The organism is Enterobacter cloacae complex sp. HYC033_NIDB (assembly GCF_056673335.1).
In genome coordinates this window covers 286,485-340,090 of the sequence record NZ_CP115123.1, presented here as the reverse complement: position 1 = coordinate 340,090, position 53,606 = coordinate 286,485, and the positions used below count along the sequence as shown (strand labels likewise).

Below are 53,606 nucleotides of genomic sequence, written 5' to 3'. Positions count from 1 at the left end.
CGCGCAGTTTCTGCTCCATCTCCTGCGGCGCCAGGCGCGCCAGGTGCTGGATCGGCGATTCATCCGCGCGTAAAAATTCCAGCTGATGCTGGGCGAAGTAGCCTAGCTTGATGCCCTTCGCCAGCCCGATTTCGCCGCTGACCGGGTTAAGCTCGCCCGCCAGCAGTTTGATCAGCGTCGATTTACCGGCACCGTTGCGCCCCAGCAGACCAATACGTGAACCCGGCACCAGGTTGAGCTTGATGGAATCGAGAATAATGTGATCGCCATAGCCCGCGCTGACCTTCTCCATCTTCAGCAGCGGGTTAGGCAGGCTTTCAGGCTCGCGGAAGCTGAAGTGGAACGGGTTATCCACGTGCGCCGGGGCGATCATCTCCATGCGTTCCAGCATCTTGATGCGGCTCTGCGCCTGCTTGGCTTTTGACGCCTTGGCCTTGAAGCGATCCACAAAGCTTTGCAGGTGCGCCACGCGCTGCTGCTGGCTTTCATACATCGCCTGCTGCTGGGCAAGGCGCGTCGCGCGCTGGCGCTCGAAAGAGCTGTAGTTGCCGGTGTATTCGAACATGCTTTGCTGTTCGATATGAATGATTTTATCCACTACCGGATCGAGGAAGTCGCGGTCGTGAGAGATCAGAATCAGAGTGCCCTGATAGCTCTTGAGCCACTTCTCCAGCCAAATAACCGCATCAAGATCGAGGTGGTTGGTTGGTTCATCGAGCAGCAAAAGGTCGGAGCGGCAGATCAGCGCCTGGGCCAGGTTAAGGCGCATGCGCCAGCCGCCCGAGAAATCGCTCACCGGGCGTTCAAGCTGTTCGTTGCTGAAACCCAGACCGTGCAGCAGGCTGGAGGCACGGGAGCGAATGGTCCAGGCATCGATGGCGTCCAGCTTGCCGTGGACGGTGGCGATGGCGTGGCCGTCGTTACGTTCGTTGGCGGCATTGAGTTCCGCTTCGAGCTTGCGGTATTCACGATCGCCGTCGATAACATAGTCGAGCGCGGGTTCGCTCAGCGCGGGCGTCTCCTGGTTCACCCAGGCGAGCTGCCAGTTGCCCGGGAAGGTAAAGTTACCGCCATCCGCGCTTATCTCGTTTTTCAGCAGCGCCAGCAGGGTGGATTTACCGCAGCCGTTTTTGCCGACCAGCCCCACTTTTTGGCCCGGGTTGATGGTAGCAGTCGCGTTATCCAGCAGGACGCGCACGCCGCGACGAATTTGTAACGAGGAGAAAACAATCATAGAAGCGCCGTATGTTCCGACTATGTTAATTTGTCATTATGATAATGTAAGGTGTGGGCCATTTTCCCCACCGGGCCGCCATGGTAGCCCAAAACGACAACAATACACAAAAACAGAACCGGGAGGGGAGTGATGTCTCAGACAGCGAAAGTGCTGCTGCTGTATGCCCATCCGGAATCACAGGACTCGGTGGCGAACCGGGTGCTGCTTAAGCCGGCCACACAGCTCAGTAATGTAACGGTGCACGATCTCTACGCGCACTATCCTGATTTTTTTATCGATATTCCTTACGAGCAGGAACTGCTGCGTCAGCACGACGTGATTGTGTTCCAGCATCCGCTTTATACCTACAGCTGTCCGGCGCTGCTCAAAGAGTGGCTGGACCGCGTGCTGAGCCGGGGCTTCTCCAGCGGGGTGGGGGGCAACCAGCTGGCGGGAAAGTACTGGCGGAGTGTCATTACCACCGGTGAGCCGGAAAGCGCTTACCGTCACGACGGGCTGAACCGTTACCCCATGAGCGACATTCTGCGGCCGTTTGAGCTGACGGCGGCGATGTGCCGTATGCACTGGATGAGCCCGATTATTATCTACTGGGCACGGCGGCAGGATCCGAAAGCACTGGCGAGCCATGCCAGGGCCTATGGCGAATGGCTGGCGTCACCGATTCCGGCGGGAGGACGCTAATGGACGGTTCGAATTTACTCCTTGCCGGGGTGCTGTTTTTGTTTGCCGCCGTCGTCGCGGTCCCGCTTGCCGCGCGTCTCGGCATTGGCGCGGTGCTGGGCTATTTGCTGGCGGGGATCGCCATTGGCCCCTGGGGGCTTGGGTTTATCAGCGATGTGGATGAAATTCTCCACTTCTCCGAGCTGGGCGTGGTCTTCCTGATGTTTATCATCGGGCTGGAGCTGAACCCCGCCAAGCTGTGGCAACTGCGGCAATCTATTTTTGGCGTCGGGGCGGCGCAGGTGTTACTCAGCGCGGCCATTCTCGCGGGACTGCTGATGTTGACGCAGTTTTCCTGGCAGGCCGCGGTGATTGGCGGGATCGGTCTTGCGATGTCGTCGACGGCGATGGCGCTTCAGCTGATGCGCGACAAAGGGATGAACCGCAACGAGGCGGGGCAGCTGGGTTTTTCGGTGCTGCTGTTCCAGGATTTAGCGGTGATCCCGGCGCTGGCGCTGGTGCCGCTGCTGGCGGGCTCCGGAGACGATCATTTCGACTGGATGAAGATCTCCATGAAGGTGCTGGCCTTCGCGGGGATGCTGATCGGCGGACGGTTTTTACTGCGTCCGGTATTCCGGTTTATTGCCGCATCCGGCGTGCGCGAGGTATTCACCGCCGCAACGCTGCTGCTGGTGCTTGGCTCAGCGCTGTTTATGGATGCGCTGGGGCTGTCGATGGCGCTTGGGACGTTTATCGCCGGGGTGCTGCTTGCGGAAAGCGAGTACCGCCACGAGCTGGAGACCGCCATCGATCCGTTTAAGGGGCTGCTGTTAGGGTTGTTCTTTATCTCGGTGGGTATGGCGCTTAATCTTGGCGTGCTCTATACCCATCTGCTGTGGGTTATTGCGAGTGTCGCCGTGCTGGTGGCGGTCAAAACGCTGGTGCTGTATCTCCTCGCGAGGATTTACGGGCTGCGCAGCTCGGAAAGAATGCAGTTTTCCAGCGTGTTAAGCCAGGGTGGAGAATTTGCGTTTGTGCTGTTTTCCACGGCGTCGTCTCAGAAGCTGTTCAAAGATGACCAGATGGCGCTGCTGCTGGTGACGGTTACGTTGTCGATGATGACCACGCCACTGCTGATGAAGCTGGTGGACAAACTGCTGTCGCGCCGCCTGAATCCCGCAGACGATGAAGACGAAGCGCCGTGGGTGGAAGATGATAAACCGCAGGTGATCGTCGTGGGCTTTGGTCGCTTCGGACAGGTGATTGGTCGCCTGTTGATGGCGAATAAAATGCGCATCACGGTGCTGGAGCGCGATATCAGCGCCGTCAACCTGATGCGCAAATATGGTTATAAGGTGTACTACGGCGATGCGACGCAGCTTGAGCTGTTGCGCTCGGCGGGGGCAGAGGCTGCGGAGTCCATCATCATCACCTGCAACGATCCGGAAGATACGATGAAGCTGGTGGAGCTGTGCCAGCAGCATTTCCCGCATCTGCATATTCTGGCGCGTGCGCGTGGACGTGTGGAGGCTCACGAACTTTTGCAGGCGGGTGTGAAACACTTCTCCCGCGAAACCTTCTCCAGCGCGCTGGAGCTGGGACGCAAGGCGCTGGTTTCGCTGGGTATGCATCCTCACCAGGCGCAACGCGCCCAGATGCATTTCCGCCGGCTGGATATGCGAATGCTGCGTGAACTGATGCCCGTGCACAGCGACACGGCGCAGATCTCCCGCGTGCGGGAAGCGCGTCGCGAACTGGAGGAGATCTTCCAGCGTGAGATGCAACAGGAACGACGCCAGCTCGACGGCTGGGATGAATTTGAATAAAGGGTAACGAAAGATGGCTGTACGTAAACGCTTTATCGCGGGCGCAAAATGCCCATCCTGCCAGGCGCAAGATACGCTGGCCATGTGGCGTGAAAATAATATCGATATCGTTGAATGTGTTAAGTGCGGTCACCAGATGCGTGAGGCCGATAAAGAAGCCCGCGATCACGTTCGCAAAGAAGAGCAAGTGATCGGCATTTTTCATCCAGACTAGCGATATGCTCTGAGTTTTTTTAAGCTTAAGGGTACACGGGTGCAGATTTCCGCTACAATCTGCGCCAGCAATTTTCCCACGCTCAGGAGATATCATGAAAGTAGCAAAAGACCTGGTGGTCAGCCTGGCCTATCAGGTACGTACAGAAGACGGTGTGTTGGTTGATGAGTCTCCGGTGAGTGCGCCGCTGGACTACCTGCATGGTCACGGTTCCCTGATTTCCGGCCTGGAAACGGCGCTGGAAGGCCATGAAGTTGGCGACAAATTCGACGTTGCTGTAGGCGCGAACGACGCTTACGGTCAGTATGATGACAACCTGGTTCAGCGCGTTCCTAAAGACGTATTCATGGGCGTTGACGAGTTGCAGGTTGGCATGCGCTTCCTGGCGGAAACTGACCAGGGTCCGGTGCCGGTTGAAATCACTGAAGTGGAAGACGACCACGTTGTGGTTGACGGCAACCACATGCTGGCGGGTCAGAACCTGAAGTTCAACGTAGAAGTTGTTGCGATCCGTGAAGCGACCGAAGAAGAGCTGGCTCATGGCCACGTTCACGGTGCGCACGGTCACGACCATGACCACGATCACGGCCACGACGGCTGCTGCGGTGGTCACGGCCACGACCATGGTCATGACCACGGCCACGGTAAAGGTGGTTGCGGTAACGGCGGCTGCGGTTGCCACTGATTCCGTACTCCGGAAAATAAAAAAGCGGGATAATCCCGCTTTTTTTACGCCTCAATAATGAGGTGGTGGCGTCTCTTCTGACTGAGAGGCAATGTTTGACGGCTGCGTGGCCTTCAGCTTTTCCGTCAGCAGGCGCATGTGATCGCGCAGTTTTGCCATTTCAAGCTCATGGGCCGTCACGGTCTGATTCAGTTCTTCGATGGTGATGTCCTGAAAAGCCAGGCGGCTTTCCAGCTCAGCCAGTCTCGCTTCGATCGTTGTATCCTTCATCATTCACCTCGTTTATCTCTCATTCGCCATAATGGACCAGCGGCGGCGAAGTTTAGCTGACTTTTTCCTTAAGTACAGTATCCATCTCCCTGACAAGAAACTTATTTAAACAAAAATAGTCTGAAAAGAAGCGACATTCGGGGGAGTCTGTCTGTAGATTTCTTCCGCAACGTTTTATAGTACGTCACTCATTTACGTTTAACACTGGGGTGAGAGACCTCAGGTCCTGGAGATATGGATGAAATCACTGTTTAAAGTTACGCTGCTGGCGACCACTATGGCTGTAGCGCTCAATGCGCCGCTGTCTTTCGCTGCTGATACTGCTGCGAAGCCTGCTGCGACTACAGACAGCAAAGCGGCATTCAAAAATGACGACCAGAAATCCGCCTACGCACTTGGCGCGTCTCTGGGTCGTTACATGGAAAACTCTCTGAAAGAACAAGAGAAACTGGGCATCAAACTGGACAAAAACCAGCTGATCGCAGGGGTTCAGGATGCGTTCGCAGACAAGAGCAAACTGTCTGACCAGGAAATCGAGCAGACTCTGCAAGCGTTTGAAGCGCGCGTGAAAGGCGCCGCTCAGACCAAGATGGAAGCAGACGCTAAAGATAACGAAGCGAAAGGCAAAGCCTACCGCGACAAGTTCGCGAAAGAGAAAGGCGTTAAAACCTCTTCTACTGGCCTGATCTATAAAGTTGAGAAAGAAGGTACCGGCGACGCGCCTAAAGACAGCGACACCGTTGTGGTGAACTACAAAGGTACGCTGATCGACGGTAAAGAGTTCGATAACTCTTATACCCGCGGTGAGCCTCTCTCCTTCCGTCTGGATGGTGTGATCCCGGGCTGGACCGAAGGCCTGAAGAACATCAAGAAAGGCGGTAAAATCAAGCTGGTCATCCCACCGGATCTGGCTTACGGCAAAACCGGCGTTCCGGGTATCCCGGCTAACTCCACGCTGGTATTTGATGTAGAACTGCTGGACATCAAACCGGCGCCGAAAGCGGATGCGAAAACAGACGCACCGGCTGACGACAAAGCCGCAGCAGCTAAGAAGTAATGCTGAAAAAAACCGCCGCCTTTACAGGCGGCGGTTTTTTTATTGTGGGGCAGATATAATTAACACTGGAAAGCGTTATACACGCTGTATTAATTTAGTTGTCCGTGTAGATAATGAGCCTGCCCTGAAAACCTAACGACAGGCTCCTGAAAAGGAGTGTTTTTTTCATGTCCAGGTCGCTTTTAACCAACGAAACCAGTGAACTTGATTTGCTGGATCAACGTCCATTTGACCAGACCGACTTCGATATTCTGAAATCCTATGAAGCGGTAGTGGACGGGTTAGCGATGCTCATTGGTTCCCACTGCGAAATCGTATTGCATTCCCTGCAAGATCTTAAGTGTTCCGCTATCCGCATTGCGAATGGCGAGCACACTGGCCGTAAAATTGGCTCGCCAATCACCGACCTTGCATTGCGTATGTTGCATGACATGACCGGCGCGGACAGCAGCGTCTCAAAATGCTATTTCACCCGCGCCAAAAGTGGCGTGCTGATGAAATCAGAAACGATCGCGATTCGAAATCGCGAACACCGGGTAATCGGTTTGCTGTGCATCAACATGAACCTTGATGTGCCATTCTCGCAAATCATGAGCACCTTCATCCCGCCCGAAACGCCGGACGTGGGCTCATCGGTGAACTTTGCTTCTTCGGTTGAGGATCTCGTGACCCAGACGCTGGAGTTCACCATTGAAGAGGTGAATGCCGATCGCAACGTATCCAACAACGCCAAGAATCGTCAGATCGTCCTGAACCTCTATGAGAAAGGGATTTTTGATATCAAAGATGCCATCAACCAGGTGGCCGATCGCCTGAATATCTCCAAACACACGGTTTACCTCTATATTCGCCAGTTCAAAAGCGGCGACTTCCTGGGACAAGACAAGTAATGCGTTTTGCGTTAATGGTGACGGGCCCGGCGTACGGTACCCAGCAGGCCAGCAGCGCGCTACAGTTTGCCCATGCGCTGCTTGATGCCGGTCATGAACTGGCAAGCGTCTTCTTTTATCGCGAAGGCGTATATAACGCGAACCAGTTTACGTCTCCGGCGAGCGATGAGTTTGACCTCGTGCGCGCCTGGCAAAAATTAAACGAAACGCAGGGCGTTGACCTGCATATCTGCGTCGCGGCGGCACTGCGTCGCGGCGTGACGGATGTGACCGAAGCCGAACGCCTTGGTCTGGCGGGGGCTAACCTGCAACCGGGCTTTTCGCTCAGCGGACTAGGTGCCCTGGCACAGGCGGCGTTGACCTGCGACAGAGTGGTGCAATTTTGATGAAGCGCGTAGCGTTTGTTTTTACTTCTGCGCCGCATGGCAGCGCTTCAGGCCGGGAAGGGCTGGATGCATTGCTCGCGACATCGGCTTTAACCGAAGATATTGGCGTCTTCTTTTTAGGCGATGGCGTATTCCAGCTTCTGGCTGGCCAACAACCGCAGGCCATTCTTGCGCGCGACTACATTGCGACCTTTAAAGTTCTGCCGCTCTATGACATTGAAACCTTCTATGTGTGCGCCGATTCGCTGGCCGCGCGTGGGTTAAACGAGAAAACACCGTTCGTGCTGGACGTGACGATCCTGACATCTGCTGCGCTGCGCGAACAACTCTCTCACTACAATACCGTTCTGACTTTCTGAGGCTGTCATGCTCCATACCCTGAGCCGTTCACCGTGGCAATGCGATATCGACACGTTACTGAGCATGCTGCGCGAAGATGATGATCTGCTGCTGATTCAGGATGGCGTGCTCGCGGCGCTTGAAGGCAGCCTTTTTGTTGAAATCCTCGCGAATGCCCCCATAACAGTCTCTGCGCTGAAAGAGGATCTGGATGCGCGGGGTCTTTCTGGTCAAATTTCAGCCAAAATTGACGTGGTTGGCTATACTGATTTCGTCAATCTTACTGTGACGCACGCCAGTCAAATGAACTGGTGATTTGAGATCGCTGTATATTTCTTGACACCTTTTCGACGTAGCCCTAAAATTTCGCGTCCTCATATTGTATGAGGTCGTTTTATTACGTGTTTACGAAGCAAAAGCTAAAACCAGGAGCTATTTAATGGCAACAGTTAACCAGCTGGTACGCAAACCACGTGCACGCAAAGTTGCAAAAAGCAACGTGCCTGCGCTGGAAGCCTGCCCGCAGAAACGTGGCGTATGTACTCGTGTATATACCACCACTCCTAAAAAACCAAACTCCGCACTGCGTAAAGTATGCCGTGTGCGTTTGACTAACGGTTTCGAAGTGACTTCCTACATCGGTGGTGAAGGTCACAACCTTCAGGAGCACTCCGTGATCCTGATCCGTGGCGGTCGTGTTAAAGACCTTCCGGGTGTTCGTTACCACACCGTTCGTGGTGCGCTGGACTGCTCAGGTGTTAAAGACCGTAAGCAGGCTCGCTCCAAGTACGGCGTGAAGCGTCCTAAGGCTTAATGGTTCTCCGTTAAGTAAGGCCAAACTGATTTATCTTAATGTCAAACTAAACTCGTAGAGTTTTGGACAATCCTGAATTAACAACGGAGTAATCCCATGCCACGTCGTCGCGTCATTGGTCAGCGTAAAATTCTTCCAGATCCGAAATTCGGATCAGAACTGCTGGCAAAATTTGTAAATATCCTGATGGTAGATGGTAAAAAATCTACCGCAGAAGCAATCGTATACAGCGCGCTGGAGACCCTGGCTCAGCGTTCTGGTAAAAATGAACTGGAAGCCTTCGAAGTCGCTCTCGACAACGTGCGCCCGACTGTAGAAGTTAAGTCTCGCCGCGTTGGTGGTTCTACTTATCAGGTTCCAGTTGAAGTTCGTCCGGTTCGTCGTAATGCTCTCGCAATGCGTTGGATCGTTGAAGCTGCTCGTAAACGCGGTGATAAATCCATGGCTCTGCGTCTGGCGAACGAACTTTCTGATGCTGCGGAAAACAAAGGTACCGCAGTTAAGAAACGTGAAGACGTTCACCGTATGGCAGAAGCCAACAAGGCGTTCGCACACTACCGTTGGTAATCCCTTCGGAGTCGTAGTCACCAGGCGGGCGCTTCAGAGAAGCCGCCCGCTCTGGGTAACTTAACTGAACGCCTAAAGATATAAACGAGGAATCAAATGGCTCGTACAACACCCATCGCACGCTACCGTAACATCGGTATCAGTGCGCACATCGACGCCGGTAAAACCACTACTACCGAACGTATTCTGTTCTACACCGGTGTAAACCATAAAATCGGTGAAGTTCATGACGGCGCAGCCACCATGGACTGGATGGAACAGGAGCAGGAGCGTGGTATTACTATCACCTCCGCAGCGACTACTGCATTCTGGTCAGGTATGGCTAAGCAGTACGAACCGCATCGCGTAAACATCATCGACACCCCAGGGCACGTTGACTTCACCATCGAAGTAGAACGTTCCATGCGTGTTCTTGACGGCGCGGTAATGGTTTATTGCGCAGTTGGTGGTGTTCAGCCACAGTCTGAAACCGTATGGCGTCAGGCAAACAAATATAAAGTTCCACGCATCGCGTTCGTTAACAAAATGGACCGTATGGGTGCTAACTTCCTGAAAGTTGTTGGCCAGATCAAAACCCGTCTGGGCGCGAACCCTGTTCCGCTTCAGCTGGCAATTGGTGCTGAAGAAGGTTTCACCGGCGTTATCGACCTGGTGAAAATGAAAGCCATCAACTGGAACGAAGCAGATGCGGGCGTTACCTTCGAATACGAAGATATCCCGGCAGAGATGCAGGACCTGGCTGACGAATGGCACCAGAACCTGATCGAATCCGCAGCAGAAGCTTCTGAAGAGCTGATGGAGAAATACCTGGGTGGTGAAGAACTGTCTGAGCAAGAGATCAAATCTGCTCTGCGTCAGCGCGTTCTGAACAACGAAATCATCCTGGTAACCTGTGGTTCTGCGTTCAAGAACAAAGGTGTTCAGGCGATGCTGGATGCGGTAGTTGACTACCTGCCATCCCCGGTTGACGTTCCTGCGATCAACGGCATCCTGGACGACGGTAAAGATACTCCGGCTGAGCGTCACGCAAGTGATGACGAGCCGTTCTCTGCACTGGCGTTCAAAATTGCTACCGACCCATTCGTGGGTAACCTGACCTTCTTCCGCGTTTACTCTGGTGTGGTTAACTCCGGTGACACCATCCTGAACTCCGTGAAAGCGGCGCGTGAACGTTTTGGCCGTATCGTACAGATGCACGCTAACAAACGTGAAGAGATCAAAGAAGTTCGTGCGGGCGACATCGCTGCTGCTATCGGTCTGAAAGACGTGACCACTGGTGACACCCTGTGTGACCCGGATCACCCGATCATTCTGGAGCGTATGGAATTCCCTGAGCCGGTAATCTCCATCGCAGTTGAACCAAAAACCAAAGCTGACCAGGAAAAAATGGGTCTGGCTCTGGGCCGTCTGGCGAAAGAAGACCCATCATTCCGCGTATGGACTGATGAAGAATCTAACCAGACCATCATCGCTGGTATGGGTGAACTGCACCTGGACATCATCGTTGACCGTATGAAGCGTGAATTCAACGTTGAAGCGAACGTGGGTAAACCTCAGGTTGCTTACCGCGAAGCGATTCGCGCGAAAGTTACCGATGTTGAAGGTAAACACGCTAAGCAGTCTGGTGGTCGCGGTCAGTACGGTCACGTTGTGATCGACATGTACCCACTGGAGCCGGGCTCTAACCCTAAAGGTTACGAGTTCATCAACGACATCAAAGGTGGTGTAATTCCTGGCGAATACATCCCTGCCGTTGATAAAGGCATCCAGGAGCAGCTGAAAGCTGGTCCTCTGGCTGGTTACCCGGTTGTAGACATGGGTGTTCGTCTGCACTTCGGTTCTTACCACGACGTTGACTCCTCTGAACTGGCGTTTAAACTGGCTGCGTCTATTGCCTTTAAAGAAGGCTTTAAGAAAGCAAAACCAGTTCTGCTTGAGCCGATCATGAAGGTTGAAGTAGAAACTCCTGAAGAGAACACCGGTGACGTTATCGGTGACTTGAGCCGTCGTCGCGGTATGCTGCGTGGTCAGGAATCCGAAGTAACTGGCGTTAAGATCCACGCTGAAGTTCCGCTGTCTGAAATGTTCGGATATGCGACTCAGCTGCGTTCTCTGACCAAAGGTCGTGCATCATACACTATGGAATTCCTGAAGTATGATGATGCGCCGAACAACGTTGCTCAGGCCGTTATCGAAGCCCGTGGTAAGTAATCCACAGGATTAAAACCTAAGTCCCGTGCTCTCTCCGAAGGGGAGAGCACTATAGTAAGGAATATAGCCGTGTCTAAAGAAAAATTTGAACGTACAAAACCGCACGTCAACGTTGGTACTATCGGCCACGTTGACCATGGTAAAACTACCCTGACTGCTGCAATCACCACCGTACTGGCTAAAACCTACGGCGGTGCTGCTCGTGCTTTCGACCAGATCGATAACGCACCAGAAGAAAAAGCTCGTGGTATCACCATCAACACCTCTCACGTTGAGTATGACACCCCGACTCGCCACTACGCACACGTAGACTGCCCAGGCCACGCCGACTATGTTAAAAACATGATCACCGGTGCTGCGCAGATGGACGGCGCGATCCTGGTTGTTGCTGCGACTGACGGCCCTATGCCTCAGACTCGTGAGCACATCCTGCTGGGTCGTCAGGTAGGCGTTCCTTTCATCATCGTGTTCCTGAACAAATGTGACATGGTTGATGACGAAGAGCTGCTGGAACTGGTAGAGATGGAAGTTCGTGAACTGCTGTCTCAGTACGATTTCCCAGGCGACGACACTCCAATCGTTCGTGGTTCCGCGCTGAAAGCGCTGGAAGGCGAAGCAGAGTGGGAAGAGAAAATCATCGAACTGGCTGGCTACCTGGATTCTTACATCCCAGAACCAGAGCGTGCGATTGACAAGCCATTCCTGCTGCCAATCGAAGACGTATTCTCCATCTCCGGTCGTGGTACCGTTGTTACCGGTCGTGTAGAGCGCGGTATCATCAAAGTGGGTGAAGAAGTTGAAATCGTTGGTATCAAAGAGACTGCGAAGTCTACCTGTACTGGCGTTGAAATGTTCCGCAAACTGCTGGACGAAGGCCGTGCTGGTGAGAACGTTGGTGTTCTGCTGCGTGGTATCAAACGTGAAGAAATCGAACGTGGTCAGGTTCTGGCGAAGCCAGGCTCAATCAAGCCACACACCAAGTTCGAATCTGAAGTGTACATTCTGTCCAAAGACGAAGGCGGCCGTCATACTCCGTTCTTCAAAGGCTACCGTCCACAGTTCTACTTCCGTACAACTGACGTGACCGGTACCATCGAACTGCCAGAAGGCGTAGAGATGGTAATGCCAGGCGACAACATCAAGATGGTTGTGACGCTGATCCACCCAATCGCGATGGACGACGGTCTGCGTTTCGCAATCCGTGAAGGCGGCCGTACCGTTGGCGCGGGCGTTGTTGCTAAAGTTCTGGGCTAATTAATTATCCCTGAAATAAAAAGGACGCTCCGGCGTCCTTTTTTGTTTTCTGCCGTTGGGGCATTGTCATAAAAATTCGCATTTTTTGCTTTCTCCCGCCACGTATTCCGAAGCCCGTGCTATTGTAATCATAACCATTCTCACTTACACTTTGCGCATATTTTGAACGGGAGTCTTTATGTACGTTTGTTTATGTAATGGTGTAAGCGACAAAAAAATTCGTCAGGCCGTTCGCCAGTTTCAACCACAATCTTTCCAGCAGCTTCGCAAGTTTGTTCCGGTGGGAAATCAATGCGGTAAATGCGTTCGCGCAGCGCGTGAGATCATGCAGGACGAACTGATGCAGATCCCGGAATTCAAAGAGATCGCGTAAGCCTCTATCTTTTTTTTGACATCCCCGTAGCCCGATCTACGCTTCAATGAGTGGAAGCGGAGGGACTATATAATGAAAGGTGATGTTAAAATCATAAGTTATCTCAATAAATTATTGGGAAATGAGCTTGTCGCAATCAATCAGTATTTTCTCCATGCAAGAATGTTTAAAAACTGGGGACTGACTCGCCTCAACGATGTTGAATACCATGAGTCCATTGATGAAATGAAACACGCCGATAAATACATTGAGCGTATTTTATTCCTCGAAGGCATTCCTAACCTACAGGATCTCGGAAAACTGGGCATCGGAGAAGATGTCGAAGAGATGCTGCGTTCTGATCTCCGGCTGGAGCTGGAGGGTGCAAAAGATCTGCGTGAAGCCATTGCCTATGCGGACAGCGTACATGACTACGTCAGCCGCGATATGATGATCCAGATCCTGGCCGATGAAGAAGGGCACATCGACTGGCTTGAGACCGAACTGGATCTCATTAGCAAAATTGGCCTACAGAACTACCTTCAGTCTCAGATCAAAGTGGAAAGTTAATCAGGCTTTCCCAGCCAACGCATAAACCCGCTGCCGCCAGAAATGGCCCAAAAGGCAGTGGGTTTTTTAATGCCTGCTTATCAGGGGTAAACAACGAGAAAGCAACCAGATACAGCAGAGCCATTAACGCGGCCACTAATGCCAGTATTGGTAGTACACACCAGCCATGCCATGCCCCCAGCGCCGCCAGATATTTTATGTCGCCATATCCCATCCCTTCACGTCGGCAGATGAGCCGGTATCCCCAATAGATAATGGCGAATCCGGCATATCCTGTCATCGCACCCACTACCGCGCTCGGCAAAAAATCAGGATGGAGACAAAGCTGGTAGAGCAGGCCCGTCCACAGCAGCGGGCAAAGAAATTTATCGGGAAGAAGCCCCGTGCGAATATCGGTGCGAACAAGCAAGGCCGATAACGCAAAATAGATCAGCAGAAAGGGGAGGGACAGTAGCATAGCGAGAGCCTCAAAATGGTTTGAGCGCATACTCGTAATAATCTGCATGCCCGGCAATGTGTAAAAACAGCAATTGCGTAGCGGCTTCAGACAAAGAGTTGAGAAGGGATACTTTGCATAAAAAATTGCGCGGCCTTACGTATAGTACGTCTTTGGCGCTTAATTTCTAAACGGCACTTGCGTCTTTCTCTGATTTACGTATAATGCGCGGGCTTGTCGTAATTGACGGCGGGTTCAATCTGAACCAGAGTAGCTCACTTTGTTACTCAACAATGCTCCCAATTGGGGAGCTACGTAAGAACGGTTACACTCTCCCATCAATCGTAATGGGTTTGAGGAGTAATCATTTTCGTTTATAAAATAATTGGAGCTCTGGTCTCATGCAGAACCAAAGAATCCGTATCCGCCTTAAAGCGTTTGATCATCGTCTGATCGATCAATCAACCGCGGAAATCGTCGAGACTGCTAAGCGCACTGGTGCGCAAGTCCGTGGTCCGATCCCGCTGCCGACCCGCAAAGAGCGCTTTACCGTTCTGATCTCTCCGCACGTTAACAAAGATGCGCGTGATCAGTACGAAATCCGCACTCACAAGCGTCTGGTTGACATCGTTGAGCCAACTGAGAAAACCGTTGATGCTCTGATGCGTCTGGATCTGGCTGCCGGTGTAGACGTGCAGATCAGCCTGGGTTAATCAGGTCATCGAGCGATTGAGAGGTTGAAACAATGATTGGTTTAGTCGGTAAAAAAGTGGGTATGACCCGCATCTTCACTGAAGATGGCGTTTCTATCCCAGTAACCGTAATCGAAGTTGAAGCAAACCGCGTTACTCAGGTTAAAGATCTGGCTAACGATGGCTACCGCGCTATTCAGGTTACCACTGGTGCTAAAAAAGCTAACCGTGTAACCAAACCAGAAGCGGGTCACTTCGCTAAAGCTGGCGTTGAAGCTGGCCGTGGTCTGTGGGAATTCCGTCTTGCTGAAGGCGAAGAGTTCACCGTAGGTCAGGACATTAGCGTTGAGCTGTTTGCTGACGTTAAAAAAGTTGACGTAACCGGTACCTCTAAAGGTAAAGGTTTTGCTGGTACCGTTAAGCGCTGGAACTTCCGTACCCAGGACGCTACTCACGGTAACTCCTTGTCTCACCGCGTTCCGGGTTCTATCGGTCAGAACCAGACTCCGGGCAAAGTGTTCAAAGGCAAGAAAATGGCAGGTCAGCTGGGCAACGAACGTGTAACCGTTCAGAGCCTGGACGTAGTACGTGTTGACGCTGAGCGCAACCTGCTGCTGGTTAAAGGTGCGGTCCCGGGTGCAACCGGTAGCGACCTGATCGTTAAACCAGCTGTGAAGGCGTAAGGGGATAGCAATGGAATTAGTATTGAAAGACGCGCAGAGCGCGCTGACTGTTTCCGAAACTACCTTCGGTCGTGATTTCAACGAAGCGCTGGTTCACCAGGTTGTTGTTGCTTATGCAGCTGGTGCTCGTCAGGGTACTCGTGCTCAGAAGACTCGTGCTGAAGTAACTGGTTCAGGCAAAAAGCCATGGCGCCAGAAAGGTACCGGCCGTGCGCGTTCAGGTTCTATCAAGAGCCCGATCTGGCGTTCAGGTGGCGTGACCTTCGCTGCGCGTCCACAGGACCACAGTCAAAAAGTTAACAAAAAGATGTACCGCGGCGCGCTGAAAAGCATTCTGTCCGAACTGGTACGTCAGGATCGTCTGATCGTTGTCGAGAAGTTCTCTGTTGAAGCGCCTAAAACTAAGCTGCTGGCACAGAAACTGAAAGACATGGCTCTGGAAGATGTGCTGATCATCACCGGTGAGCTGGACGAGAACCTGTTCCTGGCCGCGCGTAACCTGCACAAGGTTGACGTACGCGACGCGACTGGTATCGACCCGGTTAGCCTGATCGCCTTCGACAAAGTCGTAATGACTGCTGATGCTGTTAAGCAAGTTGAGGAGATGCTGGCATGATTCGTGAAGAACGTCTGCTGAAGGTGCTGCGCGCACCGCACGTTTCTGAAAAAGCGTCTACTGCGATGGAAAAAACAAACACCATCGTTCTCAAAGTTGCTAAAGACGCGACCAAAGCAGAGATCAAAGCTGCTGTGCAGAAACTGTTTGAAGTCGAAGTCGAAGTCGTTAACACCCTGGTAGTTAAAGGGAAAGTTAAACGTCACGGACAGCGTATCGGTCGTCGTAGCGACTGGAAAAAAGCTTACGTCACCCTGAAAGAAGGCCAGAACCTGGACTTCGTTGGCGGCGCTGAGTAAGTCGGAGGAGTAATACAATGGCAGTTGTTAAATGTAAACCGACATCTCCGGGTCGTCGCCACGTAGTTAAAGTGGTTAACCCTGAGCTGCACAAGGGCAAACCTTTTGCTCCGTTGCTGGAAAAAAACAGCAAATCCGGTGGTCGTAACAACAATGGCCGTATCACCACTCGTCACATCGGTGGTGGCCACAAGCAGGCTTATCGTATTGTTGACTTCAAACGCAACAAAGACGGTATCCCAGCAGTTGTTGAGCGTCTTGAGTACGATCCGAACCGTTCCGCGAACATCGCGCTGGTTCTGTACAAAGATGGCGAACGCCGTTACATCCTGGCCCCTAAAGGCCTGAAAGCTGGCGACCAGATTCAGTCTGGCGTTGATGCTGCAATCAAAGCAGGCAACACCCTGCCGATGCGCAATATCCCGGTTGGTTCTACCGTTCATAACGTAGAAATGAAACCAGGTAAAGGCGGTCAGCTGGCGCGTTCCGCGGGTACTTACGTTCAGATCGTTGCGCGTGACGGTGCTTATGTCACCCTGCGTCTGCGTTCTGGTGAAATGCGTAAAGTCGAAGCAGACTGCCGCGCTACTCTGGGCGAAGTTGGCAATGCTGAGCATATGCTGCGCGTTCTGGGTAAAGCTGGTGCTGCACGCTGGCGTGGTGTTCGTCCTACCGTTCGCGGTACTGCGATGAACCCAGTCGACCACCCACATGGTGGTGGTGAAGGTCGTAACTTTGGTAAGCACCCGGTAACTCCGTGGGGCGTTCAGACCAAAGGTAAGAAGACCCGCAGCAACAAGCGTACTGATAAATTTATCGTACGTCGCCGTAGCAAATAATTTTAGAGGATAAGCCATGCCACGTTCTCTCAAGAAAGGTCCTTTTATTGACCTGCACTTGCTGAAGAAGGTAGAGAAAGCGGTGGAAAGCGGAGACAAGAAGCCCCTGCGCACTTGGTCCCGTCGTTCAACGATCTTTCCTAACATGATCGGTTTGACCATCGCTGTCCATAATGGTCGTCAGCACGTTCCAGTCTTTGTTACCGACGAAATGGTTGGTCACAAACTGGGTGAATTCGCACCGACTCGTACTTATCGCGGCCACGCTGCTGATAAAAAAGCGAAGAAGAAATAAGGTAGGAGGAAGAGATGGAAACTTTAGCTCAACATCGCCATGCTCGTTCTTCTGCACAGAAGGTTCGCCTTGTTGCTGACCTGATTCGCGGTAAGAAAGTGTCGCAGGCCCTGGACATCCTGACCTATACCAACAAGAAAGCTGCGGTATTGGTCAAGAAAGTACTGGAATCTGCCATTGCTAACGCTGAACACAACGATGGCGCTGACATCGACGATCTGAAAGTCGCGAAAATTTTCGTAGATGAAGGCCCAAGCATGAAGCGCATTATGCCGCGTGCGAAAGGTCGTGCAGATCGCATCCTGAAGCGCACCAGCCACATTACTGTGGTTGTGTCCGATCGCTGAGACTCTGGAGACTAGCAATGGGTCAGAAAGTACATCCTAATGGTATTCGCCTGGGTATTGTAAAACCATGGAACTCTACCTGGTTTGCGAACACCAAAGAATTCGCTGACAACCTGGACAGCGATTTTAAAGTACGTCAGTACCTGACTAAGGAACTGGCTAAAGCGTCTGTATCTCGTATCGTTATCGAGCGTCCAGCTAAGAGCATCCGTGTGACTATTCACACTGCTCGCCCTGGCATCGTTATCGGTAAGAAAGGCGAAGACGTAGAAAAACTGCGCAAGGTCGTAGCGGATATCGCTGGCGTTCCTGCACAGATCAATATCGCTGAAGTTCGTAAGCCTGAACTGGACGCTAAATTGGTTGCTGACAGCATCACTTCTCAGCTGGAACGTCGCGTTATGTTCCGTCGTGCTATGAAGCGTGCTGTACAGAACGCAATGCGTCTGGGCGCTAAGGGTATCAAAGTTGAAGTTAGCGGCCGTCTGGGCGGCGCGGAAATCGCACGTACCGAATGGTACCGCGAAGGTCGCGTACCGCTGCACACTCTGCGTGCTGACATCGACTACAACACCTCTGAAGCGCACACCACTTACGGTGTAATCGGCGTTAAGGTATGGATCTTCAAAGGTGAGATCCTGGGTGGTATGGCTGCTGTTGAACAACCGGAAAAACCGGCTGCTCAACCTAAAAAGCAGCAGCGTAAAGGCCGTAAATAAGGAGCGTCGCTGATGTTACAACCAAAGCGTACAAAATTCCGTAAAGTGCACAAAGGCCGCAACCGTGGTCTGGCGCAGGGTACGGATGTTAGCTTCGGCACTTTCGGTCTGAAAGCTGTTGGCCGTGGTCGTCTGACTGCACGTCAGATCGAAGCAGCACGTCGTGCAATGACCCGTGCAGTTAAGCGTCAAGGTAAGATCTGGATCCGTGTATTCCCGGACAAACCGATCACCGAGAAGCCACTGGAAGTTCGTATGGGTAAAGGTAAAGGTAACGTGGAGTACTGGGTTGCCTTGATCCAACCGGGCAAAGTCCTTTATGAAATGGACGGTGTTCCGGAAGAGCTGGCCCGTGAAGCCTTCGGCCTGGCAGCAGCGAAACTGCCTATCAAAACCACCTTTGTAACTAAGACGGTGATGTAATGAAAGCAAAAGAGCTGCGTGAAAAAAGCGTTGAAGAGCTGAACGCTGAGCTGCTGAACCTGCTGCGTGAGCAGTTCAACCTGCGTATGCAGGCTGCAAGTGGCCAGCTGCAACAGACTCACCTGCTGAAGCAAGTGCGTCGCAATGTTGCGCGCGTTAAGACTTTACTGACTCAGAAGGCGGGTGCGTAATGACCGATAAAATCCGTACTCTGCAAGGTCGTGTTGTTAGCGATAAAATGGAGAAATCCATTGTTGTAGCTATCGAACGTTTTGTGAAACACCCGATCTACGGTAAATTCATCAAGCGTACGACCAAACTGCACGTACATGACGAGAACAACGAATGTGGTATCGGCGACAAGGTTGAAATCCGTGAATGCCGTCCACTGTCCAAGACTAAGTCCTGGACGCTGGTTCGCGTTGTAGAGAAAGCGGTTCTGTAATAGAGTACGCATTCTCAATACGAATAAACGGCTCAGCGATGAGCCGTTTATTTTTTCTACCCATATTGCAGAAGCGGTGTTATAATGCCGCGCCCTCGATATGGGGCTTTTTAACGGCTCTGATTTTAGAGTCTCAGGTAGTAGTTGACATTAGCGGAGCACTAAAATGATCCAAGAACAGACTATGCTGAACGTCGCCGACAACTCCGGTGCACGTCGCGTAATGTGTATCAAGGTTCTGGGTGGCTCGCACCGTCGCTACGCAGGCGTAGGCGACATCATCAAGATCACCATCAAGGAAGCAATTCCACGTGGTAAGGTCAAAAAAGGTGATGTGCTGAAGGCGGTAGTGGTGCGCACCAAGAAGGGTGTTCGTCGCCCTGACGGTTCTGTCATTCGCTTCGATGGTAATGCATGCGTTATTTTAAACAATAACAGCGAGCAGCCTATCGGCACGCGTATCTTTGGGCCGGTAACTCGTGAACTTCGTACTGAGAAGTTCATGAAAATTATCTCTCTGGCACCAGAAGTACTCTAAGGAGCGAATCATGGCAGCGAAAATCCGTCGTGATGACGAAGTTATCGTGTTAACCGGTAAAGATAAAGGTAAACGCGGTAAAGTAAAAAATGTTCTGTCTTCCGGCAAACTTGTCGTTGAAGGTATCAACCTGGTTAAGAAACATCAGAAGCCGGTTCCGGCCCTGAACCAACCAGGCGGCATCGTTGAAAAAGAAGCTGCTATTCAGGTTTCTAACGTTGCAATCTTCAATGCGGCTACCGGCAAGGCTGACCGTGTAGGCTTTAGATTCGAAGACGGTAAAAAAGTCCGTTTCTTCAAATCTAACAGCGAAACTATCAAGTAATTTGGAGTAGTACGATGGCGAAACTGCATGATTACTACAAAGACGAAGTAGTTAACAAACTCATGACTGAGTTTAACTACAATTCTGTCATGCAAGTCCCTCGGGTCGAGAAGATCACCCTGAACATGGGTGTTGGTGAAGCGATCGCTGACAAGAAACTGCTGGATAACGCAGCAGCTGACCTGACAGCAATCTCCGGTCAAAAACCGCTGATCACCAAAGCACGCAAATCTGTTGCAGGCTTCAAAATCCGTCAGGGCTATCCGATCGGCTGTAAAGTAACTCTGCGTGGCGAACGCATGTGGGAGTTCCTTGAGCGCCTGATCACTATTGCTGTTCCACGTATCCGTGACTTCCGTGGCTTGTCCGCTAAGTCTTTCGACGGTCGTGGTAACTACAGCATGGGTGTCCGTGAGCAGATCATCTTCCCAGAAATCGACTACGATAAAGTCGACCGCGTGCGTGGTTTGGATATTACCATTACCACTACTGCGAAATCTGATGAAGAAGGCCGTGCTCTGCTGGCTGCCTTTGACTTCCCGTTCCGCAAGTAAGGTAGGGTTACTGAATGGCTAAGCAATCAATGAAAGCACGCGAAGTAAAGCGCGTAGCTTTAGCTGATAAATTCTTCGCTAAACGCGCTGAACTGAAAGCGATCATTTCTGATGTGAACGCTTCCGACGAAGATCGTTGGAATGCGGTTCTCAAGCTGCAGTCTCTGCCGCGTGATTCCAGCCCGTCTCGTCAGCGTAACCGCTGTCGTCAAACAGGTCGTCCACATGGTTATGTGGGCAAGTTTGGGTTGAGCCGTATCAAACTGCGTGAAGCCGCCATGCGCGGTGAAGTGCCAGGCTTGAAAAAGGCTAGCTGGTAATTACCAATTGAATCACGGGAGTAAAGACAGATGAGCATGCAAGATCCGATCGCGGATATGCTGACCCGTATCCGTAACGGTCAGGCCGCGAACAAAGTTGCGGTCACCATGCCTTCCGCCAAGCTGAAAGTGGCAATTGCCAACGTGCTGAAGGAAGAAGGTTTTATCGAAGATTTTAAAGTTGAAGGCGACACCAAGCCGGAACTGGAACTTACTCTCAAGTATTTCCAGGGTAAAGCTGTTGTAGAAAGCATTCAGCGTGTCAGCCGCCCAGGCCTGCGCATCTATAAGAAAAAAGATGAGCTGCCAAAAGTAATGGCTGGTCTTGGTATCGCAGTTGTTTCTACCTCTAAAGGTGTTATGACTGATCGTGCAGCGCGCCAGGCTGGTCTTGGTGGCGAAATTATCTGCTACGTAGCCTAATCGGAGGAAAGAATGTCTCGTGTTGCTAAAGCACCGGTCGTTATTCCTGCCGGCGTTGATGTAAAAATCGACGGTCAGGTTATTACGATCAAAGGTAAAAACGGCGAGCTGACTCGTACCCTCAACAATGCTGTTGAAGTTAAACATGCAGATAACGCTCTGACCTTCGGTCCACGTGATGGTTTCGTGGATGGATGGGCTCAGGCTGGTACCGCGCGTGCCCTGCTGAACTCAATGGTTGTTGGTGTTACCGAAGGCTTCACTAAAAAGCTTCAGCTGGTTGGTGTAGGTTATCGTGCAGCTATCAAAGGGAATGCAGTAGGCCTGTCTCTGGGCTTCTCACACCCTGTTGAGCATCCGCTGCCGGCCGGTATCACTGCAGAATGCCCGACTCAGACTGAAATCGTGCTGAAAGGCGCTGATAAACAGCTGATCGGTCAGGTTGCAGCAGATCTGCGCGCCTACCGTCGTCCTGAGCCTTATAAAGGCAAGGGTGTTCGTTACGCCGACGAAGTCGTGCGTACCAAAGAGGCTAAGAAGAAGTAAGGTAACACTATGGATAAGAAATCTGCTCGTATCCGTCGTGCGACCCGCGCACGCCGCAAGCTCAAAGAGCTGGGTGCAACTCGCCTGGTGGTACATCGTACCCCGCGTCATATTTACGCACAGGTAATTGCACCGAACGGTTCTGAAGTTCTGGTAGCTGCTTCTACTGTAGAAAAAGCTATCTCAGAACAATTGAAGTATACCGGTAACAAAGACGCCGCAGCAGCTGTAGGTAAAGCTGTAGCTGAACGCGCTCTGGAAAAAGGCATCAGCAATGTTTCCTTTGACCGTTCCGGGTTCCAATATCATGGTCGTGTCCAGGCACTGGCAGATGCTGCCCGTGAAGCTGGCCTTCAGTTCTAAGGTAGAGGTGTAAGATGGCTCACATCGAAAAACAGGCTGGCGAACTGCAGGAAAAGCTGATCGCGGTAAACCGCGTATCTAAAACCGTTAAAGGTGGTCGTATTTTCTCCTTCACAGCTCTGACTGTAGTGGGTGATGGTAACGGTCGCGTTGGTTTTGGTTACGGTAAAGCGCGTGAAGTTCCAGCAGCGATCCAGAAAGCGATGGAAAAAGCCCGTCGCAATATGATTAACGTCGCGCTGAACAACGGTACCCTGCAACACCCAGTTAAAGGTGTTCACACGGGTTCTCGTGTATTCATGCAGCCAGCTTCCGAAGGTACCGGTATCATCGCCGGTGGTGCAATGCGCGCCGTTCTGGAAGTTGCTGGAGTTCATAACGTTCTGGCTAAAGCATATGGTTCCACCAACCCGATCAACGTGGTTCGTGCAACTATTGATGGCCTGGAAAATATGAATTCTCCAGAAATGGTCGCTGCCAAGCGTGGTAAATCCGTTGAAGAAATTCTGGGGTAATTGACCATGGCAAAGACTATTAAAATCACTCAAACCCGCAGTGCAATCGGTCGTCTGCCGAAACACAAGGCAACGCTGCTTGGCCTGGGTCTGCGTCGTATTGGTCATACCGTTGAGCGCGAGGATACTCCTGCTGTTCGTGGTATGGTCAACGCGGTTTACTTCATGGTTAAAGTTGAGGAGTAAGAGATGCGTTTAAATACTCTGTCTCCGGCCGAAGGCTCTAAAAAGGCGGGTAAACGCCTGGGTCGTGGTATCGGTTCTGGCCTCGGCAAAACCGGTGGTCGTGGTCACAAAGGTCAGAACTCTCGTTCTGGCGGTGGCGTACGTCGCGGTTTCGAGGGTGGCCAGATGCCACTGTACCGTCGTCTGCCGAAGTTCGGCTTCACCTCTCGCAAAGCAGCGATCACAGCGGAAATCCGTCTGTCTGACCTGGCGAAAGTTGAAGGCGGCGTTGTAGACCTGAACACGCTGAAAGCGGCTAACATTATCGGTATCCAGATCGAGTTCGCGAAAGTGATCCTGGCTGGTGAAGTTTCTACTCCGGTAACTGTTCGTGGCCTGCGTGTTACTAAAGGTGCTCGTGCTGCTATCGAAGCTGCTGGCGGTAAAATTGAGGAATAAGTAGCAGATGGCTAAGCAACCGGGATTAGATTTTCAAAGTGCCAAAGGTGGATTTGGCGAGCTGAAACGCAGACTGCTGTTTGTAATCGGCGCGCTGATTGTGTTCCGTATTGGCTCTTTTATTCCGATCCCTGGTATTGATGCCGCTGTACTTGCCAAACTGCTTGAGCAACAGCGAGGCACCATCATTGAAATGTTCAACATGTTCTCTGGTGGTGCTCTCAGCCGTGCTTCTATTTTCGCACTGGGTATTATGCCGTACATTTCGGCATCGATTATTATCCAGCTGCTGACGGTCGTTCATCCGGCCCTGGCAGAGTTGAAGAAAGAAGGGGAGTCTGGACGTCGTAAGATTAGCCAGTACACCCGTTACGGCACTCTGGTGCTGGCAATATTCCAGTCGATCGGTATTGCTACCGGTCTTCCGAATATGCCTGGTATGCAAGGTCTGGTATTAAACCCAGGCTTTGCATTCTATTTCACCGCTGTTGTAAGTCTGGTCACAGGGACCATGTTCCTGATGTGGCTCGGCGAACAGATTACTGAACGAGGTATCGGTAACGGTATCTCAATCATTATCTTCGCCGGTATCGTTGCGGGTCTCCCGCCGGCCATCGCCCATACTATCGAGCAAGCGCGTCAAGGCGACCTGCACTTCCTCCTGTTGCTGTTGGTTGCAGTATTAGTATTTGCAGTGACGTTCTTTGTTGTCTTCGTTGAACGTGGTCAACGCCGCATTGTGGTGAACTACGCTAAACGTCAGCAGGGTCGTCGTGTCTATGCTGCACAGAGCACACATTTACCGCTGAAAGTGAATATGGCGGGGGTTATCCCGGCTATCTTCGCTTCCAGTATTATTCTGTTCCCGGCAACCATCGCGTCATGGTTCGGGGGCGGTACTGGTTGGAACTGGCTGACAACAATTTCGCTGTATTTGCAGCCTGGGCAACCACTTTATGTGTTACTCTATGCGTCTGCGATCATCTTCTTCTGTTTCTTCTACACGGCGTTGGTCTTCAACCCGCGTGAAACAGCAGATAACCTGAAGAAGTCCGGTGCATTTGTACCAGGAATTCGTCCGGGAGAGCAAACGGCGAAGTATATCGATAAAGTAATGACTCGCCTGACTTTGGTTGGTGCGCTTTATATTACTTTTATCTGCCTGATCCCGGAGTTCATGCGTGATGCAATGAAAGTACCGTTCTACTTCGGTGGGACCTCACTGCTTATCGTTGTGGTCGTGATTATGGACTTTATGGCTCAAGTGCAAACTCTGATGATGTCCAGTCAGTATGAGTCTGCATTGAAGAAGGCGAACCTGAAAGGCTACGGCCGCTAACTGGTCGCCTGAGAAGTTACGGAGAGTAAAAATGAAAGTTCGTGCTTCCGTCAAGAAATTATGCCGTAACTGCAAAATCGTTAAGCGTGATGGTGTCATCCGTGTGATTTGCAGTGCCGAGCCGAAGCATAAACAGCGCCAAGGCTGATTATTTCGCATATTTTTCTTGCAAAGTTGGGTTGAGCTGGCTAGATTAGCCAGCCAATCTTTTGTATGTCTGTACGTTTCCATTTGAGTATCCTGAAAACGGGCTTTTCAGCATGGTGCGTACATATTAAATAGTAGGAGTGCATAGTGGCCCGTATAGCAGGCATTAACATTCCTGATCAGAAACATGCTGTGATCGCATTAACTTCGATCTATGGCGTCGGCAAGACCCGTTCTAAAGCCATTCTGGCTGCAGCGGGTATCGCTGAAGATGTTAAGATCAGTGAGCTGTCTGAAGAACAAATCGACACGCTGCGTGACGAAGTTGCCAAATTTGTCGTTGAAGGTGATCTGCGCCGTGAAATCAGCATGAGCATCAAGCGCCTGATGGATCTTGGTTGCTATCGCGGTTTGCGTCATCGTCGTGGTCTGCCAGTGCGCGGTCAGCGTACTAAGACCAACGCACGTACCCGTAAGGGTCCGCGCAAACCGATCAAGAAATAATCGGGGTGATTGAATAATGGCAAAGGCACCAGTTCGTGCACGTAAACGTGTAAGAAAACAAGTCTCTGACGGCGTGGCTCATATCCATGCTTCTTTCAACAACACCATCGTTACTATTACTGATCGTCAGGGTAACGCATTGGGTTGGGCAACAGCCGGTGGTTCCGGTTTCCGTGGTTCTCGCAAATCCACTCCGTTCGCAGCTCAGGTTGCAGCAGAGCGTTGCGCTGAAGCCGTAAAAGAATACGGCATCAAGAATCTGGAAGTTATGGTTAAAGGTCCGGGTCCGGGTCGTGAATCTACTGTTCGCGCTCTGAACGCCGCTGGTTTCCGCATCACGAATATTACTGATGTGACTCCGATCCCTCATAACGGTTGTCGTCCGCCGAAAAAACGTCGCGTATAACGCTCGTTTTTTAGGTTAGTTGGAGATAGAAAATGGCAAGATATTTGGGTCCTAAGCTCAAGCTGAGCCGTCGTGAGGGCACCGACTTATTCCTTAAGTCTGGCGTTCGCGCGATCGATACCAAGTGTAAAATTGAACAAGCTCCTGGCCAGCACGGTGCGCGTAAACCGCGTCTGTCTGACTATGGTGTGCAGTTGCGTGAAAAGCAAAAAGTTCGCCGTATCTACGGTGTGCTGGAGCGTCAGTTCCGTAACTACTATAAAGAAGCAGCACGTCTGAAAGGCAACACAGGTGAAAACCTGCTGGCTCTGCTGGAAGGTCGTCTGGACAACGTTGTATACCGTATGGGCTTCGGCGCGACTCGTGCTGAATCACGCCAGCTGGTTAGCCATAAAGCAATCATGGTAAACGGTCGTGTTGTTAACATCGCTTCTTATCAGGTTAAAGCGAATGACGTTGTTAGCATTCGTGAGAAAGCGAAAAAGCAATCTCGCGTGAAAGCCGCTCTGGAGCTGGCTGAGCAGCGTGAAAAGCCAACCTGGCTGGAAGTTGATGCTGGCAAGATGGAAGGTACGTTCAAGCGTCAGCCAGAACGTTCTGATCTGTCTGCGGACATTAACGAACACCTGATCGTCGAGCTTTACTCCAAGTAAAGCTTAGTACCAAAGAGAGGACACAATGCAGGGTTCTGTGACAGAGTTTCTAAAACCGCGCCTGGTAGATATCGAGCAAGTGAGTTCGACGCACGCCAAGGTGACCCTTGAGCCTTTAGAGCGTGGCTTTGGCCATACTCTGGGTAACGCACTGCGCCGTATTCTGCTCTCATCGATGCCGGGTTGCGCGGTGACCGAGGTTGAGATTGATGGTGTACTTCATGAGTACAGCACCAAAGAAGGCGTTCAGGAAGATATCCTTGAAATCCTGCTCAACCTGAAAGGGCTGGCGGTGAGAGTTCAGGGTAAAGATGAAGTTATTCTTACTCTGAATAAATCTGGCATTGGCCCTGTGACTGCAGCCGACATCACCCACGACGGTGATGTTGAAATCGTCAAGCCGCAGCACGTGATCTGCCACCTGACCGATGAGAACGCAGCTATTAGCATGCGTATCAAAGTTCAGCGCGGTAGTGGTTATGTGCCGGCTTCTGCCCGAATTCATTCGGAAGAAGATGAGCGCCCAATCGGCCGTCTGCTGGTCGACGCATGTTACAGCCCTGTAGAGCGTATTGCCTACAATGTTGAAGCAGCGCGTGTAGAACAGCGTACCGACCTGGACAAGCTGGTCATCGAAATGGAAACCAATGGCACAATCGATCCTGAAGAGGCGATTCGTCGTGCGGCAACCATCCTGGCAGAACAACTGGAAGCTTTCGTTGACTTACGTGATGTACGTCAGCCGGAAGTGAAAGAAGAGAAACCAGAATTCGATCCGATCCTGCTGCGCCCTGTTGACGATCTGGAATTGACTGTCCGCTCTGCTAACTGCCTCAAGGCAGAAGCTATCCACTATATCGGTGATCTGGTACAGCGTACCGAGGTTGAGTTGCTGAAAACGCCGAACCTGGGTAAAAAATCTCTTACCGAGATTAAAGACGTGCTGGCTTCACGTGGTCTGTCTCTGGGCATGCGCCTGGAAAACTGGCCACCAGCAAGCATTGCTGACGAGTAACCGGATCACAGGTTAAGGTTTTACTGAGAAGGATAAGGTCATGCGCCATCGTAAGAGTGGTCGTCAACTGAACCGCAACAGCAGCCATCGCCAGGCTATGTTCCGCAACATGGCAGGTTCACTGGTTCGTCATGAAATCATCAAGACGACCCTGCCTAAAGCGAAAGAGCTGCGTCGCGTAGTTGAGCCGCTGATTACTCTTGCCAAGACTGACAGCGTTGCTAATCGTCGTCTGGCATTCGCCCGTACTCGTGATAACGAGATCGTGGCAAAACTGTTTAACGAACTGGGCCCGCGTTTCGCGAGCCGTGCCGGTGGTTACACTCGCATTCTGAAGTGTGGCTTCCGTGCAGGCGACAACGCGCCGATGGCTTACATCGAGCTGGTTGATCGTTCAGAGAAAGCAGAAGCTGCTGCAGAGTAATCTGTAGTAACGTAAAAAAACCCGCCTCGGCGGGTTTTTTTATATCCGCAGAATCTCCACTTATCTACAATGTCTGTATCTTTTCTGCTCACCCCCTGGAGTTCATTATGTGGTTGCTCGATCAGTGGGCTGAACGCCATATTTGCGATGCCCAAAACAAAGGCGAGTTCGAAAATCTTCCCGGTAGCGGTGAGCCGCTGATTCTGGACGATGATTCACATATTCCCCCTGAATTACGGGCCGGTTATCGCTTACTGAAAAACGCAGGTTGTTTACCGCCTGAACTTCAGCAACGCAATGAAGCCGTCGAGCTTGCCGATCTGCTTAAAGGCATTCATAAGAATGACCCGCGGTACTCCGAAATCAGTCGTCGGTTGGCGCTCATCGAGCTAAAACTGCGCCAGACGGGAATGAATACTGACTTTTTGCATGGTGAGTACAGTGAAAGGTTAATGCAAAAAATAAACGAGGAGTAGCCATGTACCGCATAGGTGAACTTGCGAAGCTTGCTAACGTAACGCCGGATACTATCCGCTACTACGAAAAGCAGCAGATGATCGATCATGAGGTCAGAACGGAAGGTGGATTTCGCCTTTATACGGATAACGACCTGCAACGCCTTCGTTTTATCCGCTATGCACGGCAACTCGGCTTCACGCTGGAGTCGATCCGTGAACTGCTGTCGATCCGTATCGATCCTGAACATCATACGTGTCAGGAATCTAAAAGCATCGTTCAGGCCCGGCTGGATGAAGTTGAAGGGCGCATTCAGGAGCTGCAAGCCATGCAGCGATCTCTGCAAAGGTTAAATGACGCGTGCTGCGGTACCGCTCATAGCAGTGTTTATTGCTCAATACTGGAAGCTCTTGAACAGGGCGCCAGTAGTGAAACTCAGGGTTGTTGATTTTTTATCAGCCAGGGACTAGACTCCCGCCGACATTAACTATGCTCAGGAGAAATGATGAGCCGCTATCAGCATACTAAGGGACAAATTAAGGATAACGCCATTGAGGCATTGCTTCACGACCCACTTTTCAGACAGCGAGTTGAGAAGAAAAAGAAAGGAAAAGGGAGTTATTTACGTAAAGGTAAACATGCACAACGGGGTAACTGGGAGGCCAGTGGCAAGCAAGCTAATCGCTTTTTTACCACTGGCCTTTTTGTTTCTGTCGCCTGATTAAACGCGGTTATTCTGCTCTTTTAACAGATCGCGAATTTCAGTCAGTAAGACTTCTTCTTTAGTGGGTGCTGGCGGTGCAGCAGCCGGTTCTTCTTTTTTACGGTTAAGTCTGTTGATAAGTTTGATCGCCATGAAAATGGCAAATGCCACGATCACGAAATCAAATACGTTCTGAATGAATACGCCATAGTGCATTACAACCGCAGGGATATCGCCCTGAGCTTCCCGTAGGGTGAAGGCGAATTGTTTGAAATCAATGCCTCCAATCAACAGTCCTAACGGCGGCATAATAATGTCGGCGACTAATGATGAAACGATCTTACCGAACGCCGCACCAATAATGACACCCACAGCCAAATCCACCACATTCCCGCGCATCGCAAATTCGCGAAACTCTTTAATAAAACTCATTATGTTCTCCTTGTGCCAGCTGACGCCTATAAGTTTAACAAATGATTAGCTAATTGCCATTGGGGATAAATAATCGTTATGAAAAATAAAAGGCATGAAAATTAGAAGGTTAATATTTGGGTGCTCTTGTCTGAACACCCAAATCATTACAGGAAGAACGGGCTTGGCTGGAATAAACGCTCGACGTCGGTAATAAATTTTTTATCGGTCAGGAACATAATAACGTGGTCACCCTGCTCGATACGTAAATTATCATTGGCGATCATCACATCGTTACCTCGCACTACGGCGCCGATAATGGTGCCTGGTGGAAGTTTAATTTCATCTATCGCACGACCAACAACGCGCGACGTCGTTTCATCCCCGTGAGCGACGGCTTCAATGGCTTCAGCAACACCACGACGAAGAGACGACACGCCGACAATATCCGCTTTACGCACATGGCTTAGCAGGGCAGAGATGGTGGCTTGCTGGGGTGAAATAGCGATATCAATTACGCTACCCTGCACCAGGTCGACATAAGCCTTACGCTGGATAAGCACCATTACTTTTTTCGCCCCCATACGTTTAGCGAGCATGGCGGACATAATATTCGCTTCGTCGTCGTTGGTGACGGCAATAAAAAGATCAACCTGATCGATATGCTCTTCGGCCAGCAATTCCTGATCCGAAGCATCGCCATAAAAGACGATAGTATTCTGAAGCTTTTCAGCCAGCTCCGACGCGCGCTGTTGATCTCGTTCGATCAGCTTCACGCTGTAGTCTTTTTCCAGCCGTCTCGCCAGACCTGCGCCAATATTACCGCCGCCTACCAGCATAATACGTTTATACGGTTTTTCGAGACGCTGAAGTTCACTCATCACTGCGCGGATATGCTGAGAAGCCGCAATAAAGAAGACTTCATCCCCGGCTTCGACAATGGTGGAACCTTGCGGACGAATAGGTCTGTCGTGACGGAAAATCGCCGCAACACGCGTATCGATATGTGGCATATGCTCGCGCATTGTCGACAGGGCATTACCAATCAGCGGACCGCCGTAATAAGCCTTCACAACCGCCAGGCTTACTTTTCCTTCAGCAAAGTTCACAACCTGCAACGCGCCCGGGTACTCAATCAGACGATAAATACTGTCGATAACCAGCTGTTCAGGCGCAATAAGATGGTCGATAGGTACTGCTTCGGAATTAAACAGCTTTTCCGCATCCCGGACATAGTCCGGTGAGCGAATACGGGCGATGCGGTTCGGTGTGTTGAAAAGCGAGTAGGCCACCTGACATGCAACCATGTTGGTTTCATCAGAACTGGTTACTGCAACCAGCATGTCGGCATCGTCCGCGCCCGCCTCCCGAAGCACACGTGGGTGAGAGCCGTGCCCCTGTACAACACGAAGATCAAACTTGTCCTGCAAAACACGCAGGCGATCGCCATTGGTATCCACAATGGTGATATCGTTGTTTTCGCCCACGAGATTTTCCGCCAGCGTTCCGCCAACTTGCCCTGCGCCCAGAATGATAATTTTCATCTTTCGTGACCTGTTCTCAACATCACTCTTTGATTAGCTTAGCGTAAAAGAAACCATCACCCTCTTCTGCGCCCGGCAGGTTTTGCAGACCCGGGTGCTCAGGTGTTCCCGTATCATGCAGCGTAGCGTCCGGGGTGCGTTTCAGGAAAGCCGCAATTTGCTGACGGTTCTCTTCCGGAAGAACAGAGCAGGTTGCATACACCAGGGTTCCGCCGGGTTTGAGATGCGGCCAGATGGCATCCAGAATTTCGGATTGCAACTGGGCAAGCTCCTTGATATCACGATCGCGACGCAGCCATTTGATATCGGGATGACGACGAATCACGCCAGTTGCTGAGCAAGGGGCGTCCAGCAAAATACGATCGAACCTGGTATCACCACACCAGTCTGCGGGTTTACGTCCATCGCCTTGCTTAACCTGTGCTTTCATACCCAGACGCTTGAGGTTGTCATAGACGCGTGAAAGACGCTGCTCATCAACATCCACGGCCATCACGCTGGCCTGCGGCGCCACTTCCAGAATATGCGTTGTTTTCCCCCCTGGCGCTGCACAGAGATCAAGGATCTGCTCCCCGTCTTTCGGTTCAAGCCAGGTCATGCAGCCCTGAGCGGATGCGTCCTGTACCGTTACCCAGCCCTCTTCAAAACCGGGTAATGCATGTACCGGTGCAGGGGAGGCTAAACGAACCGCATCAGGATAAGCAGCGTGTGTGAAGCCGCTCATTCCGGCCTCTTCCAGCAGGGCCAGCCATGCGTCGCGGGTATGATGGTTACGATTGACGCGTAACCACATCGGCGGACGTTGGTTATTGGCATCAGCAATGTCTTGCCATTGCTGTGGATAGGCTTTTTTAAGGCGATTCAGCAGCCATTCAGGGTGCAGGAAGCGCGCTTCGCTTTGCGCAAATTCTGCCAGCAGTTCGTCCTGCTGACGCTGGAACTGACGCAGCACGCCATTAATCAATCCTTTCAGCTGGGGACGTTTAATCGCAACGGCACCCTCCACTGTCTCAGCCAGCGCAGCATGAGGTGGAATGCGGGTATGAAGAAGCTGGTAGAAACCGACCATGATCAAATAATGCACGGTACGCTGCTTGCCGCTCATTGGGCGTGACATCAGCTTATTAATTAACCACTCAAGCTGAGAGAGGGTGCGCAGCACGCCAAAGCACAGCTCCTGAAGCAGTGCTTTGTCTTTATCGGAAACCTTTTGTTGCAGTGGAGGCAGGACATTACTCAGTGACTGGCCCTGCTCGATAACCTGCTCAACGGCCTGAGCCGCCATAGTGCGTAGATTTTGTCTTTTCATAACCGTAAAAATAAAAATGCCCGGAAACACCGGGCCTTAAGAGTAAATTTGTTCAGGCAAGGCGATTGCCAGGGATGAACCATTCACGACGGGAATTTAATAGATCCTGCGCGCTCATTGCCTTTTTACCGGCCGGTTGCAGCGATTCAAGATTCAGGATCCCTTCTCCGGTCGCAACCTGGATACCGTTTTTGCTGGCGTCGATAATCGTACCGGGCTCTGCCGAAGTATTGCCGTTAATAACTGAAGCTTTCCAGACTTTCACTGGCTGCTCATCAATCATCAACCAGCTCATCGGCCATGGATTAAAGGCGCGGATACAGCGTTCGAGTTGAGCTGCTGACAGGGACCAGTCGATCCGGGCTTCTTCTTTACTCAGTTTTTCAGCATAGGTCACCTGTGCCTCATCCTGCACTTCAGGTGTCGCTGTATTGTCAGCAAGCTGTTGCAGCGTCTCAATCAGCCCCTGCGGACCGAGATCCGCCAGCTTGTCATACAGCGTGGCGCTGGTATCTTCTGCGGTAATGGGACACGCCAGTTTATACAGCATGTCGCCCGTGTCTAAACCTACGTCCATCTTCATGATTGTCACGCCAGTTTCAGCATCGCCTGCCCACAGAGCGCGCTGAATAGGGGCTGCACCACGCCAGCGTGGGAGCAAGGAACCATGAACGTTAACACAGCCCAGGCGGGGCATATCGAGTACCGCTTTCGGCAGAATGAGGCCGTAAGCCACAACTACCATCACGTCAGCGTTCAGGTCTGCCACTAACTGCTGGTTTTCCTGAGGTCGTAATGATGCAGGTTGGAAAATCGGCAAACCATGCGTTTCTGCCAGCACTTTAACCGGGCCAGGCATCAATTTTTTACCGCGGCCAGCCGGACGATCAGGCTGAGTAAATACGCCAACAATCTGATGACCAGACGATAGCAGCGCGTCGAGATGACGCGCTGCAAAATCAGGGGTACCCGCGAAGATTATACGTAGTGATGTAGACACGTTATTCCTTGTATCCGGGGGGCGTTAAGCGCGAGAACGTAAACGATCCAGTTTCTCAACTTTCTGACGAATACGCTGTTGCTTCAGCGGTGAGAGGTAATCGATAAACAGCTTACCGACCAGGTGATCCATCTCATGCTGAATGCAAATCGCCAGCAGATCGTCGGCTTCCAGCTCAAACGGATTGCCGTCACGATCCAGTGCGCGGATTTTAACTTTTTCGGCACGTGGCACCAAAGCGCGCTGTTCAGGGATAGACAGACAGCCTTCCTCAATACCTGTTTCGCCGCTTTTTTCCAGCATCTCAGGGTTGATCAGCACCAGGCGCTCATCACGATTTTCAGAAACGTCGATCACAATAATACGTTTGTGAATGTCTACCTGGGTCGCGGCAAGGCCAATGCCTTCTTCAGCGTACATGGTATCGAACATATCATCGACGATACGCTGAATTTCTGCATTCACTTCTTTAACCGGTTCCGCGACGATGCGAAGGCGCTCGTCAGGAATATGTAACACTTGCAAAACTGCCATAAATTTCCAGAGTCGTGTTCAGGAGTTGATAAGAATATTACTTCTATTCTAGACAAATCCCCGGTCGATTGACAGCATCAGTGACCAATCGCAAAGATTGCTGAGGCTGCTTATGGCAGGGAAAAGGATGACGTCCACAGAGATATGGTTACGGCTTATAAACATCGGGTCGTTATACGGTGACGCGATGCTGGAGATTGCGCAGAGGCTGCTTCGCCAGGCAACCGTCGATGCTGAAGCTGTCAACGCGTCAGGGCTTTTGCCCAAACATGCCGTAAAGTTTTTTTCGTTCAGTGAGAGTGAGCTTGAACGTAGTCTGGAATGGCTGGAACACACCGACAACCACCTTCTCACAGCGGATGATCCTCGCTTTCCGCCATTGTTACGTTCTATACCTGATTTTCCCGGGGCGCTATTTGTGCGAGGCCGCGTTGACGTGCTTAATAGCATGCAGCTTGCGGTTGTGGGCAGCCGTGCGCCCTCGTGGTATGGCGAGCGGTGGGGGAAAATGCTGAGTGAACAGCTATCCCAATGTGGCTTTACGATCACCAGTGGCCTGGCTTGCGGCATCGATGGTGTGGCACATCATGCGGCGTTGTCAGCAAAAGGGCGAAGTGTCGCCGTGCTTGGCAATGGTCTTTTTAGTCTCTATCCGCGTCGTCATCACATTCTGGCTGAGCAACTTATCGCTTCAGAGGGGGCGATAGTATCTGAGTTTTCACTTTCGACATCGCCCAGACCGGGTAACTTTCCACGGCGTAACCGGATCATCAGTGGGTTAAGCCAGGGCGTGCTGGTGGTCGAAGCTGCGATTCGGAGTGGATCGCTGGTTACCGCAAGGTGCGCACTGGAGCAGGGGCGTGAAGTTTTTGCGCTACCCGGCCCGTTGGGGAACCCTGGCTGCGAAGGCCCTCACTGGCTGATAAAACAGGGGGCGACGCTGGTGACCTGTAAAGAGGATATCCTGGAAAATTTGCAGTATGGATTGCATTGGTTGCAGGATGATCTCCAAAAGCGACATATTTCATCGGATCAGGAGGCAGTAGCATTGCCATTTCCCAAGCTCCTGGCTAACGTAGGAGATGAGGTAACACCTGTTGACGTTGTCGCTGAACGTGCCGGCCAACCTGTGCCAGTAACGGTAGCACAGCTACTCGAACTGGAGTTAGCAGGGTGGATCGCAGCTGTACCCGGCGGCTATGTCCGATTAAGGAGGGCATGCCATGTTCGACGTACTGATGTATTTGTTTGAGACTTACATCCACAACGAAGCAGAAATGCAGGTGGATCAGGACAAATTAACACGGGATCTGACCGACGCAGGTTTTGAGCGGGAAGATATTTATAATGCGTTGATGTGGCTGGATAAGTTGGCTGATTATCAGGACGGCCTCGCCGAACCGATGCAGCTTGCTTCTGACCCATTGTCTGTGCGCATCTATACAGCTGAAGAGTGTGAAAGGCTGGATGCCAGCTGCCGGGGATTCATTTTATTCCTCGAGCAGATTCAGGTGCTAAACCTCGAAACGAGAGAGATGGTGATAGAGCGCGTCATGGCGCTGGATACTGCTGAGTTTGAACTGGAAGATCTCAAATGGGTGATCCTGATGGTTCTGTTCAACATCCCAGGCTGTGAAAATGCCTATCAGCAAATGGAAGAATTACTCTTTGAAGTGAATGAAGGTATGCTGCATTAATTCTATGTGCAGCAACAAGAGTTGTTATGGCCAAATCAGCACTCTTCACGGTGCATAAAAACGAGCCCTGCCCACAGTGTGGGGCTGAACTTGTTATTCGGTCCGGGAAACACGGTCCGTTTCTCGGTTGTTCACGCTATCCGGAATGTGATTATGTCCGTCCCCTGAAAAGCCAGGCGGACGGACATATCGTCAAAATTCTGGAGGGACAGCTTTGTCCACTCTGTGGCGGCGAACTGGCGCTGCGGCAGGGGCGGTTCGGGATGTTTATCGGATGCAGCCGCTATCCGGAATGTGAACATACGGAACAAATTGATAAACCAGATGAAACGGCAATTGCCTGCCCTCAGTGCCAGCGTGGTCAATTGGTGCAGCGCCGCTCTCGTTATGGCAAGACCTTCCATTCGTGCGATCGCTATCCTGAATGCCAGTTCGTTATCAATTTCAAACCAGTAGCGGGCGTCTGCCCTCATTGCGATTATCCGTTACTTATAGAAAAGAAAACCGCGCAAGGCTTGAAACGCTTTTGCGCCAGTAAACAATGTGGAAAGCCGGTTTCGGCGGATCAAATCAGTGAATAATAACCTGCCATCAGGCTCCATCGCGCAGGCGGTGGAAATCCTGAAAAAAGAAGAAGTCATCGCCTATCCAACAGAAGCCGTTTTCGGGGTCGGGTGCGATCCTGACAGCGAAGTCGCCGTTAACCGTCTGCTGGCGCTAAAACAGCGGCCTGTCGAAAAAGGATTGATTTTGATCGCTGCGAACTACGAGCAGCTTAAGCCTTATATTGATGATTCCATGCTGACACCTGCACAGCGGGAAACCATTTTCTCTGCGTGGCCTGGTCCCGTGACGTTTGTTTTCCCTGCACAACCGACAACGCCGCGCTGGCTAACCGGGCGTTTCGATTCACTCGCGGTACGCGTTACCGACCATCCCTTGGTGGTGGAGTTATGCCAGGCATTTGGTAAACCCCTGGTTTCAACCAGCGCCAACCTGACCGGGCTTCCCCCTTGTCGGACAACAGAAGAAGTTCTGGCGCAGTTCGGGAATGATTTCCCTGTAGCCGTGGGTGAAACCGGGGGGCGTCTTAACCCGTCAGAAATTCGCGATGCCTTGACCGGCGAACGTTTTCGCCAGGGATAATGTTATGGAAACCTATGCTGTTTTTGGTAACCCGATCGCGCACAGCAAGTCGCCTCTGATCCATCAGCTGTTTGCAGAGCAATTGCAGATAGATCACCCGTATGGTCGGGTTCTTGCGCCTGTTGATGCATTTATACCGACGCTGAATAGCTTTTTTGATGCGGGTGGTAAAGGTGCGAACGTCACGGTGCCTTTTAAAGAAGAGGCTTTCGGGCGCGCGGATGAGCTGACCGAGCGTGCCTCGCTCGCTGGTGCCGTCAATACCCTTAAGCGGCTCGAAGATGGTCGCCTTCTGGGCGATAACACCGATGGCATAGGTTTACTCAGCGATCTGGAACGACTGTCGTTTATTAAACCAGGCTTTCGGATCCTGCTGATCGGCGCGGGTGGCGCGTCGCGCGGCGTATTGCTTCCTCTTCTTTCGCTGGATTGTGCGGTGACAATCACCAACCGTACCTTCTCCAGAGCAGAAGAGCTGGCGGCGTTGTTCGCACACACAGGCAGCGTAACTGCGGTAGCACTTGACGATCTCGCGGGTCACGAATTTGATCTTGTAATTAATGCCACCTCAAGCGGTATTAATGGAGAGATCCCGGCGATTCCTGCATCCCTGGTTCATTCCCACATCTACGCCTATGACATGTTTTATCAAAAAGGGAAAACGCCATTTCTGACCTGGTGTGAACAACAGGGGGCAAAACACGTGGCTGATGGTCTGGGCATGCTGGTGGGGCAGGCGGCTCATGCGGTGCTACTCTGGCATGGCGTGTTACCTGCTGTAGAACCAGTGATCGAAAAGCTGAAACAGGAACTGATGGCATGAATCAGGCGATTCATTTTCCCGACAGAGAAATCTGGGATGAAAATAAGCAAGCGGTTTGTTTCCCGGTGCTGGTGCATGGAATGCAGCTCACCTGTGCGATTAAAGGGGAGACGTTGCATCAGCGCTTTGGTGGTTCAGATCCGTTAGCGGTCTTTTGCGAAAATCGCTGGGATCTGGAAGAGGAAGCCAGCGATTTGATCCGCGATCAGCAGGAAGACGATCAGGGTTGGGTCTGGTTATCCTGATCCAGATAGTCATTCTTCCATCTAACGTAATTGTTCGCTGAGTATTTCAATCCTTCGATCTCCGCCTCTTTTAGGGGGCGGATCTGTTTAACCGGACTGCCTAAATAGAGATAGCCACTTTCCAGACGTTTGTTTTGCGGAACAAGGCTTCCTGCGCCAATCATTACGTCATCTTCTACTATGACGCCATCCAGCAAAATCGATCCCATCCCAACGAGAACCCTGTTACCGATTGTGCAACCGTGGAGCATCACTTTATGACCGACGGTGACATCTTCCCCAATGATGAGCGGATTGCCCTCAGGGTTATAAGATGACTTATGAGTCACATGCAGCACGCTGCCGTCCTGAATATTGGTGCGTGCACCGATTGCAACGTAGTTAACATCGCCCCGGATCGCGACGAGTGGCCAGATGCTGACATCATCGGCCATGCGAACATCACCAATGACCACGCTGCTGGCATCGATCATCACGCGATCGCCTTTTTGGGGGAACAGATCTTTATAAGGACGTAATACTGCAAACATATCTACCTCGATACAGATGAGCGCTATTAAAGAAGACTTTGATCGTATTCCTGGATCGAGGCAAGGCAAAATGCGTCAATTTTTAAGCGGATCGGGTGGGTTTTCAGCGAAAAGAACGGAAAATCATCAGTTGGAAAAAAAGATCTAAAAAATACTTGTGCTAAAAACTGGGATCCCTATAATGCGCCTCCATCGACACGGCGGATGTGAATCACTTCACAGACAACCCGGTCGGTTGAAGAGAAAAAATCCTGAAATAACGGGTTGACTCTGAAAGAGGAAAGCGTAATATACGCCACCTCGCGACAGCGCGCTGAAGCGCGTCGCAACTGCTCTTTAACAATTTATCAGACAATCTGTGTGGGCACTCAAAGTGACATGGATTCTTAATGTCCTCGGACACTAAATGAATACCAAGTCTCAACGAGTGAACACGTAATTCATTACGAAGTTTAATTCATTGAGCATCAAACTTTTAAATTGAAGAGTTTGATCATGGCTCAGATTGAACGCTGGCGGCAGGCCTAACACATGCAAGTCGAACGGTAACAGGAAGCAGCTTGCTGCTTCGCTGACGAGTGGCGGACGGGTGAGTAATGTCTGGGAAACTGCCTGATGGAGGGGGATAACTACTGGAAACGGTAGCTAATACCGCATAATGTCGCAAGACCAAAGAGGGGGACCTTCGGGCCTCTTGCCATCGGATGTGCCCAGATGGGATTAGCTAGTAGGTGGGGTAACGGCTCACCTAGGCGACGATCCCTAGCTGGTCTGAGAGGATGACCAGCCACACTGGAACTGAGACACGGTCCAGACTCCTACGGGAGGCAGCAGTGGGGAATATTGCACAATGGGCGCAAGCCTGATGCAGCCATGCCGCGTGTATGAAGAAGGCCTTCGGGTTGTAAAGTACTTTCAGCGGGGAGGAAGGCGATAAGGTTAATAACCTTGTTGATTGACGTTACCCGCAGAAGAAGCACCGGCTAACTCCGTGCCAGCAGCCGCGGTAATACGGAGGGTGCAAGCGTTAATCGGAATTACTGGGCGTAAAGCGCACGCAGGCGGTCTGTCAAGTCGGATGTGAAATCCCCGGGCTCAACCTGGGAACTGCATTCGAAACTGGCAGGCTAGAGTCTTGTAGAGGGGGGTAGAATTCCAGGTGTAGCGGTGAAATGCGTAGAGATCTGGAGGAATACCGGTGGCGAAGGCGGCCCCCTGGACAAAGACTGACGCTCAGGTGCGAAAGCGTGGGGAGCAAACAGGATTAGATACCCTGGTAGTCCACGCCGTAAACGATGTCGACTTGGAGGTTGTGCCCTTGAGGCGTGGCTTCCGGAGCTAACGCGTTAAGTCGACCGCCTGGGGAGTACGGCCGCAAGGTTAAAACTCAAATGAATTGACGGGGGCCCGCACAAGCGGTGGAGCATGTGGTTTAATTCGATGCAACGCGAAGAACCTTACCTACTCTTGACATCCAGAGAACTTTCCAGAGATGGATTGGTGCCTTCGGGAACTCTGAGACAGGTGCTGCATGGCTGTCGTCAGCTCGTGTTGTGAAATGTTGGGTTAAGTCCCGCAACGAGCGCAACCCTTATCCTTTGTTGCCAGCGGTTAGGCCGGGAACTCAAAGGAGACTGCCAGTGATAAACTGGAGGAAGGTGGGGATGACGTCAAGTCATCATGGCCCTTACGAGTAGGGCTACACACGTGCTACAATGGCGCATACAAAGAGAAGCGACCTCGCGAGAGCAAGCGGACCTCATAAAGTGCGTCGTAGTCCGGATTGGAGTCTGCAACTCGACTCCATGAAGTCGGAATCGCTAGTAATCGTGGATCAGAATGCCACGGTGAATACGTTCCCGGGCCTTGTACACACCGCCCGTCACACCATGGGAGTGGGTTGCAAAAGAAGTAGGTAGCTTAACCTTCGGGAGGGCGCTTACCACTTTGTGATTCATGACTGGGGTGAAGTCGTAACAAGGTAACCGTAGGGGAACCTGCGGTTGGATCACCTCCTTACCTTAAAGAACCTGCCTTTGCAGTGCTCACACAGATTGTCTGATGAAAAGTAAATAGCAAGGCGTCTTGCGATTGAGACTGTACGTCCCCTTCGTCTAGAGGCCCAGGACACCGCCCTTTCACGGCGGTAACAGGGGTTCGAATCCCCTAGGGGACGCCACTTGCTGGTTCGTGAGTGAAAGTCACCTGCCGTCATATCTCAAAACTGACTTGCGAGTCATGTTTGAGATATTTGCTCTTTAAAAATCTGGATCAAGCTGAAAATTGAAACGACACACAGCTCATGTGTGTTCGAGTCTCTCAAATTTTCGCAAGTCGATGATGAATCGAAAGAAACATCTTCGGGTTGTGAGGTTAAGCGACTAAGCGTACACGGTGGATGCCCTGGCAGTCAGAGGCGATGAAGGACGTGCTAATCTGCGAAAAGCGCCGGCGAGGTGATATGAACCTTTGACCCGGCGATGTCCGAATGGGGAAACCCAGTGCAATCCGTTGCACTATCGTTAACTGAATACATAGGTTAACGAGGCGAACCGGGGGAACTGAAACATCTAAGTACCCCGAGGAAAAGAAATCAACCGAGATTCCCCCAGTAGCGGCGAGCGAACGGGGAGCAGCCCGGAGTCTGAATCAGCTTGTGTGTTAGTGGAACGGTCTGGAAAGTCCGACGGTACAGGGTGATAGTCCCGTACACGAAAGCACACTTGCTGTGAACTCGAAGAGTAGGGCGGGACACGTGGTATCCTGTCTGAATATGGGGGGACCATCCTCCAAGGCTAAATACTCCTGACTGACCGATAGTGAACCAGTACCGTGAGGGAAAGGCGAAAAGAACCCCGGCGAGGGGAGTGAAAAAGAACCTGAAACCGTGTACGTACAAGCAGTGGGAGCCTCTTTATGGGGTGACTGCGTACCTTTTGTATAATGGGTCAGCGACTTATATTCTGTAGCAAGGTTAACCGTATAGGGGAGCCGAAGGGAAACCGAGTCTTAACTGGGCGTTAAGTTGCAGGGTATAGACCCGAAACCCGGTGATCTAGCCATGGGCAGGTTGAAGGTTGGGTAACACTAACTGGAGGACCGAACCGACTAATGTTGAAAAATTAGCGGATGACCTGTGGCTGGGGGTGAAAGGCCAATCAAACCGGGAGATAGCTGGTTCTCCCCGAAAGCTATTTAGGTAGCGCCTCGTGAACTCATCTTCGGGGGTAGAGCACTGTTTCGGCTAGGGGGCCATCCCGGCTTACCAACCCGATGCAAACTACGAATACCGAAGAATGTTATCACGGGAGACACACGGCGGGTGCTAACGTCCGTCGTGAAGAGGGAAACAACCCAGACCGCCAGCTAAGGTCCCAAAGTCATGGTTAAGTGGGAAACGATGTGGGAAGGCACAGACAGCCAGGATGTTGGCTTAGAAGCAGCCATCATTTAAAGAAAGCGTAATAGCTCACTGGTCGAGTCGGCCTGCGCGGAAGATGTAACGGGGCTAAACCATGCACCGAAGCTGCGGCAGCGACACTATGTGTTGTTGGGTAGGGGAGCGTTCTGTAAGCCGTTGAAGGTGTGCTGTGAGGCATGCTGGAGGTATCAGAAGTGCGAATGCTGACATAAGTAACGATAAAGCGGGTGAAAAGCCCGCTCGCCGGAAGACCAAGGGTTCCTGTCCAACGTTAATCGGGGCAGGGTGAGTCGACCCCTAAGGCGAGGCCGAAAGGCGTAGTCGATGGGAAACAGGTTAATATTCCTGTACTTGGTGTTACTGCGAAGGGGGGACGGAGAAGGCTATGTCAGCCGGGCGACGGTTGTCCCGGTTTAAGCATGTAGGCGGAGGTTCCAGGTAAATCCGGTACCTTATTAACGCTGAGGTGTGATGACGAGGCACTACGGTGCTGAAGTGATAAATGCCCTGCTTCCAGGAAAAGCCTCTAAGCATCAGGTAACACGAAATCGTACCCCAAACCGACACAGGTGGTCAGGTAGAGAATACCAAGGCGCTTGAGAGAACTCGGGTGAAGGAACTAGGCAAAATGGTGCCGTAACTTCGGGAGAAGGCACGCTGATGTGTAGGTGAAGCCCCTGCGGGTGGAGCTGAAATCAGTCGAAGATACCAGCTGGCTGCAACTGTTTATTAAAAACACAGCACTGTGCAAACACGAAAGTGGACGTATACGGTGTGACGCCTGCCCGGTGCCGGAAGGTTAATTGATGGGGTTAGCGGCAACGCGAAGCTCTTGATCGAAGCCCCGGTAAACGGCGGCCGTAACTATAACGGTCCTAAGGTAGCGAAATTCCTTGTCGGGTAAGTTCCGACCTGCACGAATGGCGTAATGATGGCCAGGCTGTCTCCACCCGAGACTCAGTGAAATTGAACTCGCTGTGAAGATGCAGTGTACCCGCGGCAAGACGGAAAGACCCCGTGAACCTTTACTATAGCTTGACACTGAACACTGGTCCTTGATGTGTAGGATAGGTGGGAGGCTTTGAAGCGTGGACGCCAGTCTGCGTGGAGCCAACCTTGAAATACCACCCTTTAATGGCTGGTGTTCTAACGTAGACCCGTAATCCGGGTTGCGGACAGTGTCTGGTGGGTAGTTTGACTGGGGCGGTCTCCTCCCAAAGAGTAACGGAGGAGCACGAAGGTTGGCTAATCCTGGTCGGACATCAGGAGGTTAGTGCAATGGCATAAGCCAGCTTGACTGCGAGCGTGACGGCGCGAGCAGGTGCGAAAGCAGGTCATAGTGATCCGGTGGTTCTGAATGGAAGGGCCATCGCTCAACGGATAAAAGGTACTCCGGGGATAACAGGCTGATACCGCCCAAGAGTTCATATCGACGGCGGTGTTTGGCACCTCGATGTCGGCTCATCACATCCTGGGGCTGAAGTAGGTCCCAAGGGTATGGCTGTTCGCCATTTAAAGTGGTACGCGAGCTGGGTTTAGAACGTCGTGAGACAGTTCGGTCCCTATCTGCCGTGGGCGCTGGAGAATTGAGGGGGGCTGCTCCTAGTACGAGAGGACCGGAGTGGACGCATCACTGGTGTTCGGGTTGTCATGCCAATGGCACTGCCCGGTAGCTAAATGCGGAAGAGATAAGTGCTGAAAGCATCTAAGCACGAAACTTGCCCCGAGATGAGTTCTCCCTGAGACTTTAAGTCTCCTGAAGGAACGTTGAAGACGACGACGTTGATAGGTCGGGTGTGTAAGCGCAGCGATGCGTTGAGCTAACCGATACTAATGAACCGTGAGGCTTAACCTTACAACGCCGAAGGTGTTTTGGCGAAGAGACGAAATTTTCAGCCTGATACAGATTAACAGAATTTGCCTGGCGGCTTTAGCGCGGTGGTCCCACCTGACCCCATGCCGAACTCAGAAGTGAAACGCCGTAGCGCCGATGGTAGTGTGGGGCCTCCCCATGTGAGAGTAGGGAACTGCCAGGCATCAAATTTAGCGTGCTGATATGGCTCAGTTGGTAGAGCGCACCCTTGGTAAGGGTGAGGTCCCCAGTTCGACTCTGGGTATCAGCACCACTTTATACTTAGGTTAAAGTTCGGCAAGAAGTAAAAGAATTTGTCTGGCGGCTTTAGCGCGGTGGTCCCACCTGACCCCATGCCGAACTCAGAAGTGAAACGCCGTAGCGCCGATGGTAGTGTGGGGTCTCCCCATGTGAGAGTAGGGAACTGCCAGACATCAAACAAGTAGAAAGGCCATCCGAAAGGATGGCCTTTTTGCGTTATCGCTCCAGCCAAACCAATTCCCTCATTCGATATTCCTGCTGTCGCCATTAATACCTCACGGACGTATTAAAGCGTTTTACCCTACTGAAACTGAAGTTGTGGAATGCATTATGCTGGCTCGCAGCAGCGTTAAATCAATTAAATGTTATGTACAGGTATGGGGTATAGCGGGGAGTAAGGTAGCGTATTGAATTTAATTAATATCTGATGCTATTCGTGATGAGGAATATACGTTCCTTATATCAGGGAAAAATAAAAGCGCGGCGATGGCCGCGCTTTTAGAAGCCTTATTTAGTCAGGGCGACAATACCGAGTGTCAGGCCAGCGATTGCCGCGGCGCCACCAGCAATCGCACCTGCTGTTTCCCAGTTATCCTGGGTAGTGCCCTTCATACAGGTATTGGTGTGAACCAGTCGCCCCTGATCGTCGTATACCGGTACACATGGAGAGTCGTGCGCGCAACCAGCAAGCAGCGCAGCGAGAAGTGCAACGGAAAGGAATCTTTTCATGATGTTACCTCAATATGATCGCTTATTCGCTAAAGAGCCGATACAGCAATTAACGAACTGATGATTATTTTACCACCGCACTAATACCATGCAGCACGGGGAATAATCTCAATTTGTGTGGATTGTAAAAATTATGAAGAAAAAAGCGCGGGCACTGATTATTAATGGAGGAAATGTGAAGAGGGGATGTGTTTTTACATTGTTTTCAGGAAATAAAAAAGGCACCAGAGGTGCCTTTATGATTTTCATTAATCCTTGTGCTTTGTAAACCGTCTCCGGACAACCACAAAGAAAACAGGAACAAAGAAAATGGCCAACAGGGTGGCTGACAGCATCCCGCCCATCACGCCCGTCCCGACCGCATTTTGTGCCCCACTACCTGCACCGCTGCTGATGACCAGAGGCATAACACCAAGGATGAATGCCAGGGAAGTCATCAGGATAGGACGCAGACGCATACGCGAGGCTTCAAGCGTGGCTTCGATAATCCCTTTGCCTTCTTTATCCATGAGATCCTTGGCGAACTCAACGATCAGTATGGCGTTCTTGGCTGATAAACCAATTGTCGTAAGCAGACCAACCTGGAAGTAAACGTCATTGTTCAGCCCTCGCATTGATGCAGCCAGAAGCGCGCCGATCACCCCCAGCGGCACAACCAGCATGACCGAGAAGGGAATTGACCAACTTTCATAGAGGGCCGCCAGACACAGGAACACCACAATCAGTGAAATGGCGTACAGCGCCGGAGCCTGATTCCCGGAAAGTCGTTCCTGATAAGACATCCCCGTCCAGTCGTAGCCGATGCCGGAAGGCAGTTTTGACGCAAGGCTTTCCATCAACGCCATTGCCTCACCGGTACTTTTGCCAGGGGCAGACTCACCGAGGATCTCCATTGATGGCATCCCATTGTAACGTTCCAGACGCGGTGAACCGTACACCCAGTGAGAGCTGCTAAAGGCAGAGAAAGGCACCATTTCGCCGTTAGCGCTACGCACATACAGGCCGTTAATGTCTCCGGGTAGCATACGGAAGCGAGCATCAGCCTGGACATAAACTTTTTTCACCCGTCCGTGATCGATAAAGTCGTTCACATAGGTGCCACCCAGCGCTGTTGAAATCGTCTGATTGACGTCAGACACGCTCACACCCAGCGCCTGTGCCTTCTCCTGATCGACGTCCAGCTTGAACTGTGGCGTATCTTCCAGTCCATTAGGACGCACGCGAACCAGTAAGTCAGGATGTTCTCTCACCATGCCCAGCAGCTGGTTACGCGCCTGGGTTAACTGCGTATGCCCCAGGTTTGCCTGGTCAATCAATTCAAAGTCAAAGCCTGTTGCGGTACCCAGTTCAATAATGGCAGGCAGGTTAAACGGAAATACAAGACCGTCTTTGATCTGGCTGAACGCTTTCGTCGCGCGGCTGACAATCGCCTCAACGCCGTTTTCCTTGCCCGGACGTTCTTCCCATGGCTTCAGGCTGACGAAAGCGATACCGGAGTTCTGCCCCTGTCCGCTAAAGCTAAAACCGTTTACGGTAAAGACCGATTCAACGTTCGCTTTCTCTTTCGTCAGGTAATAATCCTGAACCTGATCGAGTACCTGCTGGGTACGCATCTGCGTCGCCCCTGCCGGCAACTGAACCATCGTCATAAACACCCCCTGATCCTCTTCCGGCAGGAAGGAGGAAGGCAGGCGCAGGAACAGAACTGCCATGCCGCCGACGATGATGACGTAAACCAGCAGATAGCGGCCGGTCTTACGTAAAATGCCGCTCACGCTGTTGCTGTAATGCTCCACACTTTTATCAAAGAGCGCGTTAAACCAGCCGAAGAAACCACCTTTCTTTTCATGATGTTCGCTGGCAACCGGTTTGAGCAGCGTTGCACAAAGAGCAGGCGTTAATATCAACGCCACCAGTACCGACAAGGCCATCGCGGAGACAATGGTCAGCGAGAACTGGCGATAGATAGCCCCGGTTGAACCACCAAAGAATGCCATCGGGATAAATACCGCCGAAAGCACCATGGCAATGCCCACCAGGGCGCCCTGGATTTGCTCCATCGACTTCTGCGTCGCCTCTTTTGGCGGCAGCTTGTCCTCAACCATGACGCGTTCTACGTTCTCGACCACCACGATGGCGTCATCGACGAGCAGACCTATCGCCAATACCATCCCGAACATCGTCAGGGTGTTAATGGAGAACCCGAACGCAGCCAGTACCGCAAAGGTGCCCAGTAACACCACGGGCACGGCGATCGTCGGAATAAGCGTTGCCCGCAGGTTTTGCAGGAACAAGTACATCACCAGGAACACGAGAACAATCGCTTCAAACAGTGTCTTCACCACTTCATGGATTGAGATCTTCACGAAAGGTGTGGTGTCGTACGGATACACGACTTTCAGGCCCTGAGGGAAGAAGGGCTGCAACTGCGCCAGTTTACTCTTGATGGCGGCAGCGGTATCCAGCGCGTTTGCGCCAGTCGCCAGCTTGATCCCCAGCCCCGTTGCTGCCTGGCCATTGATTTTGGTGACCATGTTGTAGTTTTCGCCACCCAGCTCAATGCGGGCCACATCTTTCAGGTGGACCATTGAACCGTCCTGGTTCACCTTCAGCGTCACACGACCAAACTCCTCCGGCGATTTCAGACGCGTTTGAGCAATAATTGAGGCGTTCAGTTGCTGCCCAGGTACGGACGGTGTTCCGCCCAACTGGCCCGCAGCAATCTGGTCGTTCTGCGTTTTTAGCTGGTTAATGATATCCAGCGGCGTGAGCTGATATTTGTTCATCGCGTTGCTGTCCAGCCAGATGCGCATTGCATACTGGGCACCGAACAGCTGCACGTCACCGACGCCGGAAGTACGGCTGATCGCATCTTTTACATTAGAAGCGACATAGTCGGAGATATCATCCTGCGTGAGGTTTTTATTGTCCGACACAAAGCCTGCAACCAGCAGGAAGCTGCTGCTGGATTTCTCCACGCCGATCCCCTGCTGCTGCACTTCTTGTGGCAGCAGCGGCATGGCGAGCTGGAGTTTGTTCTGAACCTGCACCTGCGCAATATCAGGATCCGTACCCGACTCGAACGTCAGCGTAATGGTGACGTTACCAGCGGAATCACTGGTGGACGACATGTACATCAAATTATCGATACCGTTCATGTTCTGTTCGATAACCTGAGTGACGGTGTCCTGTACCGTCTGGGCATCAGCGCCCGGGTAGGTTGCTGTCACCGCAACCGCCGGCGGCGCAATGGTCGGATATTGCGCGACCGGTAGTTTTAAAATGGCCAGCCCGCCCGCAATCATCAGAATGATGGCGAGTACCCAGGCGAAAACAGGCCGTTGAATAAAGAAATTAGCCATGTCGTTATTCCTTAACTGGCTGGAGTCGCTGCGGTATCAGGAATAGCCACGACGGTGACGCCAGGGCGAACTTTTTGCAGGCCGCTGATAATGACGCGGTCGCCGTTTTTGAGGCCTTCCGTGATCAGCCAGCGATCGCCAATCGCCTGCGGTGCAACGACAGTGCGTGATTCCACCTGGTTTTTCTCATTTACCACAAGCACGGTGGCATCTCCGCGTGGTGTACGGGTTACTCCCTGCTGGGGAACCAGTATGGCATCAGGTTGCGTACCTTCATCGATGCGCGCACGGACAAACATACCCGGTAACAGCATATGCTGTGGGTTAGGGAAGAGGGCGCGAAGGGTGATTGAGCCGGTACTTTCATCTACCGTGACATCAGAGAACTGGAGCGTTCCTTTCAGCGGATAAGGCTGGCCATTTTCCATCAGCAACTCGACGCTGCTGGTGTCTCCCTTTTGCAGGCTCGTCTGCTGCTTCAGGCGCATAAAATCGCTGCTGGATTGCGTCACATCGACATAAATGGGATCGAGTTGCTGAACCGTAGCCAGTGCAGTTGCCTGGCCATTAGTGGCTAACGCCCCTTCGGTGACGCTGGATTTACCTATACGCCCGTTGATTGGGGATGTGACTTTCGTATAGGCCAGGTTGATCCGCGCGCTTTCAACGCCAGCCTTCGCGGCAACCACGCTCGCATCCGCCTGCTGGGCAGTTGCCACCGCCTGATCGTACTCCTGCTTGCTCACATATTGCGTACCAACCAGCGGAACGTAACGTTTCACCGTCAGATGGGCGATATTCGCCGCCGCCTGTGCTTTTACCAGCTCACCTTTCGCATTGTCGTAGGCTGCCTGATAGGTGGCCGGATCGATTTGATAAAGGGATTCACCCGCTTTAACGTCGCTGCCTTCGGTAAAATTACGGTGCAGAATGATACCACTTACCTGAGGACGAACCTCCGCAACACGATACGCGTCAGTTCTGCCGGGCAATTCTGTCGTTACGGCCAGTGGCGCGCTTTTAACAATATGAACACTGACCTGAGGAGCTTGCGCATGCTGCTGTGGGTTTTCTTGCCCATCGCACCCGGTGAGCAGCGCGGCACAGACAATGAAACCGGATAAGGGTAAGCATCTGAAGTGATTCGTCATTACTGTTCCTTAAACTACCCTTGAGCCGATATTTGCCATGAATCGGTGAAAGGGTGTGAGGCAAAAAATAGAAATGTAGCCGCGTATAATAATGAGGGTGTTTAATGTTTTTTAATTTATAAGTGCTGATGGAGCTTTTAAAAGTAAAAATCGGAATCTGACACAGTGCATTCGGTATTCTTTTTCTGTCAGGATAATCAACGAAATGTTTTCGGTGAATGCTATTCATATATTTTATGAATTTTATGTATTCGATTTATTCACGTGAATTATAAATTAAATGAATTGACTTTTTTTGTGCAAAATTAACACGGGTTTTGGTTAATACTTTGACTACACGACCACGGCAATATCCTTTGATAACGTATCAATTTTATGAGTAATGAGTAGCAGGTTATGGCGCGCAAAAAAAAAGAAGAGGCTCAAAAGACCCGCCAGCAGCTGATTGAAGCCGCTATCGGGCTATTCGCGACGCGTGGCGTATCCAGCACCACGCTTACCGACATCGCCGATGCTGCTCAACTCACTCGCGGGGCGGTTTACTGGCATTTCTCGAGTAAAGCGGAAATATTTAATGCAATATGGGATCAGCAATTGCCGATGCGTGAGATGATTCGTGACAGGTTAATACTTTCCGAAAATGACGACCCTTTGTTAATGCTTCGTGAACAATTTATTGTCGCACTACAATATATTGCGAGCGAGCCGCGGCAATATGCGCTTTTACAAATTTTGTATCATAAGTGTGAATTTCATGACGATGTGATTTCAGAATGTGAAATACGAAAGCGGATCGGTTTAAACGATGATTATCTTCGCAAGACGCTAAAGCGATGCATTGCTCGTAACGTTATCTCTTCGCAAACCAATATTGAACTGGCGCTGATTGTTTTCCACGCCTTTTTTAGCGGTGTCATTAAAAACTGGTTAATGGATAGCAACAATTTTAATCTGTACAAACAAGCACCGGCGCTGGTGGATAATATTCTGGCGACACTAAATATCACCCGAGTGGCGCCAGTGGTTTACGATACAGCCTCATGACCGCGTCCGGGGTAGCGACATCTCCCCGTGCTGGCACTGTTCCATAATAGCTTGCGCGGTAATCGGTTTGCCCAGCAGGTAACCCTGTAGCGTATTGCATCCCAGTTCTGTCAGAAAGGTTTGCTGCGCTGCGGTTTCGACCCCTTCCGCCACGACCTTCAGATTCAGCGTTTTTGCCAGGGCGACAATCGCCGAGACAATCGTCGCATCTTCGCTCTCACCACTTAACTCTTTCACAAAAGCACGATCGATTTTCAACTCGCAGGCGGGGAGTCGCTTAAGATACAGAAGGCTTGAGTAACCGGTGCCAAAATCGTCTATCGAGGCTTTTACTCCCGCATCCGTCAGCGCTGTCAGGACACGCACGCTTTCGTCCGGATTGTTCATTGCCGTGGTTTCGGTCACCTCCAGGATCAACATGCCGGGCGGTACGCTATGGCGCGTCAGACAATCGAGAACTGTTTTAACCAGCGACGGCTGTTCGAACTGCAATGTAGAAAGATTCACCGCCATTGACCAGTCCGTGTGGCCCTGAAGATGCCATTCACGCAGCTGGCGGCAGGCCTCGTCGATTACCCAGTTTCCAATCGGAATAATCAGCCCCGTTTTCTCTGCCAGCGGTAGAAAAAGATCGGGTGGGAGTAACCCCTGTTTGGGATGCTGCCAGCGTAACAGCGCTTCGAATCCGAGGACTGGCCCGGCAGGGGCGTGAAATTTAGGTTGATAAAGCAGGCGTAACTCATTACGGTCGATGGCCTGCCACAGATCATTCATCAGCTGTAGATGCGTCTGCGCCAGCGTATTCATTGACGGCTGGAAGAAGTGATAGCCGTTACGACCCATATGTTTTGTGTGGTACATCGCAGCATCAGCGTTAAACATCAGTTCACGATCGGTTTTGCCATCGTGTGGATAGAGCGCAATGCCAATGCTCAGGGTGACCATCAGTTCGTAAGGATCGAGATGGAACGGGCTATCAATGACGCGCACCAGTGAATTTGCCAGTGAGGCAGCATCATCCGGAGTGGCGGTTTCGGCCAGCAGGACGAATTCATCCCCACCGATACGCGCCAGCGTATACTGACCTTTCAGCTGCAACAGCAAACGCTGAGTCACCGCAACCAGAAGCTTGTCACCGACATCATGACCATAGGCATCGTTGACGGTTTTAAAGCCGTCGAGATCCATAAACATCAGCGCGAAAGGGCTTCCTTCGCGATCGGCCTTGCTGATGGCCTGATCGAGGCGATCCTCAAGCAGAATACGATTGGGTAATCGCGTCAGCGTATCATGTAACGCCAGCTGTGCGAGTTCACGATTAGCTTCTGCCAGTGATGAGGCCAGCAGCGAGGTACGAGCCTGAAGGCGGGCATCGAACATCGACACCAGCAGCGTAATCCCCAGAATAGCGAGCGCGACCACGCTAACCAGTATCGCCAGCCAGCTCCCGTTAATGCCATGATGGTGGACCATCGTCGACATTGGAAATTGTGCTGCTTCCATGCCGGCGTAATGCATGCCAGCGATAGCGATGCCCATGGTGATCGCCGCCCCCAGCCGCATCAACGCCATTCGTGCGGCTTCCTGACGTAAACGGAACGTCAGCCAAAGAGCGGCCAGTGAAGCGGCAAGGGCAATGACCACGGAGATAGCCACCCACTTTTTATCCCAGACAATACCCGGTGTGACCTCCAGGGCTGCCATACCAGTGAAGTGCATGGCAACAATGCCCGTTCCCATCACGACGGCGCCAGGCAGCAGCCGGCGCAAACGTAGCTGCTCGCCGCTAACGAGCCACAGGGCAAACATTGACGAGCTGATGGCGATAACCATCGAAAGCACGGTCAGGACCGCGTTGTAACTCATGCTCATGGAAAGATCCATCGCCAGCATACCGATGAAATGCATCGCCCACACGCCAATCCCCATCGAAACACCGCCACCTGCCAGCCAGACGCGTGCAGCGATGCCCTGGCTTCCGGCAACGCGCGCAGCCATATTCAGCGCGGTATAGGCGGCAAGAATGGCAACAACAAAGGAGATGACTACGAGGATTTGGTTGTATTGGCTAACCAGCATGGTCTGTTCACTCGTTGTGAGACGTTAAGCAAGAGCGGTTGGAAAGGGCACAGACATTATCATCGTCAGGAAATGACGAAAAGTGATTTAAATCCCTGTTTTTATGGAGTGATAACAGGGGGTTTACAGGATGGAAGCGGTTAGTCCAGCTCTGAGCAGTTGACCAGTTTAAGCGGGTTCACGGAATTCATATTGCGACATTTATCGGTTTCGGTGCTCATCAGTTCAATCCACTGCATCAGCAGCGCATCGAAAATGAAAACAGAGACAGCAAAAACGACCAGCCACCAGTATTTACGAATCATGTGTCATTCCGCGAAAAGAGAGCCTGTAAGTTGGTGGAAATATACACGAAAAGCGGGCATTGAAAAGTGGGGAAAGAGAAGGTTTACAAAGCGTTGACGGTTGCCCGGCCGGACGATAAAAAAGGCGCTTCCCCATGCCGAAGAGCGCCTTTTTAAACAAGCAGTTAGCTAATCGAAATTAGTTCATGCCGTATTTTTTCAGTTTCTTACGCAGGGTACCACGGTTGATGCCCATCATCAGGGCAGCGCGGGTTTGATTACCACGGGTGTATTGCATCACCATGTCCAACAGTGGCTGTTCAACTTCAGCCAGTACCAGCTCATACAGGTCATTAACATCCTGACCGTTCAGTTGAGCAAAATAGTTCTTCAGTGCCTGTTTAACCGAGTCACGCAGGGGCTTTTGAGTCACCTGATCCTGAGAGTTAACGGTAGAAACGGTCAGTACGTCAGAATTTACGCGTTGTTCGAACATAGTTCTGTCAGCTCTTTATTTCATTACGCAAGATTTTCGAAGTATGCCTCCAACGCCTCCAGCTGTTCGCTGGCATCCTCAATGGCGTTGAATGTGCGCCGAAACTGGTCATTTGGAGCGTGCTCCTGGAGATACCAGGAGACGTGTTTACGCGCAATTCGGTACCCTTTTGCCTGGCCGTAGTGGTCATGCAGTTCTCGAACATGCGAACAAAGCAAGCGCTTAACCTCTGCCAGAGGCAGTGGGGCAAGCAGCTCCCCAGTGTCCAGATAATGCTGGATTTCCCGAAAGATCCAGGGTCTTCCCTGAGCGGCACGTCCTATCATCAGAGCATCAGCTCCCGTATAGTCGAGCACAGCTCTGGCTTTAAGCGGGTCAGTAATGTCGCCATTCGCGATAACCGGAATGGAAACTTTCTGCTTAACTGCCCGAATGCTGTCGTATTCAGCTTCACCGTTGAACAAACAGGCGCGAGTGCGTCCATGAATGGTCAGGGCCTGAATGCCACAGTCTTCGGCCAGTTGGGCAATCTCTACGCAGTTACGGTGTTCCGGCGACCAACCCGTGCGAATCTTCAACGTAACAGGAACGTCCACTGCGCTGACAACCGCCGTCAGGATTGACTTCACCTGGTCGGGGTATTGCAGAAGGGCTGAACCTGCAAGCTTGCGATTCACCTTTTTGGCCGGGCAACCCATATTGATATC

The 53,606-nt window shown here is 51.7% G+C and carries 69 protein-coding genes, 2 tRNA genes and 4 rRNA genes (2 of these 75 cut by a window edge); 59 read left to right on the top strand and 16 right to left on the bottom strand.

Annotated elements, in window-relative coordinates:
- On the bottom strand, window positions 1-1,234 hold the 5' portion of the coding sequence (locus O1721_RS01730; protein ID WP_032649701.1) for an ABC transporter ATP-binding protein. Its footprint begins 671 nt before the window's first position; only the first 1,234 of its 1,905 coding nucleotides appear in the window; its start codon is at window positions 1,232-1,234; its stop codon lies off the left edge, out of view.
- Between the two features lie 132 nt (window positions 1,235-1,366).
- On the opposite strand from O1721_RS01730, the gene kefG reads away from it, so the two are divergent.
- From kefG to slyD, 4 genes are all read left to right on the top strand, one after another.
- On the top strand, window positions 1,367-1,918 hold the full coding sequence (kefG, locus tag O1721_RS01725; protein WP_003861686.1) for a glutathione-regulated potassium-efflux system ancillary protein KefG: 552 nt from the start codon (window positions 1,367-1,369) through the stop codon (window positions 1,916-1,918).
- Window positions 1,918-3,723, top strand: coding sequence for a glutathione-regulated potassium-efflux system protein KefB (gene kefB, locus O1721_RS01720; RefSeq protein ID WP_032649700.1), 1,806 nt, complete (start codon window positions 1,918-1,920; stop codon window positions 3,721-3,723). Before kefG ends, kefB begins: the two co-directional genes overlap by 1 nt.
- A gap of 13 nt (window positions 3,724-3,736) precedes the next feature.
- On the top strand, window positions 3,737-3,937 hold the full coding sequence (locus tag O1721_RS01715; RefSeq protein WP_003861689.1) for a YheV family putative zinc ribbon protein: 201 nt from the start codon (window positions 3,737-3,739) through the stop codon (window positions 3,935-3,937).
- A 94-nt stretch (window positions 3,938-4,031) separates the two neighbouring features.
- Window positions 4,032-4,622: a peptidylprolyl isomerase gene (gene slyD / locus O1721_RS01710; protein ID WP_003861691.1), complete on the top strand. Its 591-nt coding sequence runs from the start codon at window positions 4,032-4,034 to the stop codon at window positions 4,620-4,622.
- A 51-nt stretch (window positions 4,623-4,673) separates the two neighbouring features.
- On the opposite strand, the gene O1721_RS01705 is transcribed toward slyD, so the two are convergent.
- Window positions 4,674-4,892 carry a protein SlyX gene (locus O1721_RS01705; RefSeq protein WP_003861693.1) on the bottom strand — a complete coding sequence of 73 codons (219 nt, stop codon included), beginning with the start codon at window positions 4,890-4,892 and terminating at the stop codon, window positions 4,674-4,676.
- 238 nt (window positions 4,893-5,130) lie between these two features.
- Here O1721_RS01705 and fkpA point away from each other — a divergent pair, with 238 nt between their 5' ends.
- From fkpA to bfr, 11 genes are all read left to right on the top strand, one after another.
- Window positions 5,131-5,949, top strand: coding sequence for an FKBP-type peptidyl-prolyl cis-trans isomerase (fkpA, locus tag O1721_RS01700; protein WP_003861695.1), 819 nt, complete (start codon window positions 5,131-5,133; stop codon window positions 5,947-5,949).
- A gap of 167 nt (window positions 5,950-6,116) precedes the next feature.
- Entirely contained in the window at window positions 6,117-6,839 is a 723-nt protein-coding gene (locus O1721_RS01695; RefSeq protein ID WP_003861697.1) for a helix-turn-helix transcriptional regulator, read from the top strand.
- Window positions 6,839-7,225: a sulfurtransferase complex subunit TusD gene (tusD, locus tag O1721_RS01690; protein ID WP_015571410.1), complete on the top strand. Its 387-nt coding sequence runs from the start codon at window positions 6,839-6,841 to the stop codon at window positions 7,223-7,225. Before O1721_RS01695 ends, tusD begins: the two co-directional genes overlap by 1 nt.
- Window positions 7,225-7,584 (top strand): sulfurtransferase complex subunit TusC, encoded by a 360-nt coding sequence (tusC, locus tag O1721_RS01685; RefSeq protein ID WP_032649699.1) that lies wholly within the window; start codon window positions 7,225-7,227, stop codon window positions 7,582-7,584. Before tusD ends, tusC begins: the two co-directional genes overlap by 1 nt.
- A 7-nt stretch (window positions 7,585-7,591) precedes the next feature.
- Window positions 7,592-7,879, top strand: a complete 288-nt coding sequence (gene tusB, locus O1721_RS01680) for a sulfurtransferase complex subunit TusB (RefSeq protein ID WP_032649698.1) — start codon at window positions 7,592-7,594, stop codon at window positions 7,877-7,879.
- A 124-nt stretch (window positions 7,880-8,003) separates the two neighbouring features.
- Entirely contained in the window at window positions 8,004-8,378 is a 375-nt protein-coding gene (gene rpsL / locus O1721_RS01675; protein ID WP_000246815.1) for a 30S ribosomal protein S12, read from the top strand.
- Between the two features lie 96 nt (window positions 8,379-8,474).
- Window positions 8,475-8,945: a 30S ribosomal protein S7 gene (gene rpsG / locus O1721_RS01670; protein ID WP_003861706.1), complete on the top strand. Its 471-nt coding sequence runs from the start codon at window positions 8,475-8,477 to the stop codon at window positions 8,943-8,945.
- A 96-nt stretch (window positions 8,946-9,041) separates the two neighbouring features.
- Window positions 9,042-11,156, top strand: a complete 2,115-nt coding sequence (gene fusA, locus O1721_RS01665) for an elongation factor G (RefSeq protein ID WP_006812195.1) — start codon at window positions 9,042-9,044, stop codon at window positions 11,154-11,156.
- Between the two features lie 69 nt (window positions 11,157-11,225).
- Window positions 11,226-12,410 (top strand): elongation factor Tu, encoded by a 1,185-nt coding sequence (gene tuf / locus O1721_RS01660; protein WP_017693880.1) that lies wholly within the window; start codon window positions 11,226-11,228, stop codon window positions 12,408-12,410.
- 178 nt (window positions 12,411-12,588) lie between these two features.
- Complete coding sequence (gene bfd / locus O1721_RS01655) at window positions 12,589-12,783, top strand: bacterioferritin-associated ferredoxin (protein WP_003863268.1); 195 nt, start codon at window positions 12,589-12,591, stop codon at window positions 12,781-12,783.
- Between the two features lie 72 nt (window positions 12,784-12,855).
- Window positions 12,856-13,332 (top strand): bacterioferritin, encoded by a 477-nt coding sequence (gene bfr, locus O1721_RS01650; protein WP_003863270.1) that lies wholly within the window; start codon window positions 12,856-12,858, stop codon window positions 13,330-13,332.
- Here the strand turns inward: bfr and O1721_RS01645 are convergent.
- On the bottom strand, window positions 13,316-13,789 hold the full coding sequence (locus tag O1721_RS01645) for a prepilin peptidase (RefSeq protein ID WP_017383731.1): 474 nt from the start codon (window positions 13,787-13,789) through the stop codon (window positions 13,316-13,318). The two genes, bfr and O1721_RS01645, sit on opposite strands and share 17 nt — an antisense overlap.
- Window positions 13,790-14,169: 380 nt before the next feature.
- Between O1721_RS01645 and rpsJ the strand changes: the two genes are divergently transcribed.
- The 31 genes from rpsJ (at window position 14,170) to O1721_RS01490 (ending at window position 28,999) form a co-directional block, all read left to right on the top strand.
- Entirely contained in the window at window positions 14,170-14,481 is a 312-nt protein-coding gene (gene rpsJ, locus O1721_RS01640; protein ID WP_001181005.1) for a 30S ribosomal protein S10, read from the top strand.
- A 32-nt stretch (window positions 14,482-14,513) separates the two neighbouring features.
- A complete protein-coding gene (gene rplC, locus O1721_RS01635; RefSeq protein WP_003863274.1) occupies window positions 14,514-15,143 on the top strand; it encodes a 50S ribosomal protein L3 in 630 nt (209 codons plus the stop codon).
- Window positions 15,144-15,153: 10 nt separating this feature from the next.
- Window positions 15,154-15,759, top strand: coding sequence for a 50S ribosomal protein L4 (gene rplD / locus O1721_RS01630; RefSeq protein WP_000424395.1), 606 nt, complete (start codon window positions 15,154-15,156; stop codon window positions 15,757-15,759).
- Entirely contained in the window at window positions 15,756-16,058 is a 303-nt protein-coding gene (gene rplW / locus O1721_RS01625) for a 50S ribosomal protein L23 (RefSeq protein WP_000617546.1), read from the top strand. The genes rplD and rplW overlap by 4 nt, the downstream gene beginning before the upstream one ends.
- 17 nt (window positions 16,059-16,075) lie before the next feature.
- Entirely contained in the window at window positions 16,076-16,897 is an 822-nt protein-coding gene (gene rplB / locus O1721_RS01620; RefSeq protein WP_000301859.1) for a 50S ribosomal protein L2, read from the top strand.
- Window positions 16,898-16,913: 16 nt separating this feature from the next.
- Window positions 16,914-17,192, top strand: coding sequence for a 30S ribosomal protein S19 (rpsS, locus tag O1721_RS01615; RefSeq protein WP_001138117.1), 279 nt, complete (start codon window positions 16,914-16,916; stop codon window positions 17,190-17,192).
- Between the two features lie 14 nt (window positions 17,193-17,206).
- A complete protein-coding gene (gene rplV / locus O1721_RS01610; RefSeq protein ID WP_002919773.1) occupies window positions 17,207-17,539 on the top strand; it encodes a 50S ribosomal protein L22 in 333 nt (110 codons plus the stop codon).
- A 17-nt stretch (window positions 17,540-17,556) separates the two neighbouring features.
- The gene (gene rpsC / locus O1721_RS01605) at window positions 17,557-18,258 is read left to right on the top strand and encodes a 30S ribosomal protein S3 (RefSeq protein WP_000529945.1); all 702 of its coding nucleotides are present in this window, start codon (window positions 17,557-17,559) and stop codon (window positions 18,256-18,258) included.
- 12 nt (window positions 18,259-18,270) lie between these two features.
- On the top strand, window positions 18,271-18,681 hold the full coding sequence (gene rplP / locus O1721_RS01600; RefSeq protein WP_002919759.1) for a 50S ribosomal protein L16: 411 nt from the start codon (window positions 18,271-18,273) through the stop codon (window positions 18,679-18,681).
- Complete coding sequence (rpmC, locus tag O1721_RS01595) at window positions 18,681-18,872, top strand: 50S ribosomal protein L29 (RefSeq protein ID WP_003863282.1); 192 nt, start codon at window positions 18,681-18,683, stop codon at window positions 18,870-18,872. Before rplP ends, rpmC begins: the two co-directional genes overlap by 1 nt.
- Window positions 18,872-19,126 carry a 30S ribosomal protein S17 gene (rpsQ, locus tag O1721_RS01590; protein ID WP_002438707.1) on the top strand — a complete coding sequence of 85 codons (255 nt, stop codon included), beginning with the start codon at window positions 18,872-18,874 and terminating at the stop codon, window positions 19,124-19,126. Before rpmC ends, rpsQ begins: the two co-directional genes overlap by 1 nt.
- A 166-nt stretch (window positions 19,127-19,292) precedes the next feature.
- On the top strand, window positions 19,293-19,664 hold the full coding sequence (rplN, locus tag O1721_RS01585; RefSeq protein ID WP_002919748.1) for a 50S ribosomal protein L14: 372 nt from the start codon (window positions 19,293-19,295) through the stop codon (window positions 19,662-19,664).
- A gap of 10 nt (window positions 19,665-19,674) precedes the next feature.
- Window positions 19,675-19,989, top strand: a complete 315-nt coding sequence (rplX, locus tag O1721_RS01580; RefSeq protein ID WP_003863287.1) for a 50S ribosomal protein L24 — start codon at window positions 19,675-19,677, stop codon at window positions 19,987-19,989.
- A gap of 14 nt (window positions 19,990-20,003) precedes the next feature.
- Window positions 20,004-20,543, top strand: coding sequence for a 50S ribosomal protein L5 (rplE, locus tag O1721_RS01575; RefSeq protein ID WP_003863290.1), 540 nt, complete (start codon window positions 20,004-20,006; stop codon window positions 20,541-20,543).
- A 14-nt stretch (window positions 20,544-20,557) separates the two neighbouring features.
- Window positions 20,558-20,863 carry a 30S ribosomal protein S14 gene (gene rpsN, locus O1721_RS01570; RefSeq protein WP_003863291.1) on the top strand — a complete coding sequence of 102 codons (306 nt, stop codon included), beginning with the start codon at window positions 20,558-20,560 and terminating at the stop codon, window positions 20,861-20,863.
- Window positions 20,864-20,893: 30 nt separating this feature from the next.
- The gene (rpsH, locus tag O1721_RS01565) at window positions 20,894-21,286 is read left to right on the top strand and encodes a 30S ribosomal protein S8 (protein WP_006178918.1); all 393 of its coding nucleotides are present in this window, start codon (window positions 20,894-20,896) and stop codon (window positions 21,284-21,286) included.
- Between the two features lie 12 nt (window positions 21,287-21,298).
- On the top strand, window positions 21,299-21,832 hold the full coding sequence (gene rplF / locus O1721_RS01560; RefSeq protein WP_006178917.1) for a 50S ribosomal protein L6: 534 nt from the start codon (window positions 21,299-21,301) through the stop codon (window positions 21,830-21,832).
- 9 nt (window positions 21,833-21,841) lie between these two features.
- Window positions 21,842-22,195, top strand: coding sequence for a 50S ribosomal protein L18 (rplR, locus tag O1721_RS01555; protein ID WP_003863297.1), 354 nt, complete (start codon window positions 21,842-21,844; stop codon window positions 22,193-22,195).
- A gap of 14 nt (window positions 22,196-22,209) precedes the next feature.
- Entirely contained in the window at window positions 22,210-22,710 is a 501-nt protein-coding gene (gene rpsE, locus O1721_RS01550) for a 30S ribosomal protein S5 (protein WP_003863299.1), read from the top strand.
- Window positions 22,711-22,716: 6 nt separating this feature from the next.
- Window positions 22,717-22,896 (top strand): 50S ribosomal protein L30, encoded by a 180-nt coding sequence (gene rpmD, locus O1721_RS01545; protein WP_003863301.1) that lies wholly within the window; start codon window positions 22,717-22,719, stop codon window positions 22,894-22,896.
- Between the two features lie 3 nt (window positions 22,897-22,899).
- Window positions 22,900-23,334: a 50S ribosomal protein L15 gene (gene rplO / locus O1721_RS01540; protein ID WP_003863304.1), complete on the top strand. Its 435-nt coding sequence runs from the start codon at window positions 22,900-22,902 to the stop codon at window positions 23,332-23,334.
- A 7-nt stretch (window positions 23,335-23,341) separates the two neighbouring features.
- Complete coding sequence (gene secY / locus O1721_RS01535) at window positions 23,342-24,673, top strand: preprotein translocase subunit SecY (RefSeq protein ID WP_003863305.1); 1,332 nt, start codon at window positions 23,342-23,344, stop codon at window positions 24,671-24,673.
- Between the two features lie 31 nt (window positions 24,674-24,704).
- On the top strand, window positions 24,705-24,821 hold the full coding sequence (gene rpmJ / locus O1721_RS01530; RefSeq protein WP_000868187.1) for a 50S ribosomal protein L36: 117 nt from the start codon (window positions 24,705-24,707) through the stop codon (window positions 24,819-24,821).
- A 146-nt stretch (window positions 24,822-24,967) separates the two neighbouring features.
- On the top strand, window positions 24,968-25,324 hold the full coding sequence (gene rpsM, locus O1721_RS01525) for a 30S ribosomal protein S13 (protein WP_003863308.1): 357 nt from the start codon (window positions 24,968-24,970) through the stop codon (window positions 25,322-25,324).
- Window positions 25,325-25,340: 16 nt separating this feature from the next.
- Window positions 25,341-25,730, top strand: a complete 390-nt coding sequence (gene rpsK, locus O1721_RS01520) for a 30S ribosomal protein S11 (RefSeq protein WP_003863312.1) — start codon at window positions 25,341-25,343, stop codon at window positions 25,728-25,730.
- Between the two features lie 32 nt (window positions 25,731-25,762).
- Window positions 25,763-26,383, top strand: coding sequence for a 30S ribosomal protein S4 (rpsD, locus tag O1721_RS01515; RefSeq protein ID WP_003863314.1), 621 nt, complete (start codon window positions 25,763-25,765; stop codon window positions 26,381-26,383).
- Window positions 26,384-26,408: 25 nt separating this feature from the next.
- Window positions 26,409-27,398 carry a DNA-directed RNA polymerase subunit alpha gene (locus O1721_RS01510; protein ID WP_479953550.1) on the top strand — a complete coding sequence of 330 codons (990 nt, stop codon included), beginning with the start codon at window positions 26,409-26,411 and terminating at the stop codon, window positions 27,396-27,398.
- 40 nt (window positions 27,399-27,438) lie between these two features.
- Window positions 27,439-27,822: a 50S ribosomal protein L17 gene (rplQ, locus tag O1721_RS01505; RefSeq protein ID WP_001216368.1), complete on the top strand. Its 384-nt coding sequence runs from the start codon at window positions 27,439-27,441 to the stop codon at window positions 27,820-27,822.
- Between the two features lie 107 nt (window positions 27,823-27,929).
- Entirely contained in the window at window positions 27,930-28,298 is a 369-nt protein-coding gene (locus O1721_RS01500; protein WP_023295520.1) for a DnaJ family domain-containing protein, read from the top strand.
- 2 nt (window positions 28,299-28,300) lie between these two features.
- Entirely contained in the window at window positions 28,301-28,726 is a 426-nt protein-coding gene (gene zntR, locus O1721_RS01495) for a Zn(2+)-responsive transcriptional regulator (protein ID WP_003863328.1), read from the top strand.
- Window positions 28,727-28,783: 57 nt separating this feature from the next.
- Window positions 28,784-28,999 carry an alternative ribosome-rescue factor A gene (locus tag O1721_RS01490; RefSeq protein ID WP_032649697.1) on the top strand — a complete coding sequence of 72 codons (216 nt, stop codon included), beginning with the start codon at window positions 28,784-28,786 and terminating at the stop codon, window positions 28,997-28,999.
- Here the strand turns inward: O1721_RS01490 and mscL are convergent, their stop codons facing one another.
- From mscL to def, 5 genes are all read right to left on the bottom strand, one after another.
- Window positions 29,000-29,413, bottom strand: a complete 414-nt coding sequence (gene mscL / locus O1721_RS01485; RefSeq protein WP_003863335.1) for a large-conductance mechanosensitive channel protein MscL — start codon at window positions 29,411-29,413, stop codon at window positions 29,000-29,002. It lies immediately after the preceding gene.
- A 146-nt stretch (window positions 29,414-29,559) separates the two neighbouring features.
- Window positions 29,560-30,936 carry a Trk system potassium transporter TrkA gene (trkA, locus tag O1721_RS01480; RefSeq protein WP_003863337.1) on the bottom strand — a complete coding sequence of 459 codons (1,377 nt, stop codon included), beginning with the start codon at window positions 30,934-30,936 and terminating at the stop codon, window positions 29,560-29,562.
- Between the two features lie 22 nt (window positions 30,937-30,958).
- Window positions 30,959-32,245, bottom strand: coding sequence for a 16S rRNA (cytosine(967)-C(5))-methyltransferase RsmB (gene rsmB / locus O1721_RS01475; protein ID WP_032650104.1), 1,287 nt, complete (start codon window positions 32,243-32,245; stop codon window positions 30,959-30,961).
- A gap of 52 nt (window positions 32,246-32,297) precedes the next feature.
- Window positions 32,298-33,245 carry a methionyl-tRNA formyltransferase gene (gene fmt / locus O1721_RS01470; protein WP_032649696.1) on the bottom strand — a complete coding sequence of 316 codons (948 nt, stop codon included), beginning with the start codon at window positions 33,243-33,245 and terminating at the stop codon, window positions 32,298-32,300.
- A gap of 24 nt (window positions 33,246-33,269) precedes the next feature.
- Complete coding sequence (gene def, locus O1721_RS01465) at window positions 33,270-33,779, bottom strand: peptide deformylase (protein ID WP_015571402.1); 510 nt, start codon at window positions 33,777-33,779, stop codon at window positions 33,270-33,272.
- Window positions 33,780-33,906: 127 nt separating this feature from the next.
- On the opposite strand from def, the gene dprA reads away from it, so the two are divergent.
- The 6 genes from dprA to O1721_RS01435 are packed head-to-tail and all read left to right on the top strand — an operon-like array spanning window position 33,907 to window position 37,690.
- Complete coding sequence (dprA, locus tag O1721_RS01460; RefSeq protein WP_032649694.1) at window positions 33,907-35,031, top strand: DNA-protecting protein DprA; 1,125 nt, start codon at window positions 33,907-33,909, stop codon at window positions 35,029-35,031.
- Entirely contained in the window at window positions 35,003-35,476 is a 474-nt protein-coding gene (gene smg / locus O1721_RS01455) for a DUF494 family protein Smg (protein ID WP_000460665.1), read from the top strand. Before dprA ends, smg begins: the two co-directional genes overlap by 29 nt.
- Window positions 35,477-35,502: 26 nt before the next feature.
- The gene (locus O1721_RS01450) at window positions 35,503-36,057 is read left to right on the top strand and encodes a DNA topoisomerase family protein (protein ID WP_032649692.1); all 555 of its coding nucleotides are present in this window, start codon (window positions 35,503-35,505) and stop codon (window positions 36,055-36,057) included.
- On the top strand, window positions 36,050-36,622 hold the full coding sequence (gene tsaC / locus O1721_RS01445) for an L-threonylcarbamoyladenylate synthase type 1 TsaC (protein WP_022649580.1): 573 nt from the start codon (window positions 36,050-36,052) through the stop codon (window positions 36,620-36,622). The genes O1721_RS01450 and tsaC overlap by 8 nt, the downstream gene beginning before the upstream one ends.
- A 4-nt stretch (window positions 36,623-36,626) precedes the next feature.
- On the top strand, window positions 36,627-37,445 hold the full coding sequence (gene aroE / locus O1721_RS01440) for a shikimate dehydrogenase (RefSeq protein WP_015571399.1): 819 nt from the start codon (window positions 36,627-36,629) through the stop codon (window positions 37,443-37,445).
- On the top strand, window positions 37,442-37,690 hold the full coding sequence (locus O1721_RS01435; protein WP_015571398.1) for a DUF1488 family protein: 249 nt from the start codon (window positions 37,442-37,444) through the stop codon (window positions 37,688-37,690). Before aroE ends, O1721_RS01435 begins: the two co-directional genes overlap by 4 nt.
- Here the strand turns inward: O1721_RS01435 and O1721_RS01430 are convergent.
- Window positions 37,666-38,220, bottom strand: coding sequence for a gamma carbonic anhydrase family protein (locus O1721_RS01430; protein ID WP_032649689.1), 555 nt, complete (start codon window positions 38,218-38,220; stop codon window positions 37,666-37,668). The genes O1721_RS01435 and O1721_RS01430 overlap by 25 nt on opposite strands.
- 477 nt (window positions 38,221-38,697) lie before the next feature.
- Between O1721_RS01430 and O1721_RS01425 the strand changes: the two genes are divergently transcribed.
- From O1721_RS01425 to rrf (O1721_RS01400), 6 genes are all read left to right on the top strand, one after another.
- Window positions 38,698-40,239, top strand: a 16S ribosomal RNA gene (locus O1721_RS01425).
- Between the two features lie 84 nt (window positions 40,240-40,323).
- Window positions 40,324-40,399 (top strand) — tRNA-Glu (locus tag O1721_RS01420).
- A gap of 192 nt (window positions 40,400-40,591) precedes the next feature.
- Window positions 40,592-43,496 (top strand): 23S ribosomal RNA (locus O1721_RS01415).
- 65 nt (window positions 43,497-43,561) lie between these two features.
- Window positions 43,562-43,677, top strand: a 5S ribosomal RNA gene (gene rrf, locus O1721_RS01410).
- A 14-nt stretch (window positions 43,678-43,691) separates the two neighbouring features.
- A tRNA-Thr gene (locus O1721_RS01405) sits at window positions 43,692-43,767 on the top strand.
- A gap of 43 nt (window positions 43,768-43,810) precedes the next feature.
- Window positions 43,811-43,926 (top strand): 5S ribosomal RNA (gene rrf, locus O1721_RS01400).
- Together the 16S, 23S and 5S rRNA genes with 2 tRNA genes alongside form the textbook arrangement of a ribosomal RNA operon.
- Window positions 43,927-44,261: 335 nt before the next feature.
- Here the strand turns inward: rrf (O1721_RS01400) and O1721_RS01395 are convergent.
- The 3 genes from O1721_RS01395 to O1721_RS01385 all read right to left on the bottom strand — a co-directional run bounded on the left by O1721_RS01395 (window position 44,262) and on the right by O1721_RS01385 (window position 48,996).
- A complete protein-coding gene (locus O1721_RS01395) occupies window positions 44,262-44,483 on the bottom strand; it encodes a lipoprotein (protein WP_003860364.1) in 222 nt (73 codons plus the stop codon).
- A 248-nt stretch (window positions 44,484-44,731) separates the two neighbouring features.
- Complete coding sequence (locus tag O1721_RS01390; protein ID WP_032649687.1) at window positions 44,732-47,845, bottom strand: efflux RND transporter permease subunit; 3,114 nt, start codon at window positions 47,843-47,845, stop codon at window positions 44,732-44,734.
- 11 nt (window positions 47,846-47,856) lie between these two features.
- The gene (locus O1721_RS01385) at window positions 47,857-48,996 is read right to left on the bottom strand and encodes an efflux RND transporter periplasmic adaptor subunit (RefSeq protein ID WP_032649685.1); all 1,140 of its coding nucleotides are present in this window, start codon (window positions 48,994-48,996) and stop codon (window positions 47,857-47,859) included.
- 396 nt (window positions 48,997-49,392) lie between these two features.
- Between O1721_RS01385 and envR the strand changes: the two genes are divergently transcribed.
- The gene (envR, locus tag O1721_RS01380; RefSeq protein ID WP_015572025.1) at window positions 49,393-50,040 is read left to right on the top strand and encodes an acrEF/envCD operon transcriptional regulator; all 648 of its coding nucleotides are present in this window, start codon (window positions 49,393-49,395) and stop codon (window positions 50,038-50,040) included.
- On the opposite strand, the gene O1721_RS01375 is transcribed toward envR, so the two are convergent.
- The 4 genes from O1721_RS01375 to dusB form a co-directional block, all read right to left on the bottom strand.
- Window positions 50,035-52,119 carry a putative bifunctional diguanylate cyclase/phosphodiesterase gene (locus O1721_RS01375; protein ID WP_032649683.1) on the bottom strand — a complete coding sequence of 695 codons (2,085 nt, stop codon included), beginning with the start codon at window positions 52,117-52,119 and terminating at the stop codon, window positions 50,035-50,037. The two genes, envR and O1721_RS01375, sit on opposite strands and share 6 nt — an antisense overlap.
- Before the next feature lie 140 nt (window positions 52,120-52,259).
- On the bottom strand, window positions 52,260-52,424 hold the full coding sequence (locus tag O1721_RS01370) for a DUF2556 family protein (protein WP_003860373.1): 165 nt from the start codon (window positions 52,422-52,424) through the stop codon (window positions 52,260-52,262).
- Between the two features lie 178 nt (window positions 52,425-52,602).
- A complete protein-coding gene (gene fis / locus O1721_RS01365) occupies window positions 52,603-52,899 on the bottom strand; it encodes a DNA-binding transcriptional regulator Fis (RefSeq protein WP_000462905.1) in 297 nt (98 codons plus the stop codon).
- 23 nt (window positions 52,900-52,922) lie between these two features.
- Window positions 52,923-53,606, bottom strand: partial view of a tRNA dihydrouridine synthase DusB gene (gene dusB, locus O1721_RS01360; RefSeq protein WP_015572023.1) — the 3' portion only. It continues 282 nt past the right edge of the window; 684 of the gene's 966 nt are visible here — the last part of the coding sequence; its start codon lies beyond the right edge, outside the window — the gene reads right to left on this strand; the stop codon is at window positions 52,923-52,925.

Excerpts from the sequence above, each read along its gene's own strand:
- kefG (WP_003861686.1), top strand. The coding sequence starts at position 1,367 with ATGTCTCAGACAGCGAAAGTGCTGCTGCTGTATGCCCATCCGGAATCA.
- kefB (WP_032649700.1), top strand. The coding sequence starts at position 1,918 with ATGGACGGTTCGAATTTACTCCTTGCCGGGGTGCTGTTTTTGTTTGCC.
- O1721_RS01715 (WP_003861689.1), top strand. The coding sequence starts at position 3,737 with ATGGCTGTACGTAAACGCTTTATCGCGGGCGCAAAATGCCCATCCTGC.
- slyD (WP_003861691.1), top strand. The coding sequence starts at position 4,032 with ATGAAAGTAGCAAAAGACCTGGTGGTCAGCCTGGCCTATCAGGTACGT.
- O1721_RS01705 (WP_003861693.1), bottom strand. The coding sequence starts at position 4,892 with ATGAAGGATACAACGATCGAAGCGAGACTGGCTGAGCTGGAAAGCCGC.
- fkpA (WP_003861695.1), top strand. The coding sequence starts at position 5,131 with ATGAAATCACTGTTTAAAGTTACGCTGCTGGCGACCACTATGGCTGTA.
- O1721_RS01695 (WP_003861697.1), top strand. The coding sequence starts at position 6,117 with ATGTCCAGGTCGCTTTTAACCAACGAAACCAGTGAACTTGATTTGCTG.
- tusD (WP_015571410.1), top strand. The coding sequence starts at position 6,839 with ATGCGTTTTGCGTTAATGGTGACGGGCCCGGCGTACGGTACCCAGCAG.
- tusC (WP_032649699.1), top strand. The coding sequence starts at position 7,225 with ATGAAGCGCGTAGCGTTTGTTTTTACTTCTGCGCCGCATGGCAGCGCT.
- tusB (WP_032649698.1), top strand. The coding sequence starts at position 7,592 with ATGCTCCATACCCTGAGCCGTTCACCGTGGCAATGCGATATCGACACG.
- rpsL (WP_000246815.1), top strand. The coding sequence starts at position 8,004 with ATGGCAACAGTTAACCAGCTGGTACGCAAACCACGTGCACGCAAAGTT.
- rpsG (WP_003861706.1), top strand. The coding sequence starts at position 8,475 with ATGCCACGTCGTCGCGTCATTGGTCAGCGTAAAATTCTTCCAGATCCG.
- fusA (WP_006812195.1), top strand. The coding sequence starts at position 9,042 with ATGGCTCGTACAACACCCATCGCACGCTACCGTAACATCGGTATCAGT.
- bfd (WP_003863268.1), top strand. The coding sequence starts at position 12,589 with ATGTACGTTTGTTTATGTAATGGTGTAAGCGACAAAAAAATTCGTCAG.
- bfr (WP_003863270.1), top strand. The coding sequence starts at position 12,856 with ATGAAAGGTGATGTTAAAATCATAAGTTATCTCAATAAATTATTGGGA.
- O1721_RS01645 (WP_017383731.1), bottom strand. The coding sequence starts at position 13,789 with ATGCTACTGTCCCTCCCCTTTCTGCTGATCTATTTTGCGTTATCGGCC.
- rpsJ (WP_001181005.1), top strand. The coding sequence starts at position 14,170 with ATGCAGAACCAAAGAATCCGTATCCGCCTTAAAGCGTTTGATCATCGT.
- rplC (WP_003863274.1), top strand. The coding sequence starts at position 14,514 with ATGATTGGTTTAGTCGGTAAAAAAGTGGGTATGACCCGCATCTTCACT.
- rplD (WP_000424395.1), top strand. The coding sequence starts at position 15,154 with ATGGAATTAGTATTGAAAGACGCGCAGAGCGCGCTGACTGTTTCCGAA.
- rplW (WP_000617546.1), top strand. The coding sequence starts at position 15,756 with ATGATTCGTGAAGAACGTCTGCTGAAGGTGCTGCGCGCACCGCACGTT.
- rplB (WP_000301859.1), top strand. The coding sequence starts at position 16,076 with ATGGCAGTTGTTAAATGTAAACCGACATCTCCGGGTCGTCGCCACGTA.
- rpsS (WP_001138117.1), top strand. The coding sequence starts at position 16,914 with ATGCCACGTTCTCTCAAGAAAGGTCCTTTTATTGACCTGCACTTGCTG.
- rplV (WP_002919773.1), top strand. The coding sequence starts at position 17,207 with ATGGAAACTTTAGCTCAACATCGCCATGCTCGTTCTTCTGCACAGAAG.
- rpsC (WP_000529945.1), top strand. The coding sequence starts at position 17,557 with ATGGGTCAGAAAGTACATCCTAATGGTATTCGCCTGGGTATTGTAAAA.
- rplP (WP_002919759.1), top strand. The coding sequence starts at position 18,271 with ATGTTACAACCAAAGCGTACAAAATTCCGTAAAGTGCACAAAGGCCGC.
- rpmC (WP_003863282.1), top strand. The coding sequence starts at position 18,681 with ATGAAAGCAAAAGAGCTGCGTGAAAAAAGCGTTGAAGAGCTGAACGCT.
- rpsQ (WP_002438707.1), top strand. The coding sequence starts at position 18,872 with ATGACCGATAAAATCCGTACTCTGCAAGGTCGTGTTGTTAGCGATAAA.
- rplN (WP_002919748.1), top strand. The coding sequence starts at position 19,293 with ATGATCCAAGAACAGACTATGCTGAACGTCGCCGACAACTCCGGTGCA.
- rplX (WP_003863287.1), top strand. The coding sequence starts at position 19,675 with ATGGCAGCGAAAATCCGTCGTGATGACGAAGTTATCGTGTTAACCGGT.
- rplE (WP_003863290.1), top strand. The coding sequence starts at position 20,004 with ATGGCGAAACTGCATGATTACTACAAAGACGAAGTAGTTAACAAACTC.
- rpsN (WP_003863291.1), top strand. The coding sequence starts at position 20,558 with ATGGCTAAGCAATCAATGAAAGCACGCGAAGTAAAGCGCGTAGCTTTA.
- rpsH (WP_006178918.1), top strand. The coding sequence starts at position 20,894 with ATGAGCATGCAAGATCCGATCGCGGATATGCTGACCCGTATCCGTAAC.
- rplF (WP_006178917.1), top strand. The coding sequence starts at position 21,299 with ATGTCTCGTGTTGCTAAAGCACCGGTCGTTATTCCTGCCGGCGTTGAT.
- rplR (WP_003863297.1), top strand. The coding sequence starts at position 21,842 with ATGGATAAGAAATCTGCTCGTATCCGTCGTGCGACCCGCGCACGCCGC.
- rpsE (WP_003863299.1), top strand. The coding sequence starts at position 22,210 with ATGGCTCACATCGAAAAACAGGCTGGCGAACTGCAGGAAAAGCTGATC.
- rpmD (WP_003863301.1), top strand. The coding sequence starts at position 22,717 with ATGGCAAAGACTATTAAAATCACTCAAACCCGCAGTGCAATCGGTCGT.
- rplO (WP_003863304.1), top strand. The coding sequence starts at position 22,900 with ATGCGTTTAAATACTCTGTCTCCGGCCGAAGGCTCTAAAAAGGCGGGT.
- secY (WP_003863305.1), top strand. The coding sequence starts at position 23,342 with ATGGCTAAGCAACCGGGATTAGATTTTCAAAGTGCCAAAGGTGGATTT.
- rpmJ (WP_000868187.1), top strand. The coding sequence starts at position 24,705 with ATGAAAGTTCGTGCTTCCGTCAAGAAATTATGCCGTAACTGCAAAATC.
- rpsK (WP_003863312.1), top strand. The coding sequence starts at position 25,341 with ATGGCAAAGGCACCAGTTCGTGCACGTAAACGTGTAAGAAAACAAGTC.
- rpsD (WP_003863314.1), top strand. The coding sequence starts at position 25,763 with ATGGCAAGATATTTGGGTCCTAAGCTCAAGCTGAGCCGTCGTGAGGGC.
- O1721_RS01510 (WP_479953550.1), top strand. The coding sequence starts at position 26,409 with ATGCAGGGTTCTGTGACAGAGTTTCTAAAACCGCGCCTGGTAGATATC.
- rplQ (WP_001216368.1), top strand. The coding sequence starts at position 27,439 with ATGCGCCATCGTAAGAGTGGTCGTCAACTGAACCGCAACAGCAGCCAT.
- O1721_RS01500 (WP_023295520.1), top strand. The coding sequence starts at position 27,930 with ATGTGGTTGCTCGATCAGTGGGCTGAACGCCATATTTGCGATGCCCAA.
- zntR (WP_003863328.1), top strand. The coding sequence starts at position 28,301 with ATGTACCGCATAGGTGAACTTGCGAAGCTTGCTAACGTAACGCCGGAT.
- O1721_RS01490 (WP_032649697.1), top strand. The coding sequence starts at position 28,784 with ATGAGCCGCTATCAGCATACTAAGGGACAAATTAAGGATAACGCCATT.
- mscL (WP_003863335.1), bottom strand. The coding sequence starts at position 29,413 with ATGAGTTTTATTAAAGAGTTTCGCGAATTTGCGATGCGCGGGAATGTG.
- trkA (WP_003863337.1), bottom strand. The coding sequence starts at position 30,936 with ATGAAAATTATCATTCTGGGCGCAGGGCAAGTTGGCGGAACGCTGGCG.
- rsmB (WP_032650104.1), bottom strand. The coding sequence starts at position 32,245 with ATGAAAAGACAAAATCTACGCACTATGGCGGCTCAGGCCGTTGAGCAG.
- def (WP_015571402.1), bottom strand. The coding sequence starts at position 33,779 with ATGGCAGTTTTGCAAGTGTTACATATTCCTGACGAGCGCCTTCGCATC.
- dprA (WP_032649694.1), top strand. The coding sequence starts at position 33,907 with ATGACGTCCACAGAGATATGGTTACGGCTTATAAACATCGGGTCGTTA.
- smg (WP_000460665.1), top strand. The coding sequence starts at position 35,003 with ATGTTCGACGTACTGATGTATTTGTTTGAGACTTACATCCACAACGAA.
- O1721_RS01450 (WP_032649692.1), top strand. The coding sequence starts at position 35,503 with ATGGCCAAATCAGCACTCTTCACGGTGCATAAAAACGAGCCCTGCCCA.
- aroE (WP_015571399.1), top strand. The coding sequence starts at position 36,627 with ATGGAAACCTATGCTGTTTTTGGTAACCCGATCGCGCACAGCAAGTCG.
- O1721_RS01435 (WP_015571398.1), top strand. The coding sequence starts at position 37,442 with ATGAATCAGGCGATTCATTTTCCCGACAGAGAAATCTGGGATGAAAAT.
- O1721_RS01430 (WP_032649689.1), bottom strand. The coding sequence starts at position 38,220 with ATGTTTGCAGTATTACGTCCTTATAAAGATCTGTTCCCCCAAAAAGGC.
- O1721_RS01395 (WP_003860364.1), bottom strand. The coding sequence starts at position 44,483 with ATGAAAAGATTCCTTTCCGTTGCACTTCTCGCTGCGCTGCTTGCTGGT.
- O1721_RS01390 (WP_032649687.1), bottom strand. The coding sequence starts at position 47,845 with ATGGCTAATTTCTTTATTCAACGGCCTGTTTTCGCCTGGGTACTCGCC.
- O1721_RS01385 (WP_032649685.1), bottom strand. The coding sequence starts at position 48,996 with ATGACGAATCACTTCAGATGCTTACCCTTATCCGGTTTCATTGTCTGT.
- envR (WP_015572025.1), top strand. The coding sequence starts at position 49,393 with ATGGCGCGCAAAAAAAAAGAAGAGGCTCAAAAGACCCGCCAGCAGCTG.
- O1721_RS01375 (WP_032649683.1), bottom strand. The coding sequence starts at position 52,119 with ATGCTGGTTAGCCAATACAACCAAATCCTCGTAGTCATCTCCTTTGTT.
- O1721_RS01370 (WP_003860373.1), bottom strand. The coding sequence starts at position 52,424 with ATGATTCGTAAATACTGGTGGCTGGTCGTTTTTGCTGTCTCTGTTTTC.
- fis (WP_000462905.1), bottom strand. The coding sequence starts at position 52,899 with ATGTTCGAACAACGCGTAAATTCTGACGTACTGACCGTTTCTACCGTT.